Below are 57,028 nucleotides of genomic sequence, written 5' to 3' on the forward strand. Positions count from 1 at the left end.
CCGCGTGATGTTCGCGAGGGCGAGCCGTGCGAAGTCGGCCGCGTACGCGGTGAGCGGCATCAGTGGGTGGCTCCCTCGGTCACCTTCAGGTCCTGGTCCGCGGGCGTGTTGACGGCGGCGACCAGAAGGGCGCGCACTCCGCGGGCGACCGTGGCGGGCTCGAGGGCCGGGGCGGTGCCGTCGGTGACCTGCTCCGGCGTCCAGGGGACGTGCGCGAAACCGCCGCGCAGGTGCGGGAACTCGGTGGCGATGAGGTGGCCGAGGCCGTAGGCGATGTGGTTGCAGACGTACGTGCCGGCGGTGTTCGAGACGGCGGCCGGGACACCGGCCTCGCGCATGGCGGCGACGCAGGCCTTCACGGGCAGGGTGGAGAAGTACGCGGCGGGGCCTCCTGGGACGACCGGTTCGTCGATGGGCTGGTGGCCCGCGTTGTCGGGGATGCGCGCGTCGTCGACGTTGATGCCGACGCGCTCGACGGTGACGCCGGGGCGGCCGCCCGCCTGGCCCAGGCAGAGCACCACGTCGGGGGCCGAGGCGCGGATGGCCTCGCGCAGCGCGTCGAGGGACGTGCCGAAGACGCAGGGGAGTTCGGTGGCGGTGATCGTGAGCCCGGCGGGCGGCTCGGCGGCCACGAGGGAGGCCGCCTGCCAGGACGGGTTCACGCGCTCGCCGCCGAAGGGGGCGAAGCCGGTGATGAGGACGCGGGTCATGGCGCTTCTTTCTGCGGGTGGGACGGCTCGGGGGCCGGGGCGGGCCGCGCCCGAGGTGAAGGGGTGCGGGCGGCTCAGAAGGCGAAGAGCGCCATGATCACGGTGCAGCAGACCAGGAGCGCGAGCGCCGTCGGGATCTGTGCCTTGATCGGTCCGTACTGGTCCTTCAGCTCGAGCAGCGTGGCGGGGACGATGTTGAAGTTGGCGGCCATCGGCGTGCAGAGCGTGCCGGCGAAACCGGCCAGCATGCCGATCGCGAGGACGGCGGGCACGTTGCCGTGCATCTGCCCGATGAGGACGGGCCAGCCGATCGCCGCGGTCATGACGGGGAAGGCGGCGAAGGCGTTGCCCATGATCACGGTGAACAGGAACATGCCGAGGCAGTACGCGAGCACGGCGAGGTACTTCGAGTCGTCCGGCAGTATCGCGTTCATGATCCTGCCGACCTGCGTGCCGACGCCGGCCAGCGCGAAGATCGAGCCGAGCACCGCCAGGAGCTGGGGGAGCAGCAGGGCCGAGCCCATCGCCTCCAGCATGGAACGGCCCGAGTGGATCGGGACGGAGACCTTCTTCTCGCCCGTGACCAGCATGCCGACGACGAGCGCGAGGACGCATCCGAGGCCGAGCCCGAGAAGCGTGGCCTTGCCCGTCTCGAACAGGCCGGAGTCGTCGAGCACGGAGGCGCAGACGATGGCGACGAACGGGATCGTCAGGGCGGGGATGAAGAGCTTGCTGCCGAGCCGGACCGCGGAGGCCTCGCGCTGCTCGGCGCTGGTGGTGACCGGGACGCCCTTGCCGAGGAAGTTGAACCCGGCGAGCACGATCAGGACGAGGACCGCGAGACCGAGCGGTTCGGCGGGCAGCCGGTAGGGGGCGGTGCCCGGCGCGACGGCGGCGACCCCGGTGCCGTAGGGGAAGGTGAGCCCGAGCAGTCCCCAGAACGCGGCGGAGGTCCACCGCTTGGGGTTGGTGCGGTCGGCCGCCATCTGTACGGCCATGACGAGGAAGACGAGGCCCACCAGCCAGTAGAGCCATTCGACCTTGATCACTTGTCGGCCCCCTTCGGAAGCGGCAGGTCGTGCTCGGCGGAGGCGAGCGCCATCTCGCGCTCCAGTTGCCTGTCCAGGAGCAGCAGCCGGGCACCGTGGATGACGAAGGCGCACACGGCGAGCGGGGCCGCCCACAGGGCCAGTTGGGTCGGCTCGATGTCCTGGCCGTACGTCGAGTTCACGAAGCCGGTGATCAGGAGGATGGAACCGATCGCGATGAAGCAGTCCTCGCCGAAGAAGAGGCCCACGGTGTCGGACGAGGACGCGTAGGAGCGGACCTTCTCGCGCAGACGGTCGGGCAGCGTGGCGCCGAGCCTGCGCTCGGCGGCGGCCTCGGCCATGGGGGCGACGAGCGGCCGCACGGTCTGGGCGGGACCGCCGATGTTGTTCAGTCCGAAGGCCGCCGTGACCTGGCGGACGAGCAGGTAGACCGCGAGGAAGCGGCCGGCGCTGAGCCCGCTGAGGCGGCCGATGAGCCTACGGGCCTGTTCGCGCAGGCCGTAGCGCTCCAGTAGACCGATCACCGGGAGGACGACGGCGAAGACGGTCACCGAGCGGCTGTCGGCGAAGGACTGCCCGAAGGCCGCGAGGACCTCGAGCGGGTTCATCCTGCCGAGCAGACCGGTGACGATACCGGTGACGCCGACCACGAGGGCGGGGTTGCGGCGCGTGACGAATCCGAGGATCACGACGACCACACCGAGAAGAACGAGCATGCGGTGGCCTTCTTCAGGCGTAGGGGACAGGGCGCCAGAGGCGGCACGGATTCGAGGGCTCAAATCCGTGGGGGATGCACGGACCTTAGGTGATCGTTGAACGATCGAACAAGGGGTGAGATCACAGCGCGCTCTGCGGGCGGCTATTTCGACCCCTTGTCGGATCGTTCAACAATCGACTACGTTTCCGGACGTGATCGATCTCAACGCAGACCTCGGTGAAGGCTTCGGCCGGTGGACCCTCACCGACGACGAGGCCCTCCTCTCCGTCGTCACCAGCGCCAACGTCGCCTGCGGCTTCCACGCCGGGGACCCCTCGGTGATGCGCCGCGTCTGCGACCTCGCCGCCGAGCGCGGAGTGCGGATCGGGGCGCAGGTGTCCTACCGCGACCTGGCCGGCTTCGGCCGGCGCGCCATGGACGTGCCCGGCGAGGAACTGGCTTGCGAACTGGCCTATCAGATCGGGGCGCTGCGCGTCTTCGCCCAGGCCGCCGGGGCCCGGGTGGCGTACGTCAAGCCGCACGGCGCGCTCTACAACCGCACCGTCCACGACGCCGAGCAGGCCGCCGCCGTCGTGGCGGGGGTGAGACTCGCGGGCGGGTCGCTTCCCGTACTGGGCCTGCCCGGCTCGCGACTGCTCGCCGCCGCCGAGGAGGCGGGACTCACCGCCGTGCCGGAGGCCTTCGCGGACCGCGCCTACACCCCCGAGGGCACGCTCGTGCCGCGCCGCGAGGCGAACGCGGTGGTGACCGACGAGGACGCCGTGGTGCGGCGCGCCCTGGCGTTCGGCGTGGACGGTGCGGTCGAGGCCGTGGACGGTACGACCGTCGCGGTGGCCGCCCGCTCCCTGTGCGTGCACGGCGACACCCCGGGCGCCGCCCGGATCGCCGCCCGCGTGCGCGAGGCACTTGAGGAAGCCGGGGTCGAGGTCGGGGCGTTCACATGACGCGCACGACGGAGAGCCGGCTTCTGCACGTACGCCCCGCCGGGAAACACGCGCTGCTCATCGAACTGCCGGACGCCGAGCGCACGGGGGACCTGCTGGCCGAACTGCTGCGGCGGCGCGCGGCGGGAAGCCTGCCACCGGTCGAGGAGATCGTGCCGGGAGCCCGGACCGTACTCCTGGACGGTGTGGGAGACCCGGCAGAGCTGGCCCGCCGGCTCGCCGACTGGGACGTGCCGCCCCGAGCCGAGGACGACGGGGCCGTCGTCGAGATTCCCGTGCGCTACGACGGGCCGGACCTGGCCGAGGTCGCCGCCCGGTGGGGGATCGGCGCCGAAGAGGTCGCCGCCCGGCACTCCTCGTACACCTACCGCGTCGCCTTCTGCGGCTTCGCGCCCGGGTTCGGCTACCTCACCGGACTGCCCGCCGAACTGCACGTGCCGCGCCGCGACACGCCCCGCACCCGGGTCCCGGCCGGGGCGCTGGCGCTCGCGGGGCCCTACAGCGCCGTGTATCCGCGCGCCACCCCCGGCGGCTGGCAGCTGATCGGCACCATGCCGGACCCGGCACCGCTGTGGGACCTCACCCGGGACCGGCCGGCGCTGCTCACCCCGGGAACGCGCGTCCGCTTCGTCACCGAGGGCGGTACGGCATGACCGCCAAGCTCACCGTCGTACGCTCCGGGGCCCTGACCACGGTGCAGGACTCGGGCCGACGGGGCCACGCCCACCTGGGAGTCCCGCGCTCCGGCGCCCTGGACGCGCCCGCGATGAGACTCGCCAACCGCCTGCTCGGCAACGCCCCCGAGGCCGCCGTCCTGGAGACCACGCTGACCGGCTGCGCCGTGCGGCCCGACCGCACCGTCACCGTCGTCGTCGGCGGTGCGCCCTGCCCGGTGACGGTCGACGGCCGACCGGCGCCGTGGGGCGCACCCGTGAGGGTTCCCGCCGGCGCGGTCCTGGACGCGGGCGGGGTGACCGCGGGCGTGCGCTCCTATCTGGCCGTCGCCGGTGGCCTCGCGGCCGAGCCGGTCCTCGGCAGCCGCTCGACGGACCTCCTCTCCGGGCTCGGCCCCTCCCCTCTGTGCGAGGGGGACGTGCTCCCGCTGGGCGTCCCCGCCCGCCAGGCGGCGCTTCCCGGCGCCGCCCCCTGGCCGGCGCCGCCCGCCGAACTCGTCCTGCCGCTGCGGCTCGGCCCCCGCGCCGACTGGTTCACCCGCGCGGCACTGCGCACCCTCACCTCCGCGACGTACCGCGTGTCCCCGCACAGCAACCGCATCGGCCTGCGCACCGAAGGGCCGCCGCTGATGCGTGAAACGCCGGGCGAGTTGCCCAGCGAGGGCATGGTCCTCGGCGCGGTGCAGGTGCCCCCGGACGGGCGCCCGGTGGTGTTCCTGCACGACCACCCGACGACGGGCGGCTACCCGGTGATCGGGGTCGTCACGGAAACCGCCCTGGCGGCGGCCGCCCAGGCCGCCGTGGGGACGCCGGTGCGCTTCACGCGGGAATGACATCCTCGATCCGCGCGTCACGCGGGAATGACATCCGCGCCTCACGCGGGACGACCTCGCCCGTCGGCGGGGCTCTCGTACCGTCCGCACGGGCGGGCTCGCGCACCCTCCCGGGCCCCGAGCGGCCGGTGTGTGGCACATGCAACAGTTCACATGGTGAGATTCGGGTCCGCATCGCTGAAGCTCGCTCCTACTCTGGAGCGCATGTCCGCACCCGCCCGGCTGTTGTGCCTCGCCCTGTCGGCGACCTCGGCGTGGTGCGTCGACGACGGTCTCTGTCGCCGCTGAGCCGGACCGGCCGGTCTTCCTCCCCCCCGCCGCCCCGCTGCGGCGCTGCTCGCTCGGGCCTTCCCGTCGGCGTCGTGCCCCACCCCGACCCGTACACCGCCGTGCCCTCCGCGCGCGGTGCCGCCCGCGCGCTGCGCGGTTCCTGGCCGCTGGCCGTCGGCGCCCTGGCGCTGGCCGTGCTGGGCGCCGGGGTGCTGCTCGTCTCCGGCGGCGCGTGGGGCATCACCAGTGCCTTCAGCCTGTGGGGATCCGAGCTGGTGGGGGCGCTCGGCGGCCACCCCGAGGGGTGGAGCTGGTGGCAGCGGCCCGGAAACAAGGAGATGCTCGCCGGGTCGGTCCTCGCGGACAAGACCAGCCTCACCGACATCGGCATCATGATCGGCGCGGCGGTCGCCGCGGCGCTCGGCGGCACGTGGGCGCTGCACCGCGGTGTGCCGTGGCGGACGGCGGTCGCGGCGGTCCTTGGCGGCGTGCTGATGGGCATCGGTGCCCGGCTCGCGGGCGGCTGCAACATCGGCGCGTATCTCGCGGGCATCGCCTCCGGCAGCCTGCACGGCTGGATCTGGGGCGCCTGCGCCCTCCTGGGAACCTGGGCCGGACTGAAACTGCGCCCGCTGTTCCGCCTGGGCAACCCCAAGCCGGGCGACGGCGTCTGCTGAGGGGCGGGCGCCGGTGCCCGGGACGAGACCGGGACGGGGTGCACGAGCAGATCCACTCCCGTACGCACCGGCCCGACGCACACCGCACCGCGTCCACGAGCTCGAACCTCTGGTCGCGCCGGCCTTCCCGATCCGTGGCGCGAACGACCGTGACACGGCTGCCAGGTTGCCACGCACCCATCGGCCACGTCTGACGCGAGGGGCGACCGAGGATGCGTTCCACCCTCGGCGGTCGTCTCTTTGCGGCGTCCGTCGCCCCGTGTCCCTCTGCAGAGCTACTCGGGCTGTCCACTCAGGGGTGATTCGCAGACGTCGCCACGCCCGTAGCGTCCTTGGCAGCCGTCGGAAGGCCCACGGCCGATGCCATGTGGAGATCACCTTGAATGTGCAGACGACTCATGCTGTGTCGCCCCGGCCGGCACGCAGGGAGGACGGCCGCTTCTTCCGGTCCCCGCTCGCCTGGATGGTGACCGGCGCAGTGGGCGTGGGTCTGGCGTCCGGCCTGGCCTCGCTGGGTGGGGTGGCCGCCATCGTGGGGGCGGTCGTGGCGGTTGGCATCTACTGGGTGGTCATGCGCCACGTCGCTCGGCGGAGCATGCCGGAGATCGCGAAATCGGGGGCCGTGACACAGACGTTGTTCGGTGTCGCGATCGGCTTCGGGTTCATCACCGTGTCGATGCTCATGCTCCTCACCGAGTTCTCGTTCGACGAACGGCCCGGCAACGGCCTGTCGATCGTGGCGAGCATGGCCGCGACGTCGGCCGGCGCCGCCGTGACCGAGGAACTGCTCTTCCGCGGCCTCGCTCTGCAGGCACTGGAGAAGCTGTGCGGCAGCTGGGCGGCTCTGACGATCACCGCGGTGCTGTTCGGCGGACTGCACCTGGCCAACCCGGACGCCACGCTGCGGAGCTCGACCGCGATCGCCGTCGAGGCCGGCGTCCTCCTCGGTGCCGCGTTCCTGTGGAAGCGCAACATCTGGTTCGTCATAGGTCTGCACTTCGCCTGGAACACCACCCAGGGCCTGATCGGCATCCCCGTCTCCGGCCACGCCTCCGAGGGCCTGATGACCACCTACCCGACCGGCCCCGACCTGCTGACCGGCGGAGACTTCGGCCTGGAGGCGTCGATCGTGCCCGTCATCGTCAGCTTGCTGATCGCGATCCCCATGCTCATCGCCGCCCACCGGCGCGGCAACCTGGTGCCCATGCGCCGCGGGCGCCGCTGAGCAAGCGTCGCCCGACGGCCGTTCACCGGCGTCCCAAGTGAGATGAAGAGGAAGGGGGTGCCCGCCGGGGGCGCAGTCCAACTCCCCGGCTCCTTGAGGTGGTGGGCGGACGGACCAGCTCGGTCACCATCGGCGGCCTCCCGCCGACGAGGAGAGTCGGCTTCGGAGCCGGCCGTCAGTGTGCCGACGGTCGTGCACCGCGTCCGGCCCGGACTGTCGTCAGGTGCGCCCGAGTGACGGTCGTCACGGACGGCCTTCCGGGTGGTGCGTAGGCTTGTGCCGTTGTCAGGCAGGCAGGCAGGCAGGCGGTGCGGGCGGGCGGGCTCTGTGAGAGCTGCCTGACGAGGGCCGGAAAAGTCGGCATCGGGTCGGCACGGGTCCCGAGAAACCCGCGGGCGGCTGCCTGAAACCTGGACTGGTTGTACGGTATGGAAGCAGCCCTTGACCTGCGGAATTGCAGGCAGGGAGCCTACTCGCTGGAGTGCCTCAATGTTGCGTACCATGTTCAAGTCCAAGATCCATCGGGCCACCGTCACCCAGGCCGACCTGCACTATGTGGGATCGGTGACGATCGACGCCGAACTGCTCGACGCGGCGGATCTGCTGCCGGGTGAGCTCGTGCACATCGTCGACATCACCAACGGGGCCCGGCTCGAGACGTATGTCATCGAGGGGGAGCGGGGGTCCGGGGTCATCGGGATCAACGGGGCCGCCGCGCACCTCGTGCACCCGGGGGACCTGGTGATCCTCATCAGCTACGCGCAGGTCTCCGACGCCGAGGCGCGGGAGCTGCGGCCGCGGGTCGTGCACGTGGACGAGGAGAACCGCATCGTGTCCCTCGGCGCGGACCCGGGTGAGCCGGTGCCGGGCTCGGACCAGCGGCGCAGCCCGCAGGCCGTCGGGGCCTGAGGGCACCGGCGGTGCGTGAGGCCACCGTCGCCGGGGTACGTCGTAGGCCGGATCCGTCCGGGTGGTCCGGGCAGGCCGGGTATCCAGGAGGATCAGTACATGAGTGACGACGGTGGCATCCGCATCCGTGACGACCGGGCGGCCGGGCGTCTGACGGCGTACGAGGGGGACGACGGGGCCGACGGCGGCGAGGCGGTCGGGCGCGTGGAGTACTTCGTGCTCGAGGAGCCCGGCCGCGCCCTCGTCCCCGTGCACACGATCGTCGAGCCCGCGCACGAGGGGAAAGGCATCGCCGGCGCCCTCGTGCGCGAGTTCTACGCGATCGCGGGGCGGGAGGGCCTGCCGGTGGCTCCGCTGTGCCCGTACGTCGTGAAGTGGGCGGGGCGCCATCCCGAGGAGGCGCCCGCGGCGGACGAGGCGCTGGTGCGGGCGGCGGAGGAGTGGGTGACCGCCCACCCGGAGCGGTTCTGAGCCACACGGCTCCACGGGATTCGTCGGCGGACTCCGACGGGTCGCCCGGGCGGGTTCCCGCGGTTCCGCGCGGGCGAGCGGGTGACTGCCCGGTCGGGGCGCGGGTAGGCGGGGGAGTAGTCCAGAGCCGACGTACCGATGGCTGGAGGACAGCATGACGCAGCCGTATCCCGACCCTGTGCCGCCGGGGCCGACGCCGGGCCCCTCGCCGACACCGCCGGGGCCCACGCCCGGGCCGACACCCGGACCCGATCCGGTTCCGCCGGACCCGGCGCCCGCCCCGCCGGCCCCCACGCCTCCGGCGCCGACCCCGCCCGCTCCGACGCCGCCGGGGCCCGCGCCCACTCCGCCGGGCCCGGGGCCCGACCGGCCCGAGCCGGTGCCGGAGCCCGGACCGGCTCCGGGGCCCACCCCCGAGCCGCCGGGACCACTGTCCTGAGGACAGCCGATACCACTGTCCTGAGGAACGGAGGACCGTAGGGCGGGGTGGCCCGCCGGTGGCACACCGTGTTCCTCACGCCGGATCCCGCGCCCTCACACGAAGGGCGCGGGATCCGGCGTACCCCGGGGCGCCACCGCCCCCTACCGAGGCGTGCCTACGCGTCCACCTCCGTGCGGTCCCCGCCCCACAGCGTGTGGAACGAGCCCTCGCGGTCGGTGCGGCGGTAGGTGTGGGCGCCGAAGTAGTCGCGCTGCCCCTGGGTGAGGGCGGCGGGGAGGCGGTCGGCGCGCAGGGCGTCGTAGTAGGCGAGGGCCGCCGCGAAGCCGGGGGCCGGGACGCCCTGGCGGGTCGCCGCGATGAGGACCTCGCGCCAGTCGTCCTGCGCCGCCGCGATCTCCTGGGCGAACGTCTCGTCCGACAGCAGGCTCGGCAGGTCCGGGCGGCTGTCGTACGCCGCGCGGATGCGGTCCAGGAACGCGGCCCGGATGATGCAGCCGCCGCGCCAGAGCGCCGAGACCGCGCCCAGGTCGATGTCCCAGCCGTACTCCTCGCTGCCCGCCGCGATCTCGTGGAAGCCCTGCGTGTACGAGACGATCTTCGACGCGTACAGCGCCTGCTCGACGCGGTCCGCGAACGCCGCTGCCTCGGCCTCGGACAGCGGCGAGGGCTTCGGTCCCGCCAGTCCCCGCGAGGCCTCGCGCAGCCCCGCATGCCCGGAGAGCGAACGGGCGAACACCGCCTCCGCGATGCCGGACACGGGAACGCCCAGGTCGAGCGCGATCTGGACCGTCCAGCGGCCCGTGCCCTTCTGCTCGGCCTGGTCCACCACGACGTCCACGAACGGCTTGCCCGTCGCCGCGTCCACGTGCGACAGGACCTCGGCGGTGATCTCGATGAGGTACGAGTCGAGCCGCCCGGTGTTCCAGGTGCGGAAGATGTCAGCGATCTGCGCGGGGGAGTAGCCGGCCACGTCCCGCAGCAACTGGTACGCCTCGCCGATGAGCTGCATGTCGGCGTACTCGATGCCGTTGTGCACCATCTTGACGAAGTGCCCGGCACCGTCGGGCCCGACGTGCGTCACGCACGGGGCGCCGTCCGACGCCTTCGCGGAGATCTTCTCCAGCATCGGCCCGAGGGAGTCGTAGGACTCCTTGGGGCCGCCCGGCATGATGCTCGGGCCGTTGAGCGCGCCCTCCTCGCCGCCGGAGACGCCCATGCCGACGAAGTGGATGCCCTGCTCCCGGAGTTGACGCTCGCGGCGCCGGGTGTCGGCGAAGTGCGCATTGCCTCCGTCGATGATCGTGTCACCGGGTTCGAGCAGCGGCGCGAACTCCTCGATCACCGCGTCCGTCGGCCCGCCCGCCTTCACCATGACGACCAGCCGGCGCGGACGCTCCAGCGCCGCGACGAAGTCCTTCGCGGTCTCGGCCGCCACGAAGTCGCCCTCGTGCCCGAACTCGTTCACCAGGTCGTGCGTCTTGGACGCCGTCCGGTTGTGCACGGCGACCGTGTAGCCGTTGCGCGCGAAGTTGCGGGCGAGGTTGCGGCCCATGACCGCGAGACCCGTGACGCCGATCTGGGCTGAACTGCTCATGCGTGAGCTCCTCTTGATGTTGTCTGCAAGGGCGAGAACGCTGTGATCACTTCGGTGATTCCGGGAGAGGCGCCGAAGCGCCCTCCGATTCCACTCCGGCCCCCTCCGAATTCACTCCGGTGCCGCTCCGGAACCGGGCCGGCGGGGCGGGCGTGCATGTGTCTGCGGGTTTTTGCCCAGTATTGCTCCCCGTTCCTCCCGGTGCCGTGATTCGAGCACCGCGCCACCGCGCGTCCCGCCCATGTGTACGTGCGCGGGGGCCGCCCGCCTCAGTCTCCCGCTTCCGGGTCCAGTCCGACCGTGCCCGGTGCGGTGCGGTGCGGTGCGGTGCGGTGCGGTGCGGTGCGGTGTCGTGGGCCGTGGGCCGTGGGCCGTGGGCCGTTCGCCGCTCCTCTTGCGCCTTCTCTTGCGTGTTCCCGGGCGGCCCGCATAAGTTACCGACGGGTAGTGCGGTGGGCGGCTCGCGAACGCCGGGCCGCGGCGCCCGCACGCCCCGAAGGAGTCGCCATGCCCACGCTCGACCGTCAGGACAACGTCTTCGTCCTCGACCTCGGAGACGGTGAGAACCGCTTCCACCCCGACTGGCTCACCGCCGTCGGCGCCGCGCTCGACGAGGTGGAGAAGGCGGAGGGCCCCCGAGCCCTGGTCACCGCCGCCACCGGCAAGTTCTACTCCAACGGCCTCGACCTGGACTGGCTGTTCGCCCACGCGGACCACCGCGAGGACTATGTGCTCTCGGTGCACCAGCTGTTCGCGCGGCTGCTGTCGCTGCCGCTCGTCTCCGTGGCCGCGCTGCAGGGGCACACCTTCGCGGCCGGCGCGATGTTCTCCCTCGCCCACGACTTCCGCGTCATGCGTGCCGACCGCGGCTACTGGTGCCTGCCCGAAGCGGACATCGGCATCCCCTTCACCCCCGGCATGGCCGGCCTCGTCCAGTCCCGTCTGGCCCCGAAGGCCGCCCACGAGGCCATGGTCACCGCCCGCCGCTACGGCGGCATCGAGGCCCTCGCCGCCGGCATCGTGGACGAGGCGGTCCCCGAGGAGGCCGTGCGCGCCCGCGCCGTCGAGATCGCCCAGGCCCAGGTGAACAAGGCCGGGGACACCCTCGGCGCCATCAAGGCCCGCATGTACGCGCCCGTCCTGGCCACCCTGCGCGACACCACCGGCCCGCTCGGCTGACCGGCCCACGGGCGCGCGCGGACGGCGGCACGCCGGTCGCGCCCCGGGGCACAGACTCACGGCACGCGCCCCGGCGGCGCCGGGGCGCGTCGTCAACCAGCGGCGAAATCCGGCCACTTGGCGCCCCGGAGCGGCCGACACCGGTCTTGTACCGGTCCGCGCACAACGGTTACGGTGCCCGCTCCTGACGCCTGTCAAGGGGGCTCCCCATGGCCGTACGCGGCCGGCACCGCCGGTATCAGCCGAACAGGATCAACCGCGCCTCGCTCACCGTGACGGCGGGCGGTGCCGGCATGGCCCTGCCGCTCATCGGCACCGGGGTCGCCCACGCCGCCGATGCCGACACCTGGAACAAGGTCGCGGCCTGCGAGTCCAGCGGCAACTGGCACATCAACACCGGCAACGGGTACTACGGCGGGCTGCAGTTCACCCAGTCCACGTGGGAGGCGTACGGCGGCCGGGCCTACGCGGCGCGCGCCGATCTCGCCACCCGCGAGCAGCAGATCGCCGTCGCCGAGAAGGTCCTCGACGGCCAGGGCCCCGGCGCCTGGCCGGTCTGTTCCGACCGGGCCGGACTGGCCCGCGGCGGCGCCGGCCCCGACGTCGACCCGGGTACCCACACGCAGACCGTACGTCGGACGCCCGAGCGGCAGGCCCCGGCCAAGGGACAGGCCCCGGCGGAGAAGCGGACCTCGCACAAGGACGTCGCCCCGCACGCCACGCCCCAGTCCCGGGCCGGCACCGCCGAGATGTACACCGTCGTCCACGGCGACACCCTCTCCGGCATCGCCGACACCCACGACGTGCGCGGCGGCTGGCACGGCCTCTACGCCGCCAACCGCACCACCGTCGGCTCCGATCCCGACCTCATCCTCCCGGGGCAGCGCCTCACCCTCGACGGTGCCCGCGCCACGAGTCCGGCCGGCAAGCGGGACACGAGCGACGGCACCGAGGAGAGGGCCGGGACGAAGGACAAGGAAAAGGCCGGGGCGAAGGCCAGGGAGAAGACGAAGAAGGCGGAGAAGCGGGAGAAGCGGGAGAAGGGGGACAAGCGGGAGAAGCCCAAGGAGCGGCACGAGACCTCCCCGCCCCGTTCCACCACCACGGCGACGGCCGGCCACAAGGTCGTCGCCCCGGTCGCCGACCTCGGCATCGGCACGCGGTACCGCGCCTCCGGTTCCTCCTGGTCCAAGGGCTACCACACCGGCGTCGACTTCCCCGTGGCCACCGGCACCTCCGTGCGTGCCGTCTCCTCCGGGCACGTGGTCAGCGCGGGGTGGGGCGGGTCGTACGGCTACCAGGTGGTCGTGCGGCACGCCGACGGCCGGTACAGCCAGTACGCGCATCTGTCCGCCATCTCCGTCCGCGCCGGGCAGAACGTGGCGACCGGCCAGCGCATCGGCCGCTCCGGCGCGACCGGCAACGTGACGGGCCCGCATCTGCACTTCGAGGTGCGGACGGGGCCCGGGTTCGGCTCGGACATCGACCCGGTGGCCTACCTGCGGGCCGGCGGCGTACGACTCTGAGCGGTACGGCACACGGCACGACACGGCTCCGCCCGCCGGGCCCGTTCCGCCCGCGCCCCGCTCAGGAGCCGACGCGGCTGCGGGGCGGGGCGGACAGGGGTGTCGGTATGAACGGCCCGCTGTAGAACGGGCCGAACGTGTAAGCCGCCGTCCACTGGGAGGGGCTCCGGAAGGAGGCGGGCAGGGCCGCCGCGACCGAGGCGGGAGCGGCCGGCACGGTCGCCGCGTCTGCAGCCGCCGCCACGGACGTCGCCGCCACGGACGTCGCCGCCACGGATGTCGGCGCCACGGACGTCGCCGCCACGGACGTCACCGGGACCGGAGCGGTCACGGGAGCCACTCGGACCGGCGTCGTCAGCGGAGCCGGAATCACCGGAATCAGCGGAATCAACGCCTCCGCCTCCGTCCCCCCTTCCGCCGGCAGGTGGGACAGCGGCGACCCGGCGCCGGTGACGGCCGGAAGCGGCCGGGCGGGCAGCGCCGCCGGTTCGGTCGGCTGCGCCGGGACCGTCTCGGGGGCGGTCCTTCCCCGCTGCTCCCCGCTGATCCGCTCGGTGGTGAGCAGGATCAGACCGCCCGCCGCCACCACCCCGCAGCCCAACGCGAGCATGGTGCCCGTGACGCCGTAGCGGAAGGTTTCGCCGAACATCGTCAGGCCCACCGCGGCGGCGATCACCGGGTTGACGACCGTGACCGTGGCGAGCGGCGCCGCCAGGCCCGCGCCCCGGTACGAGGCCTGCGAGAGCAGCGTGCCGGCCGCCGCGAGGACGGCGATCACCGCCACGATGGGCAGGGACCCGACCGCCAGGCCCCGCTCCCAGTCCTCCGCGACGGTCTTGGTGAACACCGAGGCGATGCCGAAGGCGATGCCGGACGCGGCGGCGAGCAGCACGCTGCGCACCACCGGGTGCCGGTGGGCGGCGCGGGCGGCCGTCATCAGCGCCACGACCGCGCCGCCGGTCAGGGTGGCGAGCAGGACGCGCTGCGTGCTGTCCAGCGACTGCGCCTCGGCGCCACCGGTCAGCGCGAGCAGGCCCGCGAGGCCGACCGTCGCCATCAGCGCGCCGCGCCAGGCGGTGGCGCCGGCCCTGCGGCCCACGAAGAGGGCGGCCATCGGGAGCGCGAACACGATGGTCAGCGCGCCGAGCGGCTGGACGAGACTGAGCGGCCCGTAGGCGAGGGCGACGACGTGGAGCAGCGCGCCGAGGCCGTTGAGGGCGATCGCCGCCCACCACGCGGGGTGGCGCAGCGGGGCGTAGGTGCCGTCGGGCGTGCCCGCCGCGACACGCTCCTGCACGATCGCTCCGCCGGCGTAGGCCACGGCCGAGATCAGCGACAGCAGCACGGAGACCGCGAAGGCGCTCATGAGGGGCTCCTTCGCGGAAGGCCGGTGGGCCGCTGCGGTGCGCTGACTCTTTCCATGTCACCACCTTGCCCGTCGGAACGGCGCAAGTCGTCGTACCTGAGCATTCATTGAGTCCTACTGCCGATGGAGTACGGGGGCCACGGGGTCCTCCCCAGGGTGGGCGACGGAGGGGGGAGGACGCGCCCCATTTTCCGGGCCCGTGGCCCCCGGTCCCCGGACACCCTCGACACGGACACCACACCCTCTTCCACTCCCCGCACACTTGGGTGACCATGGACGCAGGCAACGCGGGAGGTTCTTCGTGCGGGTGGGACTGTTGAGCCGGGAGTATCCGCCCGACATCTACGGCGGTGCCGGCGTCCATGTCGAGTTTCTCGCCCGGGAGCTCGCGCCGCTCGTCGATCTCGCCGTCCATTGCTGGGGCGAGGGGGCCGCCCCGCACGCCAGCCCCGCGGTCACCCGGCACCGCCCCTGGCCCGCGCTCGACGACGCCAACGACGCCCTGCGCACGTTCTCCGTCGACCTCGCGATGGCCGCCGGGCTGCGGGACCGCGAGCTGGTCCACTCCCACACCTGGTACGCCAACCTCGGCGGGCACCTCGCCAAGCTGCTGCACGGCGTCCCGCACGTCATGACCGCCCACTCGCTGGAGCCGCTGCGCCCCTGGAAGGCCGAGCAGCTCGGCGGCGGTTACGCCCTCTCGAGCTGGGCCGAGCGCACCGCGATCGAGGCCGCCGACGCCGTCGTCGCCGTCTCCGGAGCCATGCGCGAGGACATCCTCACCTGCTACCCGGCGCTCGACCCGGCCCGCGTGCACGTCATCCACAACGGCATCGACACCACGCTCTACCGCCCCGACCCCGGCACCGACGTCCTGGACCGGATCGGCCTGGACCGGGGCCGTCCCTACGTCGTCTTCGTCGGCCGCATCACCCGCCAGAAGGGCGTCCCGCACCTCCTGCGCGCCGTGCGCCGCATCGATCCGGCCGCGCAGGTCGTGCTGTGCGCCGGAGCCCCGGACACCCCGGAGATCGACCGCGAGTTCCGCGAGCTGTACGCCGAACTGAGCCGGACCCGCGCGGACGTCCACTGGATCTCCCGGATGCTGCCCCGCGCGGACGTCATCCAGCTCCTCACCCACGCCGCAGTCTTCGTCTGTCCCTCGGTCTACGAGCCGCTCGGCATCGTCAACCTGGAGGCGATGGCGTGCGGCACCGCGGTCGTCGCCTCGCGGGTCGGCGGCATTCCCGAGGTCGTGGACGACGGCCGCACCGGTCTCCTCGTCGACCTCGATCCCGGCCCGGACCAGACCGGCTTCGAGACGCGTCTCGCGCAGGCCCTGGACACCGTCCTCGGCGACCCGGCGACCGCCCGGCGGATGGGCGAGGCGGGCCGTGCGCGCACGCTCGGCGAGTTCGGCTGGGACGCGGTCGCCCGCCGAACGGTCCGTCTTTACGAGGAAGTCCTCGGGGAAGCGGCGAACGGCGCCCGTCGGGGGTAGGGAATACAGACAGACAGGGTGCCGTCCGCGCGGACGGTGCGGCACCACCGGGCGAAGAGGGGCGGCGGGATGGGCGGCTGGATGCGGCGCGGTGGACCTTCGGTGCTGGGAATCGTTCTGGCGGGCGGCGAGGGCAAGCGGCTGATGCCGTTGACCGCCGACCGCGCGAAACCCGCCGTGACCTTCGGCGGGACGTACCGGCTCGTCGACTTCGTGCTGTCCAATCTGGTGAACGCGGACATCCTGCGGATCTGCGTGCTCACCCAGTACAAGTCGCACTCGCTCGACCGGCACATCACCACCACCTGGCGGATGTCCAGTCTGCTGGGAAACTACGTCACCCCCGTCCCCGCCCAGCAGCGGCTCGGCCCCCGCTGGTACCTCGGCAGCGCCGACGCGATCCTGCAGTCGCTGAACCTGATCTACGACGAGCAGCCCGAGTACGTCGCGGTCTTCGGTGCCGACCACGTGTACCGCATGGACCCGCGCCAGATGCTGGCCCAGCACATCGATTCCGGCGCGGGTGTCACCGTCGCCGGCATCCGGGTGCCGCGCGCCGAGTCGCCCTCGTTCGGGGTGATCACCCCCGGTTCCGACGGCCGCACCGTCGACCGCTTCCTGGAGAAGCCCGCCGACCCGCCCGGCCTCGCGGACGATCCCGACCGCGTCTTCGCCTCGATGGGCAACTACATCTTCACCACCAAGACCCTCATCGAGGCGCTCCAGCGCGACGCCGAGGACGAGAAGTCGGTCCACGACATGGGCGGCTCCCTGCTGCCCATGCTGACCGAGCGCGGCGAGGCCCAGCTCTACGACTTCAGCACCAACCACGTCCCCGGCGAGACCAGCCGCGACCAGGGCTACTGGCGCGACGTCGGCACGCTCGACGCGTACTACGAGGCGCACATGGACCTCATCGCCGAGCGTCCCGCCTTCAACCTCTACAACCGCAGCTGGCCCATCTACACCCACTCGACCCAGCTCTCCCCGGCCCGTTTCAACGCCGGGGGCATCGCGAGCGAGTCGATCATCAGCGCCGGGTGCCTCATCCGGGGGCAGGTGACGCGCTCGGTGCTCTCGCCGGACGTGCGGGTCGACCCGGGTGCGGTGGTGCAGGGCTCGGTGCTGCACGACAACGTGCACATCGGGCGGGGCGCGATCGTGCGGGGCGCGATTCTGGACAAGAACGTGGAGGTGCCGCCCGGCGCCACGATCGGCGTCAACCCCGGCCGGGACGCCGAGTTGTACACGGTCTCCAAGGCCGGCGTCATCGCCCTGGGCAAGGGGCAGCAAGTCCCGCAGTGACAGCGGGGCTCCCCATGACGGCGGAGCCCGCGGCGACAGCGGTCCCGCAGTGACGCGGGGCCCGCGGCGACAGCGGTCCCGCAGTGACGCGGGTCCCGCGGTGACGCGGGTCCCGCAAGGGCAGCGGGTCTCTCAGTCACGCGGGTCCTTCGGTGACAGCGGGTCTCTCCAGGGCGCCCGCCCGCTGAGCGACCGCGGCGCACTTCCGTGCCCACCGCCGCCGGGCAGGACGCCCGGCGGCGGTGCCACGTCGTGCGCCCGCGCGCTCCGAGGCCGGTCCGGCCGGCCCCGTACGCCCCGGCACCGGCGCCCGCAGGGCGAACGCGGCGCGCACCCCGCACACATGGCGGGAACGAGGCGCGTCAACACCCTGGACACAGCCCGGCAATCGTGTTGTCATGCCTCTGCTCGACCTCTGACAACGTTGTAATCGCTCGCCACCCACCCCTGCCGACACCCCACCAACCCCCACCCCTCACCAGCGATCCACCCTCGAGCCTGATCCGCCACCCGTCCTCACCCACGGAGGATCCGTGCGCACCAGACGCCTCAGAGACCGTCTCGCCCTGCTCCTCGCCGCGGCCATGGCCGCCGCGGGCCTCGCGGCCGCGACCGGCCCGGCCGCCGCCGTTCCCGCCGACGACGGCACCCGGGCGACCGCCGACAGCCCAGCCGAGGCCCACGGCCTCAAGGGCGAGTACTACACCCAGTCCGCCGAGGGCGCCTTCGACTTCGCCACCCTCAAGGCGACCACCTTCGACCCCACTCTCGACTTCGCCGACCTCGAACCCCGGCTGCGTGCCACGACGGGTCAGGACAACGATGTCAGCGCTCGCTGGACCGGCCGTCTCGTCCCCGAGGAGACCGGCGCCACCACCTTCTCGATCATCGGCGACAACGGCTTCCGCCTCTGGGTGGACGGCCATCTCGTCATCGACCACTGGGTCGACGACTGGGACAAGGAGCAGACCGGCGAGGCCGTCGATCTGACCGCCGGTCACGCCGTCGACATCAAGGTCGAGTACTTCGAGCACTACGGCGGCTCCAACCTCCACGTGCGCTGGACCCCGCCCGGCGGCAGCAAGACCGCGATCCCGCAGTCCGCCTTCCGCCTGCCCGAGGGCTACGACTACGACGGCCCCGTCGCGACCACCGTCCGCCCCGACGGCCGCACCCTCCAGCTCGACTTCCCGAGCCCGCTGGCCGGCGTCCCCGCCGGTCTCACCGACCACCTCAGCGCGGTCGTGGGCGGCGCCACCTGGCCGCTCGGCAAGGCGAAGCTCGACCGCAAGGACCCCTCCTCGCTGCTGATCGCCCTGGACCAGCCGGTCGTGGGCAACAAGACCGGCACCGCCAAGGGCACCGCCGACGTCCGCTACGACGGCAAGGGCGGACTCACCACCACCGACGGCAAGGACACCCACACCGTCGGCGCCTTCTGGACCAGCGGCGGCAACAAGTCGACCTACGAGCTCACCACCAAGTGGGCCAAGCAGGTCGGCCCGCACAACGCGCTGCCGGAGTACCCGCGCCCGCAGCTCACCCGCACCACGTGGCAGAACCTCAACGGGCGCTGGCAGTTCGCCGCCGCCACCGAGGGGGAGCGGCCGCCGGTGGGCAGGACGCTGGGCGAGCACATCCTGGTCCCGTACCCGGTCGAGTCCCAGCTCTCCGGCCTCGAGCGGCACGAGGAGCGCATGTGGTACCGCCGCACCTTCACCGTGCCCAAGAACTGGCACGTCGGCTCGAAGCAGCGGCTCCAGCTCAACTTCGGCGCCGTCGACTGGCGCGCCGAGGTGTACGTCAACGGCACCAAGGTCGCCGAACACCAGGGCGGCTACGACAAGTTCAGCGCCGACGTCACCAAGGCGCTGAAGCCGGGCCGCACCCAGGAGCTCATCGTCGGCGTCTACGACCCGACCGACTCCGCGAGCGGCCCGAACCAGCCGATGGGCAAGCAGCGCCTCGACCCGAGCGGCATCTGGTACACCCCCTCGTCCGGCATCTGGCAGACGGTGTGGATGGAGCCGGTCGCCGCCGACCACGTCGACAACCTCAAGCTCACCCCCGACGTCGACAAGAGCACGCTCACCATCGAGCCGCAGGGCGTCCGCGAGGGCCTGAAGGTCACCGCGACGGCCTACGCCGGCAAGCGCGCGGTCGGCACCGTCACCGGGCGCACCGGCCGGCCGCTGACCCTGCACCTGCGTGACCCGCACCTGTGGTCCCCGGACGACCCGTACCTGTACCAGCTCAAGGTGCGCGTCGGCTCCGACAGCGTCGGCAGCTACTTCGGGATGCGCTCGGTGGCGGTGAAGAACGTCGACGGCACCCCGCGCACGCTCCTCAACGGCAAGCCGATCTTCCTGATGGCCACCCTCGACCAGGGCTTCTGGCCGGACGGCCTGCACACCGCACCCACCGACGAGGCACTCGCCTACGACCTGAAGGTGCACAAGCAGCTCGGCTTCAACTCGGTCCGCAAGCACATCAAGGTGGAACCCGACCGCTGGTTCTACTGGGCCGACAAGCTCGGTCTGATGGTGTGGCAGGACATGCCCGCGATGAACGCCGGCACCAGCCCCTCCACGGCCGCCCGCGCCGAGTACGAGCGCGAGCTGAAGCAGATGATCGACGAGCACATCAGCAGCCCCTCGGTCGTCATGTGGGTGACCTTCAACGAGGGCTGGGGCCAGTACGACATGGCCCGCATCGCCGACCAGGCCAAGGCCTGGGACCCGACCCGGCTGGTCAACAGCATGTCCGGGATCAACCTCGGGGCCGACGGCGGCACCGGCGACATCATCGACGAGCACGGCTACCCGAGTCCCGCCCTGCCGCCTCACCCGGACGGCAGACGCGCCCTGGTCAGTGGCGAGTACGGCGGCCTCGGCCTGGCGGTGCCCGGCCACGCCTGGTCGGTGCAGCAGTCCTACGTGGACGTCGACCCCTCGACGTACACCGACGACTACCTCACCAAGCTCCACGAGGTGCACGCCCTCGCCTGCAAGGGCGGCAACGGGGCCGTCTACACCCAGATCAGTGACGTCGAGGGCGAGCTCAACGGCCTGCTGACCTACGACCGCCGGGTGCTCAAGCCCGACGCCGACCGGGTCAGGGCGGCCCAGCGCTCGCTCATCCACGACGCGTCGCAGCCGGTGGTCGCCGGTTGCGACGGAAACTGAGACACCACCCGCACCATGCACGAGTGACCCCCGGTCGCCCGCCCGCCACGAGCAGGCGGGCGGCCGGTGACCACCCCGGCCGGCTGCCGGGGTGCTCACCCGAACGCCCGGACCGCTCCGGGCACGGCCGGCCCGCCGGCCGTAGCCCGGGCGGTCCGGAACACCCCCAACCCTCCCGGAGGTCTTCCGAGATGAGATGGACCCGGCGCCTGCGCCTGGCCGCCGCGGGCGCGGTGGCCGCCACGGCGTTCTCCGCCCTGCCACCCGCCCAGGCCGCCCTGGCCACGGGTGCCGCCGAGCCGGCCGCCGCGTCCGGCCGGAGCGGCTCCCTCACCGACCTGGTCAACCCCTTCATCGGCACCCAGAACGAGGGCAACACCTACCCGGGGGCCGCCGTGCCCTTCGGCATGGTGCAGTTCTCCCCGGACACCGGCCACAACACCGGCTACGACTACGCCGAGGACCACATCCGCGGCTTCTCCCTCGTCCACCTCTCCGGCGTCGGCTGCGGACTCGGCGGCGACCTGCCGGTGCTGCCCACCACCGGCGAGGTCACGCAGACGGACTACGCGAAGTACGCCGCGAAGTTCTCCCACGACAACGAGCAGGCGAGCCCCGGCTACTACGGCGTCGGCCTGGACAGCGGCATCAAGGCCGAGCTGAGCGCGACCGCCCGCACCGGTGTGCAGCGCTACACCTTCCCGGCCACCGACAAGGCCAACGTCCTGATCAACGCGGGGCAGTCGCTGCACAAGACGGTGTCGACGAAGGTCGAGGTCCTCGACAGCCGCACCGTGCGCACCGCCATCACGGGCAGCGGCTTCTGCCAGGACACCAAGCCGTACACCGTCTACACGATCACCCGCTTCGACCGTCCGTTCACCGCGCACGGCACCTGGAGCGGAGACACCGTCACCGCCGGCTCCGACAGCTCCTCCGGCAGCGGCCGCAACGGCGCCTACCTGCGCTTCGACACCCGCAAGGACCACACGGTCGAGGCGACCACCGCGCTCAGCTACGTCGACGCGCGCGGCGCGGCCGGCAACCTGCGCGCCGAGGGCGGGCACTCCTTCGCCAAGGTCCGTGAGGCGGCCCGGCGCACCTGGGAGGACCGGCTCGACGACGTCCGCGTCCGCGGCGGCGACCAGACGCTGAACCGCACCTTCTACTCCTCCCTGTACCGGTCCTTCCTCGCGCCCAACATCGGCAGCGACACCGACGGCCGCTACACCGGCTGGGACCAGAAGACCCACCGGGCCAAGGGATTCACGTACTACCAGAACTGGTCGCTGTGGGACACCTACCGCACCCAGTCCCAGCTCCTCTCCCTGCTCGCGCCGCGCCAGGCCCGGGACATGGCGATCTCCGTCATCAAGATCGACGAGGAGGGCGGCTGGCTGCCCAAGTGGGGCTACGGCACGGTCGAGACCAACATCATGACCGGTGACCCCGTCACCCCCTTCCTCACCAACGCCTACCAGCAGGGGCTCCTCAAGGGCTGGGAGGAGAAGGCCTACCGGGCGCTGAAGAAGAACGCCGACGGCCTGCCGCCCACCGACTCGCCCTACGTCGGCCGCGAGGCCAACAAGGAGTACCTGCGAGACGGCTTCGCGCCCCTGATCGAGAACCGGCCGCACGCCAAGCCCGGCGACTCCGACTACGACCACGGGCCCTCCGCCACCCTGGAGTACGCCCTGTCCGACGCGATGCTCGCCCAAATGGCCCGCGACCTCGGCCACAGGGCCGACGCCGCCCGGTACGCGAAGCGCGCGCAGAACTACCACTCGATCTTCGACGCCGGCACCGGCTTCTTCCGTGCCCGTGACACCTCCGGAGCCTTCATGGGACCGGACGACCCGGCGCAGAGCGCGGGCTTCCACGAGGGCACGGCCTGGCAGTACCAGTGGCTCGTCCCGCAGGACCTGCCCGGCATGATCGACCTCATCGGCGGCCGGCAGGCGGCCAACGACCGCCTGGACTCCTTCTTCGCCTACGACCAGCTCGTGAAGGACCCGGCGAAGACCGCCCGCGAGGTGTGGGTCAACGGCCCGTACCAGTACTACAACGCGGACAAGTACAACCCGCAGAACGAGCCCGACCTCATCGCCCCGTACACCTACCTGTCCACCGGGCAGCCGTGGAAGACCACCGACGTGGTGCACGCCGCGCTGACCCTGTTCACCGACACCCCGACCGGCATGACCGGAAACGACGACCTGGGCACCATGTCCGCCTGGAACGTGCTCTCGTCGATCGGCATCTTCCCGGTCCAGCCCGGTTACGACACCTGGGGGCTGTCCACGCCGGTCTTCGACCGGGTCGACCTCACCCTCGACCACCGCTACTACCCGAAGGGACACCTGACGGTGACCGCCTCCGGCACCTCGGACAGCGACCGCTACGTGCAGTCGGCCCGGGTGAACGGCCGCGACTACCAGAAGACGTACCTGACCACCTCGGACCTGCGCCGGACCGGCACCCTGTCGTTCACGGTCGGCGCGCAGCCGTCCGAGTGGGGAACCTCGGCCGAGGCTGCGCCGCCGGCCCTGAAGTGACCCCGGCCCTCCGCTGAGCCCCGGACCCGGTCCGGCGGCCCCGCGGACGGGTCCGACGGCCGCGCGACGGTGAAGTCCCGCCCCTCCCGGAGGGGCGGGACTTCACGTGTTTTTTACGGAGCGTAACGCGATCGTACTTGACCGTAATCGTCGGTCGGCGTTTGACTGACGGGGCACCGGTCCGGCCGCACGGCGCGCCGGGAGGTCCCCGCCGTGCTCCCGTTCCCATCCCCGTCGTCCACGCGAGGGCACGCCATGACTTCCGATCTGCTCGCCCCCCTCGATCTGGCGTTCTGGAACATCGAGTCCGCCGAGCACCCCATGCACCTGGGGGCGCTCGGCGTCTTCGCCTGCCACTCGCCCACCGCCGGCGCCCACGCCGCCGATCTGCTCGCCGCCCGCGCCGCCGGGGTGACCGGGCTGCGGATGCGCATCCGCGACGTCTGGATGCCCGGCACCCGGCTCGCCCGGGGCCTCACCGACGTACGCCTCCCGCTCGCCTTCGGCGGCGCGGCCCGCGAACCCGTCCCCGACTTCGACCCGCTGGACCACGTCCGTCTGCACGCCCCCACCGGCGACTTCCACGCCCTCGCCGGCCGGCTCATGCAGCGGCCCCTGGAGCGCGACCGGCCCCCGTGGGAGGCGCATGTCCTGCCGGGGGAGGACGGCACCTCCTTCGCGGTGCTGTTCAAGTTCCACCACGCGCTCGCCGACGGGCTGCGCGCGCTCACCCTGGCCGCCGCGATCATGGACCCGACGGAGCTGCCCCCCTCCCGGCCCCGCCCCGTCGAGGCGCGCCGAGGTCTCTTCCCCGACCCGCGCCGCCTGCCGGGCCTGCTCCGCGACACGCTGTCCGACGTGGTCTCCGACGTGGGCCGCGCCCTCGACATCGGCGCCTCCGTCGCCCTGTCCACCCTCGGTGTGCGCTCCTCGCCCGCCCTGACCGCCGAGCCCACCGGCACCCGGCGCACCGCGGGCGTCGTCCTCGACCTCGACGAGGTGCACCGGGTGCGCAAGACGGCCGGCGGCACCGTCAACGACGTGCTCATCGCGGTCGTCGCGGGCGCGCTGCGCCGGTGGCTCGACGAGCGCGGCGACGGCAGCGAGGGCGTGGCGCCCCGGGCGCTCATCCCCGTCTCCCGGCGCCGGCCGCGCACCGCCTCCCCACAGGGCAACCGGCTCTCCGGGTACCTGATACGGCTTCCGGTCGACGAGGCGGACCCGCTGCGGCGGCTGCGGGTGGTGCGGGCCGCCATGGACCGCAACAAGGACGCGGGGCCGGGGCGCGGCGCCGGCGCGGTCGCGCTGCTCGCGGACCACGTGCCGGCGCTGGGGCACCGGCTCGGCGGGCCGCTGGTCAGCCAGGCGGCGCGGCTGTGGTTCGACATCCTCGTGACGAGCGTGCCGCTGCCGAGCCTGGGGCTGCGGCTCGGCGGCAGCCCGCTCACCGAGGTCTTCCCGCTGGCGCCGCTCGCGCGCGGGCAGTCGCTGGCGGTGGCCGTGTCGACGTACCGGGGCCGGGTCCACTACGGGCTCGTCGCGGACGCGGAGGCGGTCCCCGACCTGGAACGGTTCGCGGCCGCGGTCCGCCGCGAACTCGACGTCCTGCGCACGGCCTGCGACGGGTAGGACGCACCGGGCGGCGAGGAACGCACCCGCACCGCCGGCCCGCCCTCGCCGTCGAGGGGCGCGGCCGGCCGCGCCCGCTCGCACTCCCGCACACCCCTGTTTTGGTGCTTCGTGCCGCCGCTCCGTACAATCCCCCAGTTCGAAAGGCGAGCGCGACCCGCGCGCCGCAGGCGAGCGAGGAATAAGGCAGCGCGATGACGGTGACAGAGACCGCCCCGGTGGACGACGACCCGGCGGCCGCACCCCCGGGCGCCCCCACGATCCCGCATCCCGGACAGCCCACCGGCACGGCCCCCGAGGACGGCCCGGACGCGCACGGCCCCGGGATCGACCCCGAGCGCCTCGCCGTCTGCCTCGAGGTCCTCGAGGAACTCGACACCATCGACGTCGACCACCCCGACGCGATCGCCGTCCGCCGCGCCACCTCGCACATCTACCGCAGCGTCAAGCAGCGCCGCCGTCAGGAACGCCGCGCCGCCAAGACCGCGCACGACAAGGCCGTCACCGAGGCCACCGCCACCGGCTCCGCCCAGCGCATCGACGACGAGACCGAGGGCGTGCTGCCCTCCTCCGCCACCGAGGAGGGCCGGATCGCCGGGATACTCCAGCGTCCCCGCTCCTGCTACACCTGCAAGACCCGCTACACCGAGGTCGACTACTTCTACCACCAGCTCTGCCCGTCCTGCGCCGCGGAGAACAGGGCCCGCCGCGACGCCCGCGCGGACCTCACCGGCAAGCGCGCCCTGCTGACCGGCGGCCGCGCCAAGATCGGCATGTACATCGCGCTGCGGCTGCTCCGCGACGGCGCCCACACCACCGTCACCACCCGCTTCCCGAACGACGCCGTCCGCCGCTTCAAGGCCCAGCCGGACAGCGCCGACTGGATCCACCGGCTGAAGATCGTCGGCATCGACCTGCGTGACCCCGCACAGGTCGTGGCGCTGGCCGACTCGGTCGCCACCGAGGGCCCGCTGGACATCCTGATCAACAACGCCGCCCAGACCGTGCGCCGCTCCCCGGGCGCCTACAGCGAACTGCTCGCCGCCGAGTCGGCCCCGCTGCCGGCCGGCGAGCTGCCCGCCGCCGAGGTCATCGGCACCTTCGGTTCCGGCGCGGTCAGCGAGCTGCCGGTGGCGGGCGGCGGCGCCCTCTCCGCGCAGGACGTCACCGATCTCGCGCTCGTCTCGGGCTCCGCCTCCCTGGAGCGGATCGCGGCCGGCACCGCGATCGACGCCGGCGGGCTTGTGCCCGACCTGCACGACACCAACAGCTGGATCCAGACGGTGGAGGAGGTCACCCCCGTCGAGCTGCTGGAAGTGCAGCTCTGCAATTCCACCGCGCCGTTCCTGCTCATCAGCCGGCTGCGTCCCGCGATGGCGGCGTCCGCGGCCCGGCGGACGTACATCGTGAACGTCTCCGCGATGGAGGGCGTCTTCGGCCGCGGCTACAAGGGCGCCGGCCACCCGCACACCAACATGGCCAAGGCCGCCCTCAACATGCTGACCCGCACCAGCGCCCAGGAGATGTTCGAGAAGGACCGGATCCTGATGACCGCCGTCGACACCGGCTGGATCACCGACGAGCGGCCCCACCCGGACAAGGTGCGCATGGCGGAGGCGGGCTTCCACGCCCCGCTGGACCTCGTCGACGGGGCGGCCCGGGTCTACGACCCGATCGTCCGCGGCGAGCAGGGCGAGGACCTGTACGGCGTCTTCCTGAAGGACTACGCGCCCGGCAAGTGGTGAGGACCGGGCGGGTCCGCACCCCGCGCATGGCGGGACGGTCCGGGGGAACCCGGAGGGCGTCGAACACCGTGCGAGGAGTGCACATGTCCAGCCACGACATCGGTTCCGCCGGTCCCACCGTGCCCGGCGACGCCGGCCGGCGCGACGTCCGCCCGACCGACGAGGAGTTCTACGCGAGCGACCGCCCCGCGAACCCGGCCCTGCCGGAGGACCGGCCCCGGGGCGGGGTGCCGGGGGAGGCGCTGCGGCACCGCGGTACCTGGAGCGTGACGATGATCGTGCTCTTCGTCCTGCTGGTGCTCTTCGTCGGCATCTGGGCCTTCCCGTAGGCCGGCCGCCGCCTCACCCGCCTCACCCGAAGGGCGTATGCACCGGTCACGACCGGTGGGTACGCCCTTGCGCACGTCAGGGGGCCCGGGCCGCGCGCGAGTCCGCCCGTTCGCGTGGCCGGACGCTGGACCGTGTGGCCGGATGAAGGTGCGCAACGGCCGAAAGTACGCGGACCGCAACACAAGCCTTACACAGTGTTTGCCTCCCTATCGAGCAGCGGGGCGCTCATCTGGTTAACCTGTGGGGGACGGACAGCGACACGGGGTCCCACCCACACCCATTGGTCCGTCCCGGGACAAGCCGGTCACCACGGTCTTTTCTCGCACGACGAAGCCGACGCCACCGCGTCAGAACTGTTCCCTCAGTCCCGAGGCGGGCGGCGGCCGCACAGAGCGCAGGCCGGGCCGACGCCCCCCGAGGGTGATCCCACACATAAGGAGTGCGCGGTGACACCGGAAACGACGAATCTCGAGGAACGTCCCACGGGACGGCCGTCCGTCGCGGGACCGGCCGAGGAGAAGCTCGGCAGCCTGGACGTGTGGGCGAGGTCGGCACCGATCCGCCTGGCCGGCTACGAGGACGACCTCGCCGAGCCGCACATCCTCCCCAGCGTCGACTGATCCCCTCACCCGGTTCCCCGCGCCCCTCCCCGGGCACGGGGAACCGCTACGCGGGGGGTCCCGTACCGGTCAGCCGGGTCGGGGGCATGAACTCGCGGACGTAGGTCCGCTGCCAGTACGCCCCCGTCCCGCGCCGCTCCCGTCGCGTGGAGAACCGGTACCGGTACAGACTCGCCCGTACGTACCGCGGCGGCGCGTCCGCCGGGAACGGGCTGCGACGCAGCAGCCGCAGGGTGTCGGGATCGTTCTCCAGCAGCCGCTCCAGCAGACCCCCGAACCACGCCCCCGCGTACGCCGGCGACAGCGCGGCGAACCACATCATCCAGTCCAGGCGCAGGTGGTACGGCGCGAACTGGCGCGGCCTGCGCCGGACATCGCCCGGCTTGCCGCGGAACTCGTACTCCCGCCACCCGGAGTCCTCCCGGGGCGTCCCCTCGGCCGTGCCCTCGATCACCACCTCGTGCCGGACCCGGCTGACGCTCCCGAAGGCGCCGTAGCTGTTCACCAGGTGCAGCGGGTCGAAGGAGCGGTTCATCACCTGACGCCGGGAGAGCATGTTGCGCACCGGGCGGGCGCTGAGCACCACGATCCCCGCGGCCACGCCCAGCACGACCACCTCGTACCAGAGCGGGGCCGGAGCCGTGCGCGGGGCCGAGGCGGGGAAGTCGATCACCGACAGGGCGAGCAGCACCGCCAGCCAGTTCAGCCAGGCGAAGTTGCCCGACAGCACCAGCCAGAGCTGGGTGAGGACCATCAGCGCCGCGGCGGCCGTCGCCACCGGCCGCGGAGTGAACAGCAGGAACGGCACCACCAGTTGCGTGACGTGGTTGGCCGCCGTCTCCACCCGGTGCACCGGCTTCGGCAACCGGTGGAACAACCGGCTCAACGGGCCCGGCATCGGCTGCGTCTCGTGGTGGTGGTCCAGGCACGTCAGCCTCCGCCAGCACTCGTCCCCGCGCATCTTGATCAGCCCGGCGCCGAACTCCAGCCGGAACAGCAGCCAGCGCAGCAGGAACAGCACGAGGACCGGCGGGGCCACCTCGTCGTTGCCCAGGAACACGGCGAGGAACCCGGTCTCCAGCAGCAGCGACTCCCAGCCGAAGCCGTACCAGGTCTGCCCCACGTTGACGATCGACAGGTACATCACCCACGGCACCAGCCACAGCAGCATCGCCCCCCACAGCGGCAGCCACCCGTCCGCCCCCGCGACCAGCGCCGCCGACACCGCGCATCCCGTCCACGCCCAGCCGGCGAAGAACCGGTCGGAATAGCGCAGATGGAAGACGCTCGGCGCCCGCCGGAACGGCACCCGTGCGGTGAACCGGGGCACCGGCAGCATCCCCCGCTCCCCGATCAGCGCCCGGAACTGCAGGGCCGCGCCCAGGAAGGCGACGAGATACAGCGCGGCCAGCCCTCGCTGGAAGACCAGCCGGCTCACCCAGTAGTCCGGCTCCGTGAACCAGCCCATCCCGGCCGGCCTCCTCTCACCGCGGGTGCGCGCGCCGTCCGTGCCCGCGCGGTCCACGAGTACCCGTTCCCCGCCCCGGGCGACCGGTCCCGTCCGGGACCTCCGCTTGCGCGCCCCGCCCCGCCCGGGCGGACAATGGTGATCAACCGTCTCCCGGGACCGCCCCGAACCGGTTCCGCCCCGCACTCGAAGATTCGGACGAACCCTGGCAAGGTGGGCCTCATGGCTGATCGGGGAGTGAGCGCGCCGTCGCTCCCGGACGACTGGCCCGACCGTCCGGACCCGATTCTGGCGCTCAACCGCATGGGCAGCTTCGACTGGGACCTGGACACCGGCCTCACGCAGATGGACGCCCAGGCCCACGAGCTGTTCGACCTGCGTGCCGACGAGTTCGACGACCGCATCGAGAGCCTGACTCCTCGGCTGCACGAGGCGGACGTCCCCCGCCTGGCCGAGCTGGTCACCAGGGCGCTCAAGGAGGGCGGCGAGAACTACGGCGCCTACTTCCGCATCCGCCGCCGCGACGGCAGCCTGCGCTGGACCCACACCCAGGGATACATCCGCCGCGACGCCACCGGCCGCGCCCGCCGGATCATCGGCATCGTCCGCGACGCCACCCAGGAACTGCGCGACAGCCGGGCCCGCAGCGAGCAGGCCGTCCGGGACAGCGCCCGGCGCCGGCAGGCCGAGGTCGCCTCGGCCACCATGGCGGCCCTCGCCCACGCCCGCACCGTGCGGGACGTCATCGACGTGCTGCGGGAGACCGAGGGCCGGATGTGGATGGGCGCCGCCAGCCTCGTCATGGGGCTCGTCGAGGGCGGCCGGATCCGCCTGGTCGCCGAAGGACCCACGGGCGACTTCCTGCCCGGCACCCGGATCACCGGGATCGACGAGCCGTACCCCATGAGCGACGCCGTCCGCACCCTCACCCCGCGGTTCATCGAGTCGCCGGAGGAGTTCGGCGCGCGCTATCCGATCCTGTGGCCGCACCTCGCCCATCTGCACATCACCTCGGCCGCCTACCTGCCGCTGGTCGCGCAGGGCCGCCCGATCGGCGGCATCGGCCTGCTCTACGGCGACCGGCACGGCTTCACCACCGAGGAACGCGACATCCTGGTGGCACTCACCAGCACCATCGCCCAGAGCCTGCAGCGCGCCATGCTCTACGAGCAGGAGAGCGATCTCGCCCAGGAACTCCAGCAGGCCATGCTGCCCCGCTCCCTGCCCCGGGTCCCCGACGCCGACGTGGCCGTGCGCTACCGGGCCGCCGTCCTCGGCGGCTCACCCGGGCGGAACATCGGCGGCGACTGGTACGACCTGATCCCCCTGCCCGGCGGCCGGGTCGGCGCCGTCGTCGGCGACGTCCAGGGCCACGACACCCAGGCCGCCGCCGTCATGGGCCAGCTCCGCATCGTGCTGCGCGCGTACGCGGCCGAGGGGCACCCCCCGGCCACCGCCGTCGCCCGCGCCTCCGTCTTCCTGCACGAACTCGACACCCACCGCTTCGCGACCTGCCTGTACGCCGAGGCCGACCTGTCCACCGGCGTCGTGCAGTTCGTCCGCGCCGGGCACATCGACCCGCTGGTGCGGGACCCCGACGGAAGCTGCCGGCGCGTCCCCGTCCGGGGCGGACTGCCGCTCGGGCTGTCCGCGCTGTTCGACTGCCTGGAGTACCCCGTGCAGACCATGGAACTGGACCCCGGGCAGACGCTGGTGCTGTGCACCGACGGCCTGGTCGAGCAGCCGGGGGTGGACCCCGACGAGGGCATGCGCGAACTCTGTGAGCGGATCGCGGCCGGCCCCGAGGACGTGGGCGACCTCGCCGACCTGCTCATCGCCGGCGCCGCCGAACGCGGCGGCGAGGACGACGTCGCCCTGCTGCTCCTGCGCCGCAGGGCACAGTCCCGCGGCGAGCGCGGACGGCTCCAGCAGTACGTGGCGCCCGGCGACTCGCGGGCGCTGCGGGAGGCCCGGCACATGGTCCGCGCGGCCGTCCGCGACTGGGGCGCCGGGGGCCGCGCCGACGAGATCGAACTCGTCACCGACGAACTGGTCACCAACGCGCTGATGCACACCGAGGGGGCGGCCGTCGTCACCCTCCGCTCCCTGCCGGGCCCCGAGCGGCGGCTGCGCACGGAGGTCGAGGACGCCTCCAGCGCGCTCCCGCGCCGCCGCGAGGCGGGCGCCTCCGGGGTCTCCGGCCGCGGGCTGCTCCTCGTCGACGAACTGGCGGACGCCTGGGGTGTGGAGGCGCGGGGCGGCGGCAAGGTGGTGTGGTGCGAGTTCCTCGTCCCGGAGGACGGGAGCGCCTGAATGGGGCGGGTCGTGCCCGAGGCGTTCGGCGGGCCGCCGTGGCAGGCTGGAGGACATGCCCGAACTGCCCGAGGTCGAAGCGCTGCGGGACTTCCTCACCGGTCATCTCGTGGGCCGCGAGGTGACCCGTGTGCTGCCGCTCGCCGTGCACGTGCTGAAGACGTACGACCCGCCGCCCAGCGCCCTGCAGGGCCGTACCGTCACCGCCGTCCACCGCCACGGCAAGTTCCTCGACCTCGACGCCGAGGGCCTCCACCTCGTCACCCACCTCGCGCGGGCCGGCTGGCTGCACTGGCGCGACCGGCTGCCCGAGACCCCGCCCCGCCCCGGCAAGGGCCCGCTCGCCCTCCGGGTCGCCCTGGACACCGGCGCGGGCTTCGACCTCACCGAGGCCGGCACGCAGAAACGGCTCGCCGTGTACGTCGTCCGGGACGCCGCCGAGGTCCCGGGCGTCGCCCGCCTCGGCCCCGACCCGCTCGCCGCCGACTTCGACGAGGCGCGGCTCGCCGGGCTGCTCGCGGGGGAGCGGCGGCAGCTCAAGGGCGCCCTGCGCGACCAGGGACTGCTGGCCGGCGTGGGCAACGCCTACAGCGACGAGATCCTGCACGCCGCCCGGATGTCCCCGTTCAAACCCACCGCCTCCCTGACCCCCGAGGAGATCCACCGCCTGTACGAGGCGCTGCGCGGCACCCTCACCGAGGCGGTGGAGCGCTCGCGCGGGGTGGCCGCCGGGCGGCTGAAGGCGGAGAAGAAGAGCGGGCTGCGCGTGCACGGCCGCACCGGAGAGCCGTGCCCGGTGTGCGGCGACACCGTCCGCGAGGTGTCCTTCAGCGACTCCTCGCTGCAGTACTGCCCGACCTGCCAGACGGGCGGACGGCCACTGGCGGACCGGCGGATGTCCCGGCTGCTGAAGTGAGCGCGCCGCCGGGCGTCACTCAGCGGGCGTCGAGGGCCAGCAGGCGCGTTCCGTCGTCCGTGCGGATCTCGTAGCGGGCGATCTGCCCGGTGCCCAGTGCGGTGCCGCCCTCCATGGCGAGCGGCTCGCCCTTGGCGGAGGGCACCATCCAGCTCGTCACGACCTCCTCGGAGCCGTCCCGGCCGACCGCCACCAGACGGCAGGAGTGCGGGCCCGAGGCGTCCTTGACCGTGACGCCGATGTCGCTGCCCCACTCCCGGTCCTGCGCGGTGACCCTCGCCCACACCCCGGCGCCGGTGTCCGCCGCGGTCACCTGATGCGAGGGGGAGCCCTCGTCGGCCAGCAGGGCCGCCGCCGGGCCGCCCACCGCCAGGACGACGGCCGCCGCCACCGCGACCAGCCACCGCCTGCGGCCGGTCCGGTGCCGTCCGGCCACCTCGTCGAGCAGCCGCTCCAGCAGCCGCGGCCCGGGCGCCGCCGCCGGGTGCACGGAACGCGGCGTGGCCTCCCGGTACAGCAGCAACTGCCGCGCGGCGGGCCGGAACTCGCTCACGTGCGCGGTGCAGCTGGCGCACTCCATGAGGTGGTCCTCGAAGCGGAATGCCTCCGCCTCGTCGAGCACGCCGAGCGCGTAGGCTCCGACGTCGCGATGGCGTTCCAGGGACCTCATACCAAATCCTCATGCCGGTGGTGCGGGTGGGGTGTGTTGCTGTTGCCCACCGGTACGGACCTGACCGCCGAATCACTCAAGTCCCGCGGGAAACGGTCGAGACATTCGGAGCGGTCGGGCCCCCGGATTGGTCGCCCGCGCCGGCACCGTCCGCGCGGGGGTGTTCACCGCGCGGACGGTCCCGGCGCGAGCCGTCAGCAGGTGGCCACCCCCGGCAGCCACGCGGGGCCCTTGAGGTAGATCACGGTCACCCAGGACCCGTCGGTCAGCCTCGCCCAGGCGTCGTTCGTGTAGCCCTCGGCGGTCACCTCCTGGGCGTGCGCCTGGCACAGCACGTTGACGGTGGTCGGCTGCGCGAAGTAGTCCACGACGGCGGCGTTGACGTTCGGCTCGCTGTGCGTGCGCACCCCCGTGCCCCAGGTCTGCCAGGCCGTGCTGCCCCCGCTCGGCGGCGGGGCGCTGCCGCCCGCGCAGTCCGGGACGCCGGGCAGCGAGGCCGGGCCCTTGATGTAGATGTTCGTCAGCCAGGACCCGTCGGACAGCCGGGACCAGATGTCGTTGGTGTAGCCCTCGGCCGTGACCGTCTCCGCGTGCTCCTGGCACTGGACCGACACCTGCGTGGGACCGGCGAAGGTGTCCACGACGGAGGAGCGGGTGCTCGGCGTGGAGTGGGTGCGCACCCCGGTGCCCCAGGTCTCGAAGACCGAACCGCCGTCCGCGGGCGGGGGAATCGGCGTGCCGGAGCCGTTGATCCGCACCGCGCCCGCGTAGTCGCCGCCGGTGCGCACGGAGGTGACCCTGATGTGCGTGCCGGACTCGTAGGCCTCGACCATCTGCCCGCCGCCCAGGTACATGGCGACGTGGTGGATGTGGCCGCTGCCCCAGAACATCAGGTCGCCCGGCAGCAGCGGGGCGGTGCCCTGCGAGGCGGTGAAGCGGGCGGCGGCGTGCGAGCTGTGGAACTGGTCGTCGGCGGTGCCGTTGAGCAGGTCCTTGCCGGTCGCCCTCCAGTAGGCGTAGCGCATCAGCCCCGAGCAGTCGAAGCCCATGCGCTCGTCGTCGTGCAGGCTGTCCGGGTCGGAGCCGTCGTAGTAGCCGTAGGTGGCACCGGGCGTGGCGCCGTGACCACCGCCCCAGCTGTACCAGACGCCGATCTGCGAACAGGCCGCGCTCACGGCGGCCTCGGCGGTGACCGAGGCGCCCGGGGCCAGCACACCGCAGTCGGCGGCGGCTCCGGAGGCGTGGGCGGGAGCGGCGTGCGCGGGAGCGGCGTGGGCCGGGACGGACACGAAGGCGGACAGACCGAGGACCGAGGCCCCCAGAAGCGCGCCGGTGCTCCGGCGGCGGGTGCTGCTGACATTCACGGAACTCATCCTCACGTCGTCGACGTCGAGCGTGACGCCGCCGGGATCGTCCCGGCGGCGGTGACACGGAAAGGCGCGCCGCGCCCCACCCCCGTGGAGGCGCGGCGCTGCTCTAGTGGCCCAGCACGGCGCGCATCTTCGCCAGCCCGCGCATCCTGTTGCGCTGCACCGTGCCGCGGTGGGCGCCCAGCCGTTCGCCCGCCGTGTCGTGGCTGAGACCCTCCAGATCCACCAGGATCACCGCGGCCGCCTCCTTCTCGGACAGCGTGCGCAGCAGCGCGAGCGCGGTGGCGGAGGCCTCGTAGGAGCCGAGTCCGCCGTCCCAGCCGGCCTCGGGGAGCCGGTCGGTGGCCCGTTCACGGCGGGAGGGGCGCGCCCACGAGTCGCGCAGCAGGTTGAGGGCGACGGCGCAGGTGTAGGCGTACGGGTGCCGCTGCCGCGTGAGGCCGCGCTCGCGGGCGCGCCGGGCGAGCCGCAGATAGGTCTCCTGCAGCAGGTCGTCGGCCTCGTGCGGATCGCCCGTCAGCGCGAGCAGCCGTCTGCGCAGGCGGGGCAGGTCCGCGGTGAAGGACGCGTCGAACTCCGTGGCGCTCATGGCCTCCTCGCCGACGCGCCCCGGCGGCGGACAGACGCCGTCGCTGTGTGTCATGTGTTTCCCCCTGGGTCGTACTGCTGTTCGGTGCAGGTGCCGTGCGGTGGTGCGCCGTGCGGTGGTGCGCCGCCCCCGTCGCGGTGGTCAGCCGGTCGACGGGGACGGGTCGGCCGGGCCGTACCGGGCGGCGGCCGCCCGGGTCGACAGGGCCCAGTAGCGGTCGCCGTACGACCAGTGCCACCACTCGGTGGGGTAGTTGACGAACCCGGCAGAGGACAGCGCCCGGCCCAGCACGGCCCGGTTCGCACGGGCCTCTTCCGTCAGCCCCGGAGCCCCGGTGCGGCAGGCCCCCTTGCTCTCCTCCGGAGTGGCGTTCACCTCCGTACCCAGCTCCAGCTCCCGCCCGTCGGCCCCGCACAGCGTCAGGTCCACGGCCCCGCCGCTGACATGGGGTGCCACCTCGGGCGGCGAGATGTACGCGCTCGCCAGCTCACGGATGCGTCCGGGCGGCGCCTCCGGATGCGCGCGGCGCAGCGTCGCCGCGTACTCCTCGAAGTAGCGGCTCTGCAGGGCCGGTGGCCGGTAGCCCTCCACCACCAGGAACCGCAGCCCGTCCGGCAGCAGGCGCTGAGCCCGGAGCAGCCGCTCCCGCGCGCCCGCCCGGAGCCGGGCGTAGCTGCCGTCGTCGTCGGCCTTGCGGGCGTCGAGCCGCAGGTGGCCGTCTGCGCGCAGGTCGACCAGCGGCTCGCCGCACTCGGCCACGGCCGTCGCGGCGACCCGGGGATCGGAGAGCAGGATGAGGTCCGTCACGTACGACAGCGTCCCCGCACCCGATGCAGAACCTCTGCAGAAGCGCTGCAAGGCAGTGGCAGCCGCGACTCCGCCCGCCCCGGCCTCCCGTGGACGCGCGGTTCGCTACCCCTCGTCCAGACCGAGCAGCGCCGCCGTGGTCTCCCACAGTCGCGATGCGACGGGTGGTGCCTTGACCGTGCGCGGCCTGCCGTTCTCGTAGTAGGCCCCGGAGACGAGCGCCTCCCCGGGAGCGGGGGTGACGAACCGCAGCAGGTGTCCTGCCGCCTTCCGCGGAGGCTGGAAGAACAGGCGCGGCACGGGCGTCCGGAACAGTGCGCCGACGGAACTGCGGCTGGTGCGGGCGAAGTTCGACGAGACACCACCCGGGTGGAAGGCCACCGCCGACAGGCCCCGCTCGTGGTACCGGTCGTGCAGCTCCCGGGTGAAGAGGACGAGCTCCAGTTTGGCGTTGCCGTAGGCGCGGACGGGGGAGTAGTTCCGCGCGTTGTTCAGATCGTCCAGGTCGACGCGGGCGGACAGCCGTGCGGCGTTGCTCGACGTCTGCACGACGAGGCCCCCGGAGGCGAGCAACCGGTCCAGCAGCAGGTTGGTCAGCAGGAACGGCGCGAGGTAGTTGACCTGGAAGGTCTCCTCGAAACCGTCCGCGGTGACGCGGCGGTCCCCGAGGATCGCCCCCGCGTTGTTGACCAGTACGTCGATGTTCGGGCGGTGCTCGGCGAGCTGTGCCGCGAGGGCGCGCACATGGTGCAGGCGGGCGAAGTCGGCGACGAAAGAGGGCACGCCGAGTTCCTCCCCGACCGCCCTGGTCTTCGCCTCGGACCTGCCCACGACGATCACGTCGTGCCCGTCGCGTACCAGCAGACGCGCGGCGGCGGCGCCGATTCCGTCGCTCGCTCCAGTGACGACGATGGTCTTCGGCACGCTGCGGCCGGCGAACTCCGTTGATCGAGACACGAGTTCGCACAGTACAGAAGCGGCGGGCGGGCGGGCGCGGCGGGGGATGCGTTCGGCCGTCCGGTCGTGTCCGAGAAGCGTCGGGCCGCTCCTCCGCCGCCCCACCCGCGCCCGGGCGCGGGAACGGCATACGCCCGCTCCCGCGTCCGGGCGGAACGGCCTACGCCCGCTCCCGCGCCTCCCGGCAGTCCAGTTCGCGGAAGACGGCGAGGGCTCCGGCGCGGGCCGCGTGTGCCTCCTCCTGCCGGCCGTCGGCCGCCCACACCTCGGCCAGGTCCCAGGCCGTGCGGGCCCGCCAGACGGGAAGGCGCAGCGCCTCCCATTCCGCCAGGGCACGCTCCAGCGGTTCGCGGGCGGCCCCGGTGTCGCCCGTCGCGAGGTGGCACTCGCCCAGGGTGCGCAGCACCAGGGCCACACCGAACCGGTCCTGGCGCTCGCGGGCCACCGCGAGGCAGCGGTCGAGACGTGCGCGGGCGCGGGCGGCCCGGCCCGTGCGCAGTTCGACCTTGGCCAGTGACTGCTCCGTGTACATGAGCCCGAAGTCGTCCGCGAGCCCGGTGAAGACGTCCCGAGCCTCCCGCAGCAGCCGCTCGGCCTCCTCCAGGGACCCCTCCGCGCGGTGGCACAGCGCCAGCGCCCGCAGGGTGAGGGCCTCCCCGTGCGGATCGGCCCCGGCCCGGTACAGCTCCAGGGCCCGGGTGAGGGACTGCCGGGCCTGCTCGCCCCGCCCCTGCTCCCGGTGCACATAGCCGAAGCCGTACAGCGTTCGGGCCCGGCCCGCGAGGTCGCCGGTCCGCTCGTAGCGTTCCAGGGCCTCCCCGAGCAGTGTCAGGGCCTCGGGGTAACCGGCCTGCTCACGCCGGACGGTGGCCATGCCGTCGAGCGCCACCGCCTCGCCCCGCGGCACGTCCCCGTACTCCCCGAACCGCCGCAGGGCCCGCTCGAAGCAGGCGTACGACTCCTCGAACCTGTCCTGCTCGTAGGCGAGCCGGCCGAGCCCGGTGAGCAGCCAGGCCTCGCCCTCGACGTCCCCGCCGCGGCGCACCGCCGCCATGGCGGCCCGGTGCGAGCTGGACCAGGCGTCGAACCGGTTGTACAGCGCGGCCGAACTGGCGATCAGCGCCCCGGCGAGGTCGCGCGCGGGCCGGGCCGCGCCGTGGGCGGCGCAGTACTCCACGGCTGCGAGGAGACCGGCCTGCTCGGCGGCGAACCAGGCGGCGGGCCGGGCCAGCAGCTCCTCCTCGGTGTGCGCGTCGAGCGCGCGCACGGTCTCCGGTTCCGGGAAGTACCTGCTCGCCCCGCCGGGGCCCCGGGCGGCCGCCTGCTTGGCGAGGCCCAGCCAGGAGGCCACCAGCCGCAGCACGGCCGCCTCGCGCTCCGAGGGCTCCTCCTCGGCCAGACAGCGTTCGCGGGCGTGCTCGCGGGCCAGGTCGTGGATGCGGTACCGGCTGCGTCCGGTGCCGTCCACGCCGACGACGTCCACGAAATGGCAGTCGACCAGCCGCTCCACCGCCTCCTCCGCCTCCTCGACCCCGATGCCGAGGAGCGGGGCGGCGATCCAGCCGGCGAAGTCGGGCAGGTCGAGCAGTGCCAGCCGGCGCAGCACGGCGCGCTCGTGCGGATCGAGATCGGCGTACCCCAGGCCGAGGCTGACGCGCAGTTCGAGGTCGCCGGCGCGCAGTTCGTTGAGCCGGCGCCGTTCGTCGCGCAGCCGCTCCGCGAGCCGGCCAGGACCCCAGTGCGGCCGCGAGGCGAGCCGCGCCCCGGCGATGCGCACGGCCAGCGGCAGCCTTCCGCACAGCGCGACGATCTCGGCGGCCCGCTCGGGTTCGGCACCGGTGCGGCTCGGCCCCGCCACCTTCGCGAGCAGTTCCAGCGCCTCCGGCACCTCGGGCACGGTGAGGTCGAGGTGGGCGGCGCCCTCCAGGGCGACCAGGCGGCGCCGGCTGGTGACGAGGACGGCCGAGCCGCCGCCGGGCGGCAGCAGGGGCCGCACGTGGGCCTCACCGGCCGCGTTGTCGAGGATCAGCAGGACACGCCGGTGCCCGACGTGCGTGCGGTACAGCCCGGTCAGTTCCTCCACGGAGGTGGGCAGGGTCTCCGGGGCGGCGCCCATGGCGCGCAGCAGCCGGGCGAGCGCGTCGGCGGGCCGCACCGGGGCGGCGTCGGCGGCCCGCAGGTCCACGAAGAGCAGACCGTCCGGGAAGAGACCGGCGGTGCGGTGGCCGACGTGCACGGCGAGGGCGGTCTTGCCGCTGCCGGAGCGCCCGGAGACGACTCCGACCGGCGGGGCGGTGCGCCCGCTGTCGGCCACCTTGCCCAGCAGCGCCTCGGCCCATGCGATCTGCGTGGTGCGGCCGACGAAGTCGGCGATGTCGGGCGGGAGATGGGAGGGGACGGGCTCGGCAGGCGAGGGCCGGGAGGTGTCCGGAACCGCGGGGCCCGGACGGGGGTCCGTCCCCGCGTGCCCGGCCGCCTCGGGGCTCGCTGCCGGTGGACGCGCGGCGGTCCGCGGGGCCGGGCCGAGCAGCGCGGGGTCGTTGGTCAGCACCGCCCGGTGCAGCGCCCGCAGTTCGGGGCCGGGGTCGACGCCGAGTTCCTCACGGAGGACCTCCCGCGCCTCCTGGTAGGTCAGCAGGGCGTCGGAGACGCGCCCGGTGCGGAACAGGGCGGTCATGAGCTGGGCGCGCGGCCGTTCCCTGAGCGGGTGGTCCGCGACCTGCGTGAGCAGGGGCGCGATCGTGCGGTCCGCGTGGCCGAGGGCCAGCAGCAGGTCGACGTGGTCCTCCTGGCCCGTCAGCCGCAGTTCGGTCAGCCGGGCCGCCTCGATCCGGGCGAAGGACTGGCCGAGCCCCTCCAGCGCCTCCCGGCCCCGCCACAGCCCCAGTGCCTCGGACAGCAGCTCCGCGGCCTCCTCCGGGCGGCCCCGGCCGGCGGCGGACCGCCCCGAGGCGAGGAGTTCCTCGAAGCGGCGGGCGTCGATCCCGGACGGCGGGAGCGCGGCGACGTACCCCGGCGGCCTGGTCCGGATCACCCCGGCCTCGCCGACCGTGGCGAGCGCGCGGCGGACGGCGGAGACATGGGTGGCCACGAGTGCCCCGGCGGTGGCGGGAGCCTCGTCGTCCCAGACGCAGTCCACGAGCCGCTCGGTGGACAGGACCTCGCCCAGATGGACGACGAGCGCGGACAGCACCGCGAGGGGTCTGGTCCCGCCCAGCGGGGCACGCCGCCCGTCCGCCCATACCTCCACCGGACCGAGTAGACGTATGTCCAGCATGATCTCCCGATCGTCGTACCGCGCCCGCTCCGCGAAGGCTGGCAACGATATCGACGCCGGTGTGGGCGCAGGCCGAGGGCCGGATCCGCCTGGCCGGATCCGGTCCGTTTCCCACGGGCGTGCGGAACCCGTGGGAGGCCCGGGCCCCAGGCCGGTGCCGAGGGCCCCTGGGAGGCGGGGCACGAGGCCACTTGGCCGGAATGCAAGCGACACGGGCCCCTCGTACGGGAGACCGCCCGCGGGGGCACCTCGTATGACAGCGCACACGAGGAAATCTCCTTCCCGCCGGACGTCATACGGGCGCCCTCCGTGAATCGTCAACGGCTCGAAAGGGCGAACCCGTCCGATCCGCACCCAGGAGCACCCAGGAGGCCGTCCGATGCACCGCTGGAAACTGGCCCTGCTGACCGCCGGCCTGCTGGCGACCACGGCCACCGGCTGTGCGGGCGGCACATCCGCCCCCGACCCGGCCGCCCGGGCCGGCGGTTCCGCCGCCCACCGTGCCGCGGGCGACCCGCAACGGACCCTGCACCTCGCGGAACAGCTCCTCGTCAGGACGTGCATGAAGAAGCGGGGCCACGAATACTGGGTGGAACCACCCCCGCCCAAGGACCTCGCGGCCCGCTTCCCCCTCGTCGTGGACGACCCGGCCTGGGCCCGCGCCCACGGCTACGGCACCGACCTGCGCCGCCGCCGCGAGGCGGAGGTGCGTGCCGACCCCAACCAGAAGTACTTCCGCTCCGCCTCCGCCGCGAACCGGTCCGACCTGGTCCGCGACCTCAACGGGCCCGAGCCGCGGGGGCTTTCGGCCCGGCTGCCGAACGGCATGCGGGTCACCCACAGCGACCGGGGCTGCCAGGCCGCGGCCCAGAGGGAGCTGTACGGCGACCTGAAGGCCTGGTTCCGCGCCACCCGGGTCACCGGCGCCCTGGACGGCATGCGCCTCGGCCTCGTGACCGCCGACAAGCGGTACAGGACGGCCCTCGCGCCCTGGGCCCGCTGCATGCGCGGCAGGGGGCACCCCTATGCCGATCCCGCCGCCTCCCGCGCCGCCGCCACCCGGGCGGACCGTCCGTGGCCGCACGCCAAGGAGGTGCGTCTCGCCTCCGCCGAGGCCGCCTGCGCCGCCTCCAGCGGACTCGCGGACGTGGCCAGGGCCCTGAACACCGAGTACCGGGTCGAGTTGGGGCGCCGGCACCCGTGGGAGACGGCGGATCTGGCGCGTCTCAGGCGCGAGGCACTGCCCCGGGCCCGCGCGATCGTCGCCCGCGAGGGCTGATCCCGAACCACTCCCCGGAGCGCACCACGACCCCCACGGCCGCGAAGCCGTGGGCGCACCATCCGACCCACCGACCCACCGAACCGCTGACGAAACGAGGGAATCCCATGTCCATCACGCGTGTCCTCACCCTTGCCGCCTCGGCCGCCGCCGCCACCGTCCTGCTCGCCCCGGTCTCCGGTGCGAGCGCCTCGGACTCCGGGGCGAAGGCCCCCGCGGCGCCCCGGACCGCCGCCGCCGACGGTTACCTGCACGTCTTCACCCAGCCCTTCGGGGGCGGCCGGGAGTGCAAGTGGCTGGGCAACTCCGACAACTGGGGCACCTGCCGCAACCTGACCTCCGACATCTGGAACAACGGCTACGCGGGCGGCAACGACGCCGTCGACCTCTACACGGCCCCCAACGCCGGCGGCGCCCACGCCTGCATCAGCCAGGGCGACCGCTGGATCAACACCACCACGGGCGAGTACCGCTTCACCTACGGTGCCGGGCTCGAGCAGTTCGGGGCCGGCGTCAACAACAACATCTCCTCGCACCGCTGGGTCGACTACTGCAGCCAGGGCTGACCGGCCGCACGCCGACGCGACCGTGCCCCGGCACCCCACAGGGCGTGCCGGGGCACGGTCGGACGAAAGACGTCAGAAGAGATGAATGGCGAGGTGGCCCAGCGGAAGTCCCAGCTGCCAGGCGGGAGTCCAGACCTTCGGGCGCTCGTCCTCACCGGCCGCGGCCGCACCGCCGGGCACCGCGTCCAGGTCGGGCGCGAGCAGCTCGGTCTCCTCCAGCCAGCGCCAGGCCGCCTCGGCCAGCTCCAGGTCCGGGTCCGGGTGCCCGGACTCGGCGGACAGGGCGGACAGATCGGCCAGCCGCTCGCTCACCCAGTCCTGCCACGGCTGGTCGTACGCCGTCAGCGACAGCCACGTCTCCAACTGGGTGACCACGCGGATGCCGGAGAGCTCGCGGTCGCTGTCGGACAGGAAGATGGTCAGCGCCAGGGCGTCGCGGCCCGCCCGGAACTCGAAGGACGTCGGCGGCATGAGGTCGCCGGTGCGGAGCAGTTCGTCGGCGATGTACTCCGCGTACATCCACGCCATCGGGACGGCCAGTTCACCGCCGCCGCTGCCGTCCGTGCTCTCTTGGCCTCTGTGCAGCATCCCTTCCTGCCTTCCTCCGGTGCGTGCGCGTCGCCCGCCCCCGGGACGCCGGGGACGCACCGCGCACCCGGCCCGGACTCGCGGGGGCCCGGTGCCCGGCACGGAGAACTCCGGACCGGAAACACGGATGGACACAGCTGATTGCCCAACCATGGTCCGCAGCAAGGCGCTTTGCGAAGGCTTGACCCGTTCTTCGGTTTCAGCGCAGGTCGGCCGCGTATCCCGGTAGCACTCTGCGCAGGGCACGCAGCGCGTAGTACGCGCGGGACTTCACCGTACCGGGAGGGATGCCGAGGGCTTCGGCGGCTTCCGCCACACTCGCACCACGGAAGTACACCTGCACCAGGACGTCCCGGTGTTCGGGTGTGAGTGTCTTCACAGCCTCGCGTACGTCGAGCATGGCGGCGGAACGCTCGGCGTGGTCCGCGCACACCGGGGCGTGCTCCAGGACGGCGTCGCCGACCTCGGCGGGACGCGCCTGGCGCGCCCGGCGCGCGTCGATGGCCAGCCGCCGGGCGACGGTGAGCAGCCAGGGGCGCACGGAGGCGAAGTCGTGCGCGCGGAGCGCCTCGGGGTGCTGCCAGGCGCGGACGAGCGTCTCCTGCACCAGGTCCTCGGCCCGCTGCCGGTCGCCGTCGCACAGGCGCAGCAGCAGCGCGAAGAGGGGCCGGCCGTGCTCGCGCTGCAGCGCGGCCAGCTCGTGCTCGGCGGTCGTGGTGGGGTGGGTGCGGGTGGTTACGGCCGTCATGGCCGTATGCCAGCGTGTGGGATGTCCCGCGGACAGGGCGGGAACAGGGTGGTGCGGTGGGCGGTCGAAGTCGTCGGCGAACGGTTCGGCGAACGGTCGGGAACCGGCCGTTCCGGTGCCCCGGGAACCCGGGGCTTTTACGGCACCACTGTCACCGGCCACCTTCCCGCCTTGACCAGCCGGACCGCCACCGAGCCGACGAACCGGTGGCCGGCCTGTTCCGAGGCGCCCACCACCACCGCGTCCGCCTTGAGTTCGTCGGCGGCCTTGACGAGGCCGCCGTAGGGGTCGCCACGGAAGGTGTGGAACTGCCAGCGGACCTCGAAGGTGTCCTTGACCCGCTCCGCCGCCTCCCGGATCTGGGCGACGATGCCCTCGGCGATCTCGTCCGTCGTCTCGGCGACCGGTGCCCCCATCGACGCGCCCGCGGCCATCACCGGCTGCACGTACACCACCGCGAGCAGGGCGTGCTGGCGACGTGCCAGGCCCCCGGCGTACGCCGCGGCGCGCAGCGAGGACTCGGAGCCGTCCACGCCGACCATGATGACCTTGGGGCCGTCGGTGCCGCGTTCGAACCGGGAGGGTTGCTGATCAGTCACGGCTGGAGGTTATCGGAACCCGCAGGTCCCGCACCCGGGCGGGATTCGACACCGCCCAGCGGCTGCCGGTCTCGTCCGCTTCGTCCGTACCCCGCTCGCCCGGCCGAGTGCTTTCCCGGCGCCGCGGCGGTGTTGCTCAGCGGTGTCGCCCCGCCCTTGCGCGACTGATGAGTCATGAAAAAGGATCAGCTGCTCACTCGGCGCCGGGTCCTGCTGGCCGGCGCCGCCGCACTGGGCGCGGCCGGAACGGCGGGCACGGCCGCGCTGCTCGGCACGGACGCCGGTGACTCCCACGACGACGGTGAGGCCCGTACCGCCGGCGCCGTCGCGAGCACGGACGGCCGCCACGGCTCCGGCACGTCCGCCGGCGCCCCCGGAAGCCGCGCGCTCGCCCCGTCCGCCTACCGGCTGCGGCCCCTCACCGGTGACGGCGCACCGCCCGCGGGGCCGCCCCGCACCCCGGTCCGGCACGAACCGCTGCTCGACATGGCGGGGCACGGCCGCACCATGGTGCTGACCTTCGACGACGGCCCCCACCCCCGCTACACCCCGCAGATCCTGGACACACTGCGGGAGTACGACGTCCGCGCGACGTTCTTCGTGTGCGGCGAGATGGCCGTCGAGTACAAGGACCTGCTGGCCAGAATGGCCGACGAGGGCCACCTCGTCGGCAACCACACCTGGTCCCATCCGCTGCTCACGCGGATGAGCCGCGCCGGGATCCGCTCGGAGATGACCCGCACGAGCAAGGTGATCAGGAACGCGTACGGGGAGCGCCCGCTGTGGTTCCGCGCCCCGTACGGCGCCTGGAACCGGGCCACGTTCCGGCTCGGCTCCGACATGGGCATGGAACCGCTGGCCTGGACCGTCGACACCCGGGACTGGACGACCCCGGGGACGGACGTCATCGTCGACCGGGTCGAGGAGGGCGCCGCCGCGGGGGTGGTCGTCCTCTCCCACGACGCCGGCGGCAACCGCTCGCAGAGCGTCCGGGCCCTGCGCCGGTACCTGCCCCGGCTGCTCGACTCCGGGTACCACCTGACGCTGCCCCGGCGGGAGTTCACCTAGGAACGGGGCCTCGGCCCCGTCGGGGGCCGACGACCGCCCCACCCGGCCGGGGAACTCAGCGGACCCCGGTCAGGCGGGCGAAGACGACCACGTTGCCCGAATAACCGTTCTGCTTGGTGAAGCCCCCGCCGCAGGTGATCACGCGCAGCTCCGGCGCGCCCGTGGAGCCGTACACCCTGTCGCCGGGGAAGTTCTTCTTGTCGAAGACCTCGATGCCGTAGACCTCGAACACGGCCGTTCTGCCGTCCTTGCGCCGCACCTCGACGTGGTTGCCCTTCTTCAGCGCGCCGAGCCCGTAGAAGACGGCCGGGCCCTGGTTGTTGTCCACGTGGCCGACGACCACCGCGGTGCCCTTCTCGCCCGGCGACACCGATCCGGTGAACCAGCCGGCGAGGTTGGGGTCGTCGGGCGGCGGCGCGGCCACCCAGCCGTCGGAGTCCAGACCCACCGGCGTCACCGGGGCGTCGACCTGGATCATCGGGATGCGCACCCGGTCGGCCTCGGAGAACGGCAGCGAGGCCGGCGCGGAGCCGGTGGGGGAGGCGCTGGGACGCGGGCTCGCGCTGCCCTGCGCGGCGGCGGCCGTCTCGGGCTGCGGGGGGCCGCTGTCGAACTCGCCCGAGCCGTTGCGGATGAGGGCGAGACCGGTCAGCAGGACAAGCGCTATCACGCCCCAGGGGGCGCGCTTCCTCGGCTTCTCCTCCGCTTCGGGCTCTGCGGGAACCACGGACGCAGACATTCGCCATCCCCTCTCGGCACGGCCGTCGCCGTGTCACTCGCGCATGGCAGCACGCTAAGCGCGGCCCGGGCGGCGGGCGACGGGGGAGCGGACGAACGGGTGGCGCCCGGCGCCGGCCGTGCGCCATCCGAGTTGCCGCGCGGCGGGGCGGGTCGACACGGTGTGACCTGCGGCGACTTCGCCGCCCCGAAGATCCCCCGGCGTGTCGTCCCACCGGAACGGACCAGCGCCGACATGCGGCTTTCCACCGCGCGGCCGAGGGTCTGTCTGGGAGGCGCTTGCTCGCCGATCTTCCGGGGACGGGTCCCGGGGCGCCTTCCGCGGAGGTGACATGCGTACGACTCGTGCCCTGGCGGCCGGTGCCGCCGCGGCCCTGGCCGTGGGGCTGGCCGCGCCCACGGCGGCGGCCTGGAACGATCCGGGCAATGATCCGGGCGGTGGTGTCAACGGCACCAGCGTCAGCAGCTACAACGAGACCACGAACGGCGGAAACGCCCGCGAGGACCAGAACGACCCGGCCGGCCGCAACGACCAGGGCGACCAGAACGGCCAGAACGACCAGGGCAACCAGAACGGCCAGGGCGGAGACGGCCGTCAGGACGGTCAGGACCCGCAGGGCGGCGGCCGCGGTGGCGACGGCGGACAGGGCGGCCGCGGCGGCGACGGGCAGGGCGGCCGGGACGAGGACGGCCTGCGCAACATCGTCGTCCGCCCGAACGTCGTCGCCCGCGGCGGCCGGCTGACCATCACGGTCGAGGGCAGCCGCTGCCGGCACAACGGCACGGTCTCCGCGCCGGTCTTCCCGACCACCCGGCTGCGCCCCACGGGCAACGGCCCGACGGCGACCGCCACGGTCGGCGTCGACGTCAACGCCCGGCCCGGACGCTACGACGTCACGGTCCGCTGCGGCGACGGACGCGATCCGCAGGTCCTCGTCCGGCCGCGGGCCTTCACCGTCGTCGGCGGGGTCCGTGGCGGTCTCGGCGGTGCCAGCACCGTCGGCGCCACACCGGCCGACATGGCGATCGGCGGCACGCTGGTGGCCGGGGCACTGGTCGGCGGCGGGGTGTTCTGGATGCGCCGCCGCTCCGAGCCCAAGGGCTGAGCCGGAGCACGGGCGCTCGCGCCGGTCCCCCACCCACCCGGGAGGGGGACCGGCGCCGCCGCGCGCGACGGGGACGGCGGGAGGAACCGGCGCCCCGCGGGGCCTCGCCCCGCAATCCGTACAGCGCCTCGCCCCGGGACCCGTGGCGGGTTCCGGGGCGAGGGGTGGTGCGGATTGCGGGTCAGGCGGCCGTGCCGGCCGCGGCGCGGCGGCGGGCCCGGTACCAGGCGACGCCCACGGAACCCGTGACGAGCGCGGTGCCGAGGCCGATCTCCTTCAGGTCGAAGCCGCCGATGCTGCCGCCGAAGCCGGCGCGCACCCCGTGTTCCGGGTTGCCGGGGGGCATCTCGTGCGGATTCGTATGGCCGCCGCCGCCCTGCGCCCGTTCGATGACGGTCAGTTCGGCCTGGTCCGTCTCGTGGCCGCAGCGGAGGTTCACCGTGTAGGTGGCGCCGGGGCGGGCGTCCCAGTCGACCGTGGCCGAGGCGGACTTCTGCCCCTTCGGGACGGTCACCGTGTCGAAGACACCGGAGGTGACCCGGGCGGTCTCCTCGCAGCCCCGCACGGTCAGCGTGACGTGCCCGCCGGGGGCCACCTCCTCGGGCATGACGCCGAGGCTGAGGTGGGTCGACTCGCCGGTCCCGTGGCCCCCTTCGCCCTCGCCCTCGCCACCGCCGTAGGCGACGGCGGCAGGAGCGCCGAGGGTCAGGGCCGAGAGGCCGAGAAGTGCGGCCGAAGCAACGCGTATCGCGCGCATGTTGAATCTCCACGTCCCCGAGGAGCCTTGCTGCGGACCTGTTCCGCTCGCGCCAGAAATGCACCTCGTCGCCCGAAACGCTAGGAAAGGGTGCCCCGCGGCGCGATCCCGGTGCGACGAACGGGTCACGCGCTTCGGCCGTTCGGGCGGGGGAAGGTGTGTCGGCGCCGGTGCGCGACGCGCTCCCGCGGGCGCCGCGCACCCCGCGCTCACAGATGGGGGAACAGCGCCAGGAAGGGATCCGTGGACGCCGCGAGGCCCCGGCTGTAGGGGGCGTCGAAGTCCCAGATGAGGAAGAGCAGGAAGGCGATCAGCGCCGAGAACAGCCCGGCCAGGATCAGCTCGCGCGTGGTGCGCCGGATCTGGAGGGCGAACACCATGCCGATGGTCACCACCGCGCCCGTGATCAGCCCGAACCACACCACCCCGGGCATCGTCGCCCCCGTCGAGCCGGCGCGGGCGGCACGCGCGGCGTCGGCGGCGGCGACCTGGTCGACCAGCGGCTGGTAGGCCTGCGCCTCGTAGTCCGACGTGGGCCGGTAGTCCGTGACGTCCTCGCGGACGCGTTCGAGCAGCGCGCCGCCCCGGGCGGTCACCTCACCGTCGTCGGCCATCCTCCGCCACTCGGTGTGCACGACGTACCGCACGTAGGCGTCGACGTCCGCGCGCACCTTCTCGCGCACGTCCACCGGGTAGTTCCGCACCCGTTCACTGACCTCGTGCAGAGCCTGGGCCTCGGCCTGCACATGGTCCTCTGCGGCGCTGCGGGCCTCCCACACGCCCGCGATGGCGAGGCCGAGCACGATGGCGTAGACCACCCCGATCATCATCGTCATGTACTCGATCACGTCGGGGGTCTCCGAGGGATCGTCGTCCTCCGAGGCCGTGCGGTGTCGCAGGAAGGTCACGATGACCACCACGACACAGGCGGCCAGCATCGCGAGGACGAGAACAAGCCATTCCGACAAGGGTTGCCTCCAGGGAGCGGCTGATCAGCCCATGGACGAATCGGCTCATCGGCTCGTCGCTCGAGCGATCGGTCGACGAGCCGATTCATCGACAGTGGGCGGGGTCAGAGGTGGACGGCCGTCGTCAGCGCGGGCGCAGCGCGGCCACGGCGAGGACGGCGGGGGCGGTGATGAGCAGCATGAACGTCACCGGCGAGGTGCTCGAACGCACCCGGTGCCGCTGGGCCGGCGGGTGGTACGCCGGGTAGCTGACGGGTTTCGCCGAGGGGGGTGCGGGCGGCGGGGTCGCGCGGGGTTTCGGCCTCGGCCTCGCCGCGTGCGTCGGCGGGGGTGCCGCGACCTCCACCTCAGGCGGCGGGGTCCGCACCGGCGCGGGGCGCGGCGGGGTGGGCTTCGGTTTCGGCGGTGCGGGCGGGGTCGGTGCGGGAGGCGTCGGCCTGGGGGGCGTCGGTTTCGGCGGCGGGGTGGGCGCGGGAGGCGGCGTCGGCGTCGGGCAGGGCGGCGGAGGTGGGGGAGGACAGGGCGGCGGTGGGGGTGGAGGCCGGTGGCCGCCCCCGCCCACGACGGCCACGGCGCCGCCCCCGCCCGCGGAGGCGAGCACGCGCCCCCCGCCGACCGCGGCCACGGCACCGCCGTCGCCGGCCGAGGCGACCACGCCGGGGCCCCTGCCGGACGTGCCGAAGCCCACCGCCGCCCCCGCCTCGCCCGCGGTGGCGACCACGGCCGAGCCGCCCGGCCCGGACGAGACGTACGCGCAGGCGTCCGCGGAGGCCGTGCCCGTCGGGGCGCCTGCGAGCGCCCACACCAGCGTCATCACGCCCAACAGCCGTAGCCCGAGAGCGGGTCGGGTCCGTTCTGATCCATGCACGTCGGAGAGCATGGGCCGCACGGGAGCCGTACACGCCGCAGACCAGGCCGAATACCCCGAAGGAGGGACATGTGCCCGTGGTGGGTTTGATCTCCGGCCGGCCGCCCCGCACGGCCGTGGGCACGGGTGCGCGAACAGGCCGGAAAAGAAATTCCCGCTCTCGTTGAACACGGCTGGTGTGTCCGCGCGTACATAGGGCCATAAGCGGCGCACGAGCCCGCTGTGACACCCAAGTGGCAAGCAGATAGCGGGAGTTGACAATGAACAGAGCCTGGCGGAGCGCCTCCCTCATGGCGACGGCGGCCGCGGTCCTGGCGCTGACGACGGCGTGCGGCCAGGACAACGGCGGCCAGTCGACCGGCAGTCAGAACGTCGGTGCCGCCGCCGCCGGCGGCTACGCCACCGATTCACCGTCCGGGGCCGCCAGCCCCAACGGGTCCGGCTCCCAGATCGGGGACAGCGCGGTCACCGCCAAGCCGGCAGGCAAGCTGTCCCTCAGCGAGAGCGCCGGCCTCGGCAACGTGGTCACCGACGGCTCCGGGATGACCCTCTACCGCTTCGACGACGACACCGCCAAGCCGCCCAAGTCCACCTGTGCCGGGGACTGCGCCAAGGCATGGCCGCCGGTCCCCGCGGAGGGTGCCTCGGCCGCCACCGGCATCGACAAATCCCTGATCGGCGAGGTCACCCGGACCGACGGCACCAAGCAACTGACCGTCGCCGGCTGGCCGATGTACCGCTACGCCAAGGACACCAAGGCCGGAGACGTCAAGGGCGAGGGCGTGGGCGGCAAGTGGTTCGCCACGGCCGCCGACGGCAAGAAGGCCACGATGCCCGGGCTCTCCGTCCGCAAGGACGCCAAGCTGGGCGACATCGTCGTCGACAAGAACGGCAGGACGGTCTACCGCTTCATGAAGGACCAGGCCTGGCCCGTGCCCAAGTCGGCCTGCACCGGCGCCTGTCTGGAGAAGTGGCCCGTCGTCGCGCCGGTCGAGGAGGCGGACACCAAGGGGCTCGTGAAGAAGGGCCTGATGTCCTTCACCCGCCCCGACGGCGCCAAGCAGATGACGGTCAACTGCTGGCCCATCTACACCTTCGCCGGCGACAAGGCAGCCGGGGACACGAACGGACAGGGCGTCGGCGGCACGTGGTACGCCGTCGCCCCCGACGGAAAACCGGTCGGCGCACCGAAGAAGTGACCGCCCCGCGCCCACCCGCCCCCCTCCGTTCACGCGCCCCCCTCCGCCGAGCGGACGGGGGCGCGTCCGTCTGCGGATGCGCCGAATCCGCCCCTTCGCCACGCCCCGCACCCGGACACCACCCCACAGTGACGCGGCGCCCCCTCTTTCGCCCCACTCCTCCTCCTTCGTACCGGGGCGCACGCCCCGCGCACTCCACGGCGGCGCGAGGGGCGTGCCGTCGGCACGTGCCCTCCGCACGGGCCGCGAGCGGATGACCAATTTCCGTTTCCCCTCGCCCTGTTGGCGGACGATCAGTAGCCTCGGCTCGAACACCGGATCGGCTCAGCCGGCACAAGTCGTCACAAGTCGTCGCCAACCGCCTTGGAGTGCTTGATGGAGCGTCCCGCCTGGGCCCCACGGAACATCGACATCTCGGTGCCTTCCGTGTCTCGCATCTACGACTACTACCTGGGCGGTTCGCACAACTTCGAGGTCGACCGGGAGGCGGCCCGCAGGGCGATGGAGTTCATGCCGGGCCTGCCGAGGATCATGCGGGCCAACCGCGCGTTCCTGCGCCGGGCCGTGCGGTACGCCGTGGAGGAGGAGGGCATCACCCAGTTCCTCGACATCGGCTCCGGCATCCCGACCCACGGCAACGTCCACGAGGCCGCCCAGGCGGCGCACCCCGGCGCCCGCGTGGTCTACGTCGACCACGACCCGGTGGCGGTCGCGCACAGCCAGGCGGTCCTGAGCCGGAACCCGGACGCGGACGTCCTCGCGGCGGACCTGCTCAAGCCCCGGGACATCCTCGCCGCCCCCGAAGTGGAGCGGCTGATCGACCTGAACCGTCCGGTAGCCCTTCTTCTCGTTGCCATACTTCACTTCGTGGAAGAAGCGAACGACCCGTACCGGGCGGTGGCCGAACTGCGCGACGCGCTCGCGCCGGGCAGCCTGCTCGTGCTCACGCACGCCTCGTACGAGGGCATTCCGCTGCCGTCCGAGCGGGCCGAGGGCGCGGTCGGCGTGTACAAGGACATCCGCAATCCGCTGATCATGCGCTCGCGCGAGGAGATCGCGCGGTTCTTCGAGGGGTACGACATGGTGGAACCCGGACTGGTGCCGATGGCGGACTGGCGGCCCGACACCGCGCGCGAGGACGAGGACCCCTACGCCTTCGCGGGGTTCGCCGGCGTGGGGCGCACGGCGTGAGCGCGGAACCGGACGGGCCGGAGGACAGACTGCGCCGCTTCGCGACGATCTGGAGCCGGGCCGTCTTCCCGGTGACCACGACGCCGCTCACCCGCCCCGAGTTCGAGGCCCTGCTGCTGCCGCTGGCCCGCCGCCTGAGCGAGGCGCTGCGGGCCCGGTCCTTCGACGCGGCCGAGGCCAGGGCGGTCGGCGCCGCCCTCATCGACGTGCACTGCACCGACCCCGAGGCGCTCGGCGCCACACTCGACTGCGTGGACGCCTACCTGGTGCTCTACTGCGGCGGGGCGGACGCCCCCGGCAGCACGCAGGAGGCGCTGCGCACCCGCTCCTCGCGGCTGCAGCACGCGATGGCCGCCGGCTTCGCGCAGGCACTGCGGGAGCGCACGCTCGCCGAGCAGGAGGCCATCTCCGCCGCCGCGCTGAAGGCCCAGGGCGTCGTCGCGCAGGCGCTGCACGCGAGCGAGGCACGCTTTCGCGCCGTCTTCGAGGGCGCGGCGATAGGCATCTCCATCGCCGACCTCGAGGGCAACGTCCTGGAGGTCAACGGCGCGCTGCTGCGCATGTTCGGCGGCTCCGAGGGACTGCTGCGGGACCGCAACGTCGCCGAATGGTCCCACCCCGAGGACGCCCCGCAGGTGTGGCGGCTCTACCAGGAACTGGTGCGCGGCGAACGCGAGCACTACCACGTCGAGAAGCCGTTCTACCGGCCCGACGGCACCGTGCTGTGGACCAATCTGACGGTGTCCCTGCTGCGGGACGCCGACGGCGCGCCGCAGTACCAGCTCGCGCTGATGGAGGACACCACCGAGCGCCGGCTGCTCAACCTGCGGCTGCGCTACGAGGCCACGCACGACGCGCTCACCGGGCTGCCCAACCGCACGCTGTTCTTCGAGCGGCTGGAGAAGGCGCTCTCCGCCGGGGAGGGCCAGCGGTTCGGGCTCTGCTACCTGGACCTGGACGGCTTCAAGACCATCAACGACAGCCTCGGGCACGCCGCCGGCGACCGGCTCCTCGTCGAGGTCGCCGACCGGCTGCAGGGCTGCGCCACCGCGCCCGGCGAGATGGTCGCCCGCCTCGGCGGCGACGAGTTCGTCGCGCTGACCACCGGCCCGGACACCGAGCGAGGGGTCGACGACCTCGCCGACCGGATCATGAACGCGCTGTCCGGCCCCGTCCGCATCGACGGCCGCGAACTGCTGGTGCGCGGCAGCATCGGCGTCGTCGAGGGCCCTGCGGGCGAACGCGGCCCCGCCGAGGTGCTGCGCAGCGCCGACATCACGATGTACCGGGCCAAGTCCGCCGGCGGCAACCGCTACGAGCTCGCCGACCCGGAGGCCGACGCCCGCGCCATCACCCGGCACGGACTCACCACGGCCCTGCCCGCCGCGCTGGACCGGGGCGAGTTCTTCATCGAGTACCAGCCGCTGGTGCGGCTCGACGACGGCGAGGTGCACGGGGCCGAGGCGCTGGTGCGCTGGCTGCACCCGCAGCACGGCGTGCTCGGCCCGGACCGCTTCATCGGGCTCGCCGAGCACACCGGGCTGATCGTGCCGCTGGGCCGCTGGGTGCTGGAGGAATCGGTGCGCCAGGCCCGCGACTGGCAGCGGCAGCACGGCGAGGACTTCCCGCTCCGCGTCAACGTCAACCTCTCCCCGTGCCAGCTCACCCACCCCGGACTCGTCTCCGACACCGTCGAGATCCTGGAGCGGACCGGCGTCGAACCGGAGGCGCTCTGCCTGGAGGTGACCGAGTCCGCGCTGATCGGCGCCGACGACGACCTGCTCAAACCGCTGCGCCGGCTCGCGGAGATGGGCGTGGACATCGCGCTCGACGACTTCGGCACGGGCTACTCCAACCTCGCCAACCTGCGCCGCCTGCCGGTGTCCATACTCAAGCTGGACCGTTCTTTCACCCAGGGCATGCAGCAGTACCCGGCGGACCCCGTCGACCTCAAGATCGTCGAGGGTATCGTCACCCTGGCGCACAGCCTGGACCTCACCGTGACCGTCGAGGGCGTGGAGACCGGGGCGCAGGCCGAACAGCTCCGGGTGCTGGGTTGCGACACGGCGCAGGGCTGGTACTACGCCCGCCCCGGCCCGCCGGACAGGCTGCGCGAACTCGCGCTGGTGGACGCCACCGGCTAGGCACGGGACGGACGAGAAGTTGAGCGAGCAGGACAGGCCCCCGGAACCGGCCGCGTGGATCCGTCTGACCGGCCGGTACCGGCACCTCCTGGGCCGGCTGGGCGACGTGGGACTCGCCCTGCTGATCCTGCTGACGGCCGACCCGTACGGAGTCGGCTACGACTGGCCGCTGAGCGCCCTCATGGCGCTCACCATGTTCGTCCGCAGGCGGTGGCCGGTCGCCGTGCTCGCGGCCGTCCTGGCGCTGTGCACCGTGCAGGGTCTGCTGTCCGGCGGTGACAGTCCGCTCGCCTCGGCGCCCGCCGCGTACGACATCGCCGTGCTCTGCGCCATGATGTCGGTCGTCCACCACTCCCGTGACCCCCGGATGCCCTACCTGGCGGGCGGCGCGGTGCTGCTGGCCACCGGGGCCGCCGCGGTCGTGGTGCCGCCCGGCGGCCTGGACCCGGTCCTGTTCCCCGAGGACCTGCCGTACTTCTGGGGCGGCACGCTGACGGTCTGGCTGACGGCCTACTCCCTGCGCACCAGGCGCCTGTACGCCGAGAGCCAGGCGGCCCGGGCCTGGCACGCCGAGCGGGAGCAGGAGAACCGCATGCGGCTGGCCGCCGCCGAGGAACGTGCCGGGATCGCCCGGGAGTTGCACGACGTGGTGGCACACAGCCTGGCCGTGATGATCCTCCAGGCGGACGGCGCCGGTGCCGTGCTGCGCAAAGCGCCGGACATGGCGGAGTCCGCGCTGAAGACGATCGCCGCCACCGGCCGGGACGCCATCGACGACATGCACCGGATCGTCCGCGTACTGCGCGAGGGCGACCAGGGCCGGGATGCCGACGGGACGGAGCGGCGCCTGGTCACCCTCGACGAGATCGAGGTCGTCGCGGAGCGCGCACGGGTCGCCGGGCTGACCGTGGACGTGTCCGTCGAGGTCGGCGAGGGACTCCTCACCCCCGCGGAGGAGATGACGGCCTTCCGGATCGTCCAGGAATGTCTGACGAACGTGCTCCGGCACGCGGGCGCCGGGGCCAAGGTCGGTATCGAACTCCGCGAGGAACAGGGCACACTGCTGATCGGCGTGATCGACGACGGGGCCGGCACGCTCGCCGGCGGCGGGATCGACCCGCACTCCGGCGGCAACGGCCTGATGGGCATGCGGGAGCGGGTGGAACTCGCCGGCGGCACCTTCGAGGCCGGCCCGCGGCTGGGCAGTGGATGGCACGTACGTGCCCGGATACCGACAAGGACGAGGCGTTGACGCAGGCAGCAGGGGAGCAGGGGCCGCACGGCCCGATCCGGGTGGCCGTGGTGGACGACCAGCCGCTGATCCGCGCCGGGTTCTCCATGGTGCTGGCCGCCGCCGAGGACATCGAGGTGGTCGGCGAGGCGGAGAACGGCGCGGAGGCCCTCGACCTGCTGGACAGGGTCGAGGCGGACGTCGTCATCATGGACATCCGCATGCCCGTCATGGACGGCATCCGGGCCACCGAGGAACTGATGCGCCGTGAGAAGCCGCCCGGCGTCCTCGTGCTCACCACCTTCGACAACGACGAGGACGCCTTCGCGGCGCTGCGGGCGGGGGCGGGAGGCTTCCTGCTGAAGAACGCGCCCGCCGCCGAGGTCGTCGGCGCCATCCGCGTCGTGGCAGCGGGGGAGTCCGTGGTGGCGCCGCGCATCACCCGCCTCCTCCTCGACCAGGTCGCCGACCGGCTGGCACCCGCGAACGGACAGTCCGAGCGGCTGAACGTCCTCACCGCGCGCGAGCGTGACGTGCTCAGCCAGGTCGCCCGGGGGCTGTCCAACGCCGAGGTCGCCGCGGAGCTGTACGTGGCGGAGGCCACGGTGAAGACCCACCTGGGGAACCTGATGGCGAAGCTGCACCTGCGCGACCGCGCCCAGGCGGTCGCGTTCGCCTACGAGTCCGGCCTGGTGCGCCCGCCCGTGTGAGCCGTTCCCGTGCCCGGGACACGGCCGGGCCCGGGGCCCTCCGGCCGAGGGCCTCCCCCTGAGGGGGTAGGGATCCCGTCCTGTTCTGCCCCTGGGGGTGCAGAACCCGCCCCACCCCACGGTTCAGAAAGGGCACCCGCGATCTCGCATTCCTGACCGATGTCCGGGAGGGCCCCGGAAACCAGACTTCTCACTGTCGCCGAGCACGGCGGACGCAGCCCCGAGAAGCCCTGGAGACCCCGATGCACAGCACGCCCACCCTCGTCGACGCCCCCGCCTCCGCCGCCCCCGCCCGCGGCCGCAGGCGTCTCGTCCTCGGCTCCCTCGCGGCCGTGCTCACCGTTGCCGTGGCCGGCGGGGCGGCCTACGCCTACCACGAGTACAAGAAGCCCAGTCAGGCCTCCGCCGCCGACTGCCGCCTGGCGCAGGACATCGTCACCGAGGCGCAGCGGATCTCCACCGGTCCCGTGCCCGAGGCGGAGAAGTGGTGGAAGAAGACCGGTGACAAGCGCCGCCGGGAGATGAAGGACGGCTACCTCGGCGTCGACATCGCCACCTACGAGGGCTGGGCGGTCGAGTCCGCCAAGCAGCACGCCGGCAAGTCCGCCGAGGTGCCGAGCAAGCGGGACGTGACGGCCCTGCAGGAGCAGGCGCGGGGGCACTGCTCGGACTCCGGAGTCACCGTCAGCATGCCGCGGTTCGGCAACTGACCACCGGACGCGAGCCACCGTTCGGCTCCCGGCCACCGGACGCGAGCCACCGGCACCGCGAGCCACCGAGACCGCGAGCCACCCGCACCGCGACATCCGCGACACCGCGACATCCCGAGAACGCGAGAGACCGCCACCATGAGCCTGCCCACCACCGCGCCCGTCCCCGCACCGGACGACGTCATCACCGCCACCGCCCTGGTCAAGAGCTACCGTCAGGGGACCCTCGAGGTGCGGGCCCTCGACGGGGTGTCCGTCGGCATCGAACGCGCCCGGTTCACCGCCGTCGTCGGCCCCTCCGGATCGGGGAAGTCGACGCTGATGCACTGCCTCGCCGGGCTCGACGGCGTGACTGACGGCGGCATCGTCCTGGACGGCACGGAACTCACCCGGCTCTCCGACCGGGCGCTGACCCGGGTGCGCCGGGAGCGGATCGGCTTCGTCTTCCAGTCCTTCAACCTGCTCCCCCAGCTCACCGCGTACGAGAACATCGTGCTGCCGGTGACGATGGCGGGCGGCCGGCCGGACCGTGCGCTGATCGACCACCTCTGCGAGGTCCTCGGCCTCGCCCACCGTCTGACGCACCGCCCCTCGGAGCTGTCCGGCGGACAGCAGCAGCGGGTGGCCGTCGCCCGGGCGCTGGTGGCCCGTCCGGCCGTGGTCTTCGCCGACGAGCCCACCGGCAACCTCGACTCCCAGTCCGGCGCGGAGGTCCTCGCCATCCTGCGCCAGTC

Annotated in this window: 49 protein-coding genes and 1 pseudogene (2 of these 50 only partly in view); 30 read left to right on the forward strand and 20 right to left on the reverse strand. The window is 73.3% G+C overall.

What is annotated here, in order from left to right:
• The 4 genes from OHB09_RS28690 to OHB09_RS28705 form a co-directional block, all read right to left on the reverse strand.
• Window positions 1-60: the 5' end (the start) of a DUF2891 domain-containing protein gene (locus tag OHB09_RS28690; protein WP_319118621.1), read on the reverse strand. 960 nt of this gene lie to the left of the window's left edge; 60 of the gene's 1,020 nt are visible here — the first part of the coding sequence; the start codon lies at window positions 58-60; the stop codon falls past the left edge of the window.
• On the reverse strand, window positions 60-710 hold the full coding sequence (gene pcp, locus OHB09_RS28695; protein WP_319118622.1) for a pyroglutamyl-peptidase I: 651 nt from the start codon (window positions 708-710) through the stop codon (window positions 60-62). Before pcp ends, OHB09_RS28690 begins: the two co-directional genes overlap by 1 nt.
• A gap of 74 nt (window positions 711-784) precedes the next feature.
• Entirely contained in the window at window positions 785-1,759 is a 975-nt protein-coding gene (locus OHB09_RS28700) for a DUF979 domain-containing protein (protein WP_191851710.1), read from the reverse strand.
• Entirely contained in the window at window positions 1,756-2,475 is a 720-nt protein-coding gene (locus OHB09_RS28705; protein ID WP_006141140.1) for a DUF969 domain-containing protein, read from the reverse strand. The genes OHB09_RS28700 and OHB09_RS28705 overlap by 4 nt, the downstream gene beginning before the upstream one ends.
• Window positions 2,476-2,668: 193 nt before the next feature.
• Here OHB09_RS28705 and OHB09_RS28710 point away from each other — a divergent pair, with 193 nt between their 5' ends.
• The 7 genes and pseudogenes from OHB09_RS28710 to OHB09_RS28740 all read left to right on the forward strand — a co-directional run bounded on the left by OHB09_RS28710 (window position 2,669) and on the right by OHB09_RS28740 (window position 8,480).
• The gene (locus tag OHB09_RS28710) at window positions 2,669-3,421 is read left to right on the forward strand and encodes a LamB/YcsF family protein (protein ID WP_191890664.1); all 753 of its coding nucleotides are present in this window, start codon (window positions 2,669-2,671) and stop codon (window positions 3,419-3,421) included.
• Window positions 3,418-4,074 (forward strand): 5-oxoprolinase subunit B family protein, encoded by a 657-nt coding sequence (locus OHB09_RS28715; protein ID WP_328922766.1) that lies wholly within the window; start codon window positions 3,418-3,420, stop codon window positions 4,072-4,074. The genes OHB09_RS28710 and OHB09_RS28715 overlap by 4 nt, the downstream gene beginning before the upstream one ends.
• Entirely contained in the window at window positions 4,071-4,928 is an 858-nt protein-coding gene (locus tag OHB09_RS28720) for a 5-oxoprolinase subunit C family protein (protein WP_328922767.1), read from the forward strand. The genes OHB09_RS28715 and OHB09_RS28720 overlap by 4 nt, the downstream gene beginning before the upstream one ends.
• A gap of 368 nt (window positions 4,929-5,296) precedes the next feature.
• Window positions 5,297-5,875, forward strand: a pseudogene (locus OHB09_RS28725) (YeeE/YedE thiosulfate transporter family protein); the annotation flags it as partial.
• Window positions 5,876-6,338: 463 nt separating this feature from the next.
• Window positions 6,339-7,100, forward strand: a complete 762-nt coding sequence (locus tag OHB09_RS28730; RefSeq protein ID WP_328922768.1) for a CPBP family intramembrane glutamic endopeptidase — start codon at window positions 6,339-6,341, stop codon at window positions 7,098-7,100.
• A 489-nt stretch (window positions 7,101-7,589) separates the two neighbouring features.
• The gene (gene panD / locus OHB09_RS28735; protein WP_006141146.1) at window positions 7,590-8,009 is read left to right on the forward strand and encodes an aspartate 1-decarboxylase; all 420 of its coding nucleotides are present in this window, start codon (window positions 7,590-7,592) and stop codon (window positions 8,007-8,009) included.
• A gap of 99 nt (window positions 8,010-8,108) precedes the next feature.
• Window positions 8,109-8,480 carry a GNAT family N-acetyltransferase gene (locus OHB09_RS28740; protein WP_093597845.1) on the forward strand — a complete coding sequence of 124 codons (372 nt, stop codon included), beginning with the start codon at window positions 8,109-8,111 and terminating at the stop codon, window positions 8,478-8,480.
• 596 nt (window positions 8,481-9,076) lie between these two features.
• Here OHB09_RS28740 and gndA read toward each other — a convergent pair.
• Window positions 9,077-10,516 carry an NADP-dependent phosphogluconate dehydrogenase gene (gndA, locus tag OHB09_RS28745; protein WP_006141148.1) on the reverse strand — a complete coding sequence of 480 codons (1,440 nt, stop codon included), beginning with the start codon at window positions 10,514-10,516 and terminating at the stop codon, window positions 9,077-9,079.
• A gap of 507 nt (window positions 10,517-11,023) precedes the next feature.
• Between gndA and OHB09_RS28750 the strand changes: the two genes are divergently transcribed.
• A complete protein-coding gene (locus OHB09_RS28750) occupies window positions 11,024-11,695 on the forward strand; it encodes an enoyl-CoA hydratase-related protein (protein ID WP_328922769.1) in 672 nt (223 codons plus the stop codon).
• A gap of 209 nt (window positions 11,696-11,904) precedes the next feature.
• The gene (locus OHB09_RS28755; RefSeq protein WP_328922770.1) at window positions 11,905-13,221 is read left to right on the forward strand and encodes a transglycosylase family protein; all 1,317 of its coding nucleotides are present in this window, start codon (window positions 11,905-11,907) and stop codon (window positions 13,219-13,221) included.
• A gap of 61 nt (window positions 13,222-13,282) precedes the next feature.
• Here the strand turns inward: OHB09_RS28755 and OHB09_RS28760 are convergent, their stop codons facing one another.
• Complete coding sequence (locus OHB09_RS28760; RefSeq protein WP_328922771.1) at window positions 13,283-14,587, reverse strand: DMT family transporter; 1,305 nt, start codon at window positions 14,585-14,587, stop codon at window positions 13,283-13,285.
• Between the two features lie 301 nt (window positions 14,588-14,888).
• Here OHB09_RS28760 and glgA point away from each other — a divergent pair, with 301 nt between their 5' ends.
• From glgA to OHB09_RS28800, 8 genes are all read left to right on the forward strand, one after another.
• On the forward strand, window positions 14,889-16,088 hold the full coding sequence (glgA, locus tag OHB09_RS28765; RefSeq protein WP_006141152.1) for a glycogen synthase: 1,200 nt from the start codon (window positions 14,889-14,891) through the stop codon (window positions 16,086-16,088).
• Between the two features lie 81 nt (window positions 16,089-16,169).
• On the forward strand, window positions 16,170-17,393 hold the full coding sequence (gene glgC / locus OHB09_RS28770) for a glucose-1-phosphate adenylyltransferase (protein WP_040895802.1): 1,224 nt from the start codon (window positions 16,170-16,172) through the stop codon (window positions 17,391-17,393).
• A gap of 533 nt (window positions 17,394-17,926) precedes the next feature.
• Window positions 17,927-20,578, forward strand: coding sequence for a PA14 domain-containing protein (locus OHB09_RS28775; protein WP_328922772.1), 2,652 nt, complete (start codon window positions 17,927-17,929; stop codon window positions 20,576-20,578).
• Window positions 20,579-20,769: 191 nt separating this feature from the next.
• Complete coding sequence (locus OHB09_RS28780; RefSeq protein ID WP_191851701.1) at window positions 20,770-23,133, forward strand: GH92 family glycosyl hydrolase; 2,364 nt, start codon at window positions 20,770-20,772, stop codon at window positions 23,131-23,133.
• Window positions 23,134-23,388: 255 nt separating this feature from the next.
• Complete coding sequence (locus OHB09_RS28785) at window positions 23,389-24,762, forward strand: wax ester/triacylglycerol synthase family O-acyltransferase (protein WP_040895737.1); 1,374 nt, start codon at window positions 23,389-23,391, stop codon at window positions 24,760-24,762.
• Window positions 24,763-24,956: 194 nt separating this feature from the next.
• Window positions 24,957-26,507 (forward strand): SDR family NAD(P)-dependent oxidoreductase, encoded by a 1,551-nt coding sequence (locus OHB09_RS28790; RefSeq protein ID WP_328922773.1) that lies wholly within the window; start codon window positions 24,957-24,959, stop codon window positions 26,505-26,507.
• 83 nt (window positions 26,508-26,590) lie between these two features.
• A complete protein-coding gene (locus tag OHB09_RS28795; RefSeq protein ID WP_006141162.1) occupies window positions 26,591-26,836 on the forward strand; it encodes a hypothetical protein in 246 nt (81 codons plus the stop codon).
• A gap of 447 nt (window positions 26,837-27,283) precedes the next feature.
• Entirely contained in the window at window positions 27,284-27,457 is a 174-nt protein-coding gene (locus tag OHB09_RS28800; protein WP_006141163.1) for a hypothetical protein, read from the forward strand.
• A gap of 46 nt (window positions 27,458-27,503) precedes the next feature.
• Here the strand turns inward: OHB09_RS28800 and OHB09_RS28805 are convergent, their stop codons facing one another.
• Window positions 27,504-28,925, reverse strand: a complete 1,422-nt coding sequence (locus OHB09_RS28805; protein ID WP_191851700.1) for a lipase maturation factor family protein — start codon at window positions 28,923-28,925, stop codon at window positions 27,504-27,506.
• 222 nt (window positions 28,926-29,147) lie between these two features.
• Between OHB09_RS28805 and OHB09_RS28810 the strand changes: the two genes are divergently transcribed.
• Entirely contained in the window at window positions 29,148-31,238 is a 2,091-nt protein-coding gene (locus tag OHB09_RS28810) for a SpoIIE family protein phosphatase (protein ID WP_328922774.1), read from the forward strand.
• Between the two features lie 55 nt (window positions 31,239-31,293).
• On the forward strand, window positions 31,294-32,154 hold the full coding sequence (locus tag OHB09_RS28815) for an Fpg/Nei family DNA glycosylase (protein WP_006141166.1): 861 nt from the start codon (window positions 31,294-31,296) through the stop codon (window positions 32,152-32,154).
• Between the two features lie 19 nt (window positions 32,155-32,173).
• Here the strand turns inward: OHB09_RS28815 and OHB09_RS28820 are convergent, their stop codons facing one another.
• The 6 genes from OHB09_RS28820 to OHB09_RS28845 form a co-directional block, all read right to left on the reverse strand.
• Complete coding sequence (locus OHB09_RS28820; protein WP_191851698.1) at window positions 32,174-32,824, reverse strand: zf-HC2 domain-containing protein; 651 nt, start codon at window positions 32,822-32,824, stop codon at window positions 32,174-32,176.
• Between the two features lie 194 nt (window positions 32,825-33,018).
• Window positions 33,019-34,188, reverse strand: coding sequence for a C40 family peptidase (locus tag OHB09_RS28825; protein WP_191890650.1), 1,170 nt, complete (start codon window positions 34,186-34,188; stop codon window positions 33,019-33,021).
• Between the two features lie 112 nt (window positions 34,189-34,300).
• Window positions 34,301-34,837, reverse strand: coding sequence for an RNA polymerase sigma factor (locus OHB09_RS28830; protein WP_191851696.1), 537 nt, complete (start codon window positions 34,835-34,837; stop codon window positions 34,301-34,303).
• An 87-nt stretch (window positions 34,838-34,924) separates the two neighbouring features.
• Window positions 34,925-35,590: a M15 family metallopeptidase gene (locus tag OHB09_RS28835; RefSeq protein WP_328727978.1), complete on the reverse strand. Its 666-nt coding sequence runs from the start codon at window positions 35,588-35,590 to the stop codon at window positions 34,925-34,927.
• 105 nt (window positions 35,591-35,695) lie between these two features.
• Window positions 35,696-36,547 carry an SDR family NAD(P)-dependent oxidoreductase gene (locus OHB09_RS28840; RefSeq protein ID WP_319119440.1) on the reverse strand — a complete coding sequence of 284 codons (852 nt, stop codon included), beginning with the start codon at window positions 36,545-36,547 and terminating at the stop codon, window positions 35,696-35,698.
• A 160-nt stretch (window positions 36,548-36,707) separates the two neighbouring features.
• On the reverse strand, window positions 36,708-39,824 hold the full coding sequence (locus tag OHB09_RS28845) for an AfsR/SARP family transcriptional regulator (protein ID WP_328922775.1): 3,117 nt from the start codon (window positions 39,822-39,824) through the stop codon (window positions 36,708-36,710).
• Between the two features lie 379 nt (window positions 39,825-40,203).
• On the opposite strand from OHB09_RS28845, the gene OHB09_RS28850 reads away from it, so the two are divergent.
• Window positions 40,204-41,103, forward strand: a complete 900-nt coding sequence (locus OHB09_RS28850; protein WP_328922776.1) for a hypothetical protein — start codon at window positions 40,204-40,206, stop codon at window positions 41,101-41,103.
• 107 nt (window positions 41,104-41,210) lie between these two features.
• Window positions 41,211-41,669, forward strand: coding sequence for a peptidase inhibitor family I36 protein (locus OHB09_RS28855; RefSeq protein ID WP_191890646.1), 459 nt, complete (start codon window positions 41,211-41,213; stop codon window positions 41,667-41,669).
• 72 nt (window positions 41,670-41,741) lie between these two features.
• On the opposite strand, the gene OHB09_RS28860 is transcribed toward OHB09_RS28855, so the two are convergent.
• From OHB09_RS28860 to OHB09_RS28870, 3 genes are all read right to left on the reverse strand, one after another.
• On the reverse strand, window positions 41,742-42,257 hold the full coding sequence (locus tag OHB09_RS28860) for a hypothetical protein (RefSeq protein ID WP_006141176.1): 516 nt from the start codon (window positions 42,255-42,257) through the stop codon (window positions 41,742-41,744).
• Window positions 42,258-42,456: 199 nt separating this feature from the next.
• Window positions 42,457-43,005, reverse strand: a complete 549-nt coding sequence (locus OHB09_RS28865) for a sigma-70 family RNA polymerase sigma factor (RefSeq protein ID WP_040895743.1) — start codon at window positions 43,003-43,005, stop codon at window positions 42,457-42,459.
• Window positions 43,006-43,142: 137 nt separating this feature from the next.
• Window positions 43,143-43,547, reverse strand: coding sequence for a universal stress protein (locus tag OHB09_RS28870; RefSeq protein ID WP_206315870.1), 405 nt, complete (start codon window positions 43,545-43,547; stop codon window positions 43,143-43,145).
• A 231-nt stretch (window positions 43,548-43,778) separates the two neighbouring features.
• On the opposite strand from OHB09_RS28870, the gene OHB09_RS28875 reads away from it, so the two are divergent.
• A complete protein-coding gene (locus OHB09_RS28875) occupies window positions 43,779-44,672 on the forward strand; it encodes a polysaccharide deacetylase family protein (RefSeq protein ID WP_328922777.1) in 894 nt (297 codons plus the stop codon).
• A 55-nt stretch (window positions 44,673-44,727) separates the two neighbouring features.
• Here the strand turns inward: OHB09_RS28875 and OHB09_RS28880 are convergent, their stop codons facing one another.
• Window positions 44,728-45,411, reverse strand: a complete 684-nt coding sequence (locus OHB09_RS28880) for a class F sortase (RefSeq protein ID WP_167794716.1) — start codon at window positions 45,409-45,411, stop codon at window positions 44,728-44,730.
• A gap of 331 nt (window positions 45,412-45,742) precedes the next feature.
• On the opposite strand from OHB09_RS28880, the gene OHB09_RS28885 reads away from it, so the two are divergent.
• On the forward strand, window positions 45,743-46,516 hold the full coding sequence (locus OHB09_RS28885; protein ID WP_191890645.1) for a hypothetical protein: 774 nt from the start codon (window positions 45,743-45,745) through the stop codon (window positions 46,514-46,516).
• Between the two features lie 181 nt (window positions 46,517-46,697).
• Here the strand turns inward: OHB09_RS28885 and OHB09_RS28890 are convergent, their stop codons facing one another.
• From OHB09_RS28890 to OHB09_RS28900, 3 genes are all read right to left on the reverse strand, one after another.
• Complete coding sequence (locus OHB09_RS28890; protein WP_006141182.1) at window positions 46,698-47,273, reverse strand: hypothetical protein; 576 nt, start codon at window positions 47,271-47,273, stop codon at window positions 46,698-46,700.
• Window positions 47,274-47,482: 209 nt separating this feature from the next.
• On the reverse strand, window positions 47,483-48,241 hold the full coding sequence (locus OHB09_RS28895) for a bestrophin-like domain (RefSeq protein ID WP_093597908.1): 759 nt from the start codon (window positions 48,239-48,241) through the stop codon (window positions 47,483-47,485).
• Between the two features lie 124 nt (window positions 48,242-48,365).
• A complete protein-coding gene (locus OHB09_RS28900; RefSeq protein ID WP_328923071.1) occupies window positions 48,366-49,055 on the reverse strand; it encodes a hypothetical protein in 690 nt (229 codons plus the stop codon).
• A gap of 314 nt (window positions 49,056-49,369) precedes the next feature.
• On the opposite strand from OHB09_RS28900, the gene OHB09_RS28905 reads away from it, so the two are divergent.
• The 7 genes from OHB09_RS28905 to OHB09_RS28935 form a co-directional block, all read left to right on the forward strand.
• A complete protein-coding gene (locus OHB09_RS28905) occupies window positions 49,370-50,308 on the forward strand; it encodes an SCO0930 family lipoprotein (protein ID WP_040895752.1) in 939 nt (312 codons plus the stop codon).
• A gap of 375 nt (window positions 50,309-50,683) precedes the next feature.
• Complete coding sequence (locus tag OHB09_RS28910) at window positions 50,684-51,499, forward strand: SAM-dependent methyltransferase (RefSeq protein WP_006141186.1); 816 nt, start codon at window positions 50,684-50,686, stop codon at window positions 51,497-51,499.
• Window positions 51,496-53,643: a putative bifunctional diguanylate cyclase/phosphodiesterase gene (locus OHB09_RS28915; RefSeq protein WP_006141187.1), complete on the forward strand. Its 2,148-nt coding sequence runs from the start codon at window positions 51,496-51,498 to the stop codon at window positions 53,641-53,643. Before OHB09_RS28910 ends, OHB09_RS28915 begins: the two co-directional genes overlap by 4 nt.
• A 19-nt stretch (window positions 53,644-53,662) precedes the next feature.
• Complete coding sequence (locus OHB09_RS28920; protein ID WP_191891270.1) at window positions 53,663-54,895, forward strand: sensor histidine kinase; 1,233 nt, start codon at window positions 53,663-53,665, stop codon at window positions 54,893-54,895.
• Window positions 54,892-55,584, forward strand: coding sequence for a response regulator (locus OHB09_RS28925; RefSeq protein ID WP_006141189.1), 693 nt, complete (start codon window positions 54,892-54,894; stop codon window positions 55,582-55,584). Before OHB09_RS28920 ends, OHB09_RS28925 begins: the two co-directional genes overlap by 4 nt.
• A 242-nt stretch (window positions 55,585-55,826) precedes the next feature.
• Window positions 55,827-56,294, forward strand: a complete 468-nt coding sequence (locus OHB09_RS28930) for a hypothetical protein (RefSeq protein ID WP_167794953.1) — start codon at window positions 55,827-55,829, stop codon at window positions 56,292-56,294.
• A gap of 138 nt (window positions 56,295-56,432) precedes the next feature.
• Window positions 56,433-57,028: the 5' portion of an ABC transporter ATP-binding protein gene (locus tag OHB09_RS28935; protein ID WP_328922778.1), read on the forward strand. It continues 172 nt past the right edge of the window; the window shows 596 of its 768 coding nt (coding positions 1-596); the start codon lies at window positions 56,433-56,435; the stop codon falls past the right edge of the window.

Origin of the sequence: Streptomyces griseoaurantiacus (assembly GCF_036189845.1) — a bacterium.
Classification (GTDB): domain Bacteria; phylum Actinomycetota; class Actinomycetes; order Streptomycetales; family Streptomycetaceae; genus Streptomyces; species Streptomyces griseoaurantiacus.

What these genes read in the sequence shown, in the direction of transcription:
- pcp (WP_319118622.1), bottom strand. Translation starts at nt 710, where the DNA reads ATGACCCGCGTCCTCATCACCGGCTTCGCCCCCTTCGGCGGCGAGCGC.
- OHB09_RS28705 (WP_006141140.1), bottom strand. Translation starts at nt 2,475, where the DNA reads ATGCTCGTTCTTCTCGGTGTGGTCGTCGTGATCCTCGGATTCGTCACG.
- OHB09_RS28715 (WP_328922766.1), top strand. Translation starts at nt 3,418, where the DNA reads ATGACGCGCACGACGGAGAGCCGGCTTCTGCACGTACGCCCCGCCGGG.
- OHB09_RS28720 (WP_328922767.1), top strand. Translation starts at nt 4,071, where the DNA reads ATGACCGCCAAGCTCACCGTCGTACGCTCCGGGGCCCTGACCACGGTG.
- OHB09_RS28730 (WP_328922768.1), top strand. Translation starts at nt 6,339, where the DNA reads ATGGTGACCGGCGCAGTGGGCGTGGGTCTGGCGTCCGGCCTGGCCTCG.
- panD (WP_006141146.1), top strand. Translation starts at nt 7,590, where the DNA reads ATGTTGCGTACCATGTTCAAGTCCAAGATCCATCGGGCCACCGTCACC.
- OHB09_RS28740 (WP_093597845.1), top strand. Translation starts at nt 8,109, where the DNA reads ATGAGTGACGACGGTGGCATCCGCATCCGTGACGACCGGGCGGCCGGG.
- gndA (WP_006141148.1), bottom strand. Translation starts at nt 10,516, where the DNA reads ATGAGCAGTTCAGCCCAGATCGGCGTCACGGGTCTCGCGGTCATGGGC.
- OHB09_RS28750 (WP_328922769.1), top strand. Translation starts at nt 11,024, where the DNA reads ATGCCCACGCTCGACCGTCAGGACAACGTCTTCGTCCTCGACCTCGGA.
- OHB09_RS28755 (WP_328922770.1), top strand. Translation starts at nt 11,905, where the DNA reads ATGGCCGTACGCGGCCGGCACCGCCGGTATCAGCCGAACAGGATCAAC.
- OHB09_RS28760 (WP_328922771.1), bottom strand. Translation starts at nt 14,587, where the DNA reads ATGAGCGCCTTCGCGGTCTCCGTGCTGCTGTCGCTGATCTCGGCCGTG.
- glgC (WP_040895802.1), top strand. Translation starts at nt 16,170, where the DNA reads ATGCGGCGCGGTGGACCTTCGGTGCTGGGAATCGTTCTGGCGGGCGGC.
- OHB09_RS28780 (WP_191851701.1), top strand. Translation starts at nt 20,770, where the DNA reads ATGAGATGGACCCGGCGCCTGCGCCTGGCCGCCGCGGGCGCGGTGGCC.
- OHB09_RS28785 (WP_040895737.1), top strand. Translation starts at nt 23,389, where the DNA reads ATGACTTCCGATCTGCTCGCCCCCCTCGATCTGGCGTTCTGGAACATC.
- OHB09_RS28790 (WP_328922773.1), top strand. Translation starts at nt 24,957, where the DNA reads ATGACGGTGACAGAGACCGCCCCGGTGGACGACGACCCGGCGGCCGCA.
- OHB09_RS28795 (WP_006141162.1), top strand. Translation starts at nt 26,591, where the DNA reads ATGTCCAGCCACGACATCGGTTCCGCCGGTCCCACCGTGCCCGGCGAC.
- OHB09_RS28805 (WP_191851700.1), bottom strand. Translation starts at nt 28,925, where the DNA reads ATGGGCTGGTTCACGGAGCCGGACTACTGGGTGAGCCGGCTGGTCTTC.
- OHB09_RS28810 (WP_328922774.1), top strand. Translation starts at nt 29,148, where the DNA reads ATGGCTGATCGGGGAGTGAGCGCGCCGTCGCTCCCGGACGACTGGCCC.
- OHB09_RS28815 (WP_006141166.1), top strand. Translation starts at nt 31,294, where the DNA reads ATGCCCGAACTGCCCGAGGTCGAAGCGCTGCGGGACTTCCTCACCGGT.
- OHB09_RS28820 (WP_191851698.1), bottom strand. Translation starts at nt 32,824, where the DNA reads ATGAGGTCCCTGGAACGCCATCGCGACGTCGGAGCCTACGCGCTCGGC.
- OHB09_RS28830 (WP_191851696.1), bottom strand. Translation starts at nt 34,837, where the DNA reads ATGACACACAGCGACGGCGTCTGTCCGCCGCCGGGGCGCGTCGGCGAG.
- OHB09_RS28845 (WP_328922775.1), bottom strand. Translation starts at nt 39,824, where the DNA reads ATGCTGGACATACGTCTACTCGGTCCGGTGGAGGTATGGGCGGACGGG.
- OHB09_RS28850 (WP_328922776.1), top strand. Translation starts at nt 40,204, where the DNA reads ATGCACCGCTGGAAACTGGCCCTGCTGACCGCCGGCCTGCTGGCGACC.
- OHB09_RS28855 (WP_191890646.1), top strand. Translation starts at nt 41,211, where the DNA reads ATGTCCATCACGCGTGTCCTCACCCTTGCCGCCTCGGCCGCCGCCGCC.
- OHB09_RS28860 (WP_006141176.1), bottom strand. Translation starts at nt 42,257, where the DNA reads ATGCTGCACAGAGGCCAAGAGAGCACGGACGGCAGCGGCGGCGGTGAA.
- OHB09_RS28865 (WP_040895743.1), bottom strand. Translation starts at nt 43,005, where the DNA reads ATGACGGCCGTAACCACCCGCACCCACCCCACCACGACCGCCGAGCAC.
- OHB09_RS28870 (WP_206315870.1), bottom strand. Translation starts at nt 43,547, where the DNA reads ATGGTCGGCGTGGACGGCTCCGAGTCCTCGCTGCGCGCCGCGGCGTAC.
- OHB09_RS28875 (WP_328922777.1), top strand. Translation starts at nt 43,779, where the DNA reads ATGAAAAAGGATCAGCTGCTCACTCGGCGCCGGGTCCTGCTGGCCGGC.
- OHB09_RS28880 (WP_167794716.1), bottom strand. Translation starts at nt 45,411, where the DNA reads ATGTCTGCGTCCGTGGTTCCCGCAGAGCCCGAAGCGGAGGAGAAGCCG.
- OHB09_RS28885 (WP_191890645.1), top strand. Translation starts at nt 45,743, where the DNA reads ATGCGTACGACTCGTGCCCTGGCGGCCGGTGCCGCCGCGGCCCTGGCC.
- OHB09_RS28890 (WP_006141182.1), bottom strand. Translation starts at nt 47,273, where the DNA reads ATGCGCGCGATACGCGTTGCTTCGGCCGCACTTCTCGGCCTCTCGGCC.
- OHB09_RS28900 (WP_328923071.1), bottom strand. Translation starts at nt 49,055, where the DNA reads ATGACGCTGGTGTGGGCGCTCGCAGGCGCCCCGACGGGCACGGCCTCC.
- OHB09_RS28905 (WP_040895752.1), top strand. Translation starts at nt 49,370, where the DNA reads ATGAACAGAGCCTGGCGGAGCGCCTCCCTCATGGCGACGGCGGCCGCG.
- OHB09_RS28910 (WP_006141186.1), top strand. Translation starts at nt 50,684, where the DNA reads ATGGAGCGTCCCGCCTGGGCCCCACGGAACATCGACATCTCGGTGCCT.
- OHB09_RS28930 (WP_167794953.1), top strand. Translation starts at nt 55,827, where the DNA reads ATGCACAGCACGCCCACCCTCGTCGACGCCCCCGCCTCCGCCGCCCCC.